Below are 57,671 nucleotides of genomic sequence, written 5' to 3'. Positions count from 1 at the left end.
ATTTTGGCAAAAGCAGCAACATGTTCTATTACAGCGTTAGCGACTAACTCTGATGACAACATTTTTTGGTATTGATAATAGTTACACCTGCGATCGCACGCTGTCATCGCCATGCTAGATATATCACTTAGTTCGACTTCTTTTGTTTGAACAAATAAAGACGCATCAAATACCCCTTTAGGGATGCCATCGACTTTATAGCTTAATGAAAGTCGACTGTTAGGGATAAAAGTGCCGTTAACATTCAACTCTTGCTTACTTGCACACACAGAAAAAGTTCGGGTTGTGATAGGAAATTGGTGTTCATAGGAGGCTGACACAAATAAATTATCTAATGGTATCCCTTCTGGCACCGTTCCAGTAATTCTGACGTGACAACTCTCAGTGTTTGCAATAACTGAAGTACTGCTCAAAAGTGCTAGTAAAGTTATTGCAAGCGTAGTGCGTGATTGTTTAAGTCCTTTCAACATTTATCTTCCTTGATATGTATAACTATCTATATTTTATGGATTTATAATGTATACCAATTATTTTGAAATGTAAAAAGTAAATTAATTTACACATTTAATCTATATAAATCACTGCATATAGTCAGATAACAGATAACAGATAACAGATAACTGTAGTGGCTAACTCAAATTGACCACTCACTTAGATCTTATCTAGCTCACTTTGGGGCAATAGCTTTTTAGCTGAACGAACAGCGATAGGGTTAGTAAGGATTGGCATTGTTGCAACAGTGACCGTTGGCTGCATGGATGCCGTCGTCGAGCTTATAGGAATATATTTACGGCGAGTCACTGGGGAAACAATGACAATTCATGCTGCATAACTGACGATAAAGTTATCTTGCTTTGGGGTAATAGCTTTTTAGCTGAACGAACAGCTAGAGGGTTGGGGAGGATTGGCATTGTTGCACCTGTGACCTTAAAACAGGATGTTTTAGTTGAGCCCTCAGGGACGCTTTTTGTTAAACAAAGAGGTGGTGAGTCACAGGGAAAACAATGACAATGAATGCTGCACAACTGGCGATACAATTATCTTGCTTTGGGGAATCCAAATTGCAGGCATAAAAAAACCGCTGGGTAGCGGTTTTTATATTTTGTAATCATAACGGGTTTTAATCGAAACCGATTATAGACCCGCGTCAGCGCGCAGTGCTTCAGCTTTGTCTGTTGCTTCCCAAGGGAATTCGTTACGACCAAAGTGACCATAAGCGGCAGTCGCTTGATAAATCGGACGTGCTAAATCTAGCATGGCCGTTAAACCGTATGGACGCAGTTCGAAGTGTTGACGTACTAACTTGATCAGCAAATCTTCAGACACTTTACCCGTACCGAAGGTTTCGATGCTAATAGAAGTCGGTTCTGCTACACCAATAGCGTAAGACACTTGGATTTCACAGCGATCAGCAAGACCTGCTGCAACGATGTTTTTTGCCACATAACGGGCAGCGTATGCCGCGCTACGGTCAACTTTTGATGGGTCTTTACCAGAGAATGCGCCACCACCATGACGGGCCATGCCGCCGTAGGTATCAACGATGATCTTACGACCGGTTAAGCCGCAATCGCCTACTGGGCCACCGATAACAAAACGGCCTGTTGGGTTGATAAAGAACTTAGTGTCTTTGTTTAGCCATTGAGCCGGTAATACTGGCTTGATGATGGTTTCCATCACGCCTTCAATTAAGTCGGCTTGTGATACGTCATCTCTGTGCTGAGTTGACAATACGACGGCATCAATACCAACAATTTTGCCATCATCATAGGCAAACGTGACTTGGCTTTTCGCATCTGGGCGCAGCCATGGCAGGGTGCCGTTTTTACGCACTTCAGACTGACGCTTCACTAATGCGTGGGCATAAGTGATAGGCGCTGGCATGAGGACGTCGGTTTCGTTGTTGGCATAGCCAAACATTAATCCTTGGTCGCCTGCACCTTGTTCTGCAGGGTCGGCACGGTCTACACCTTGATTGATATCAGGTGATTGCTTACCAATGGCGTTTAATACCGCGCACGAGTCTGCATCAAAACCCATATCTGAGTGGGTATAACCAATTTCACGCACGGTTTTACGGGTGATTTCTTCGATATCAACCCAAGCAGAAGTCGTGACTTCGCCACCGACTAATACCATGCCAGTTTTGACATAAGTTTCACACGCCACGCGTGCTTTTGGATCTTGAGCCAGAATTGCATCTAGCACAGCATCAGAAATCTGATCTGCAATCTTATCGGGATGACCTTCTGAGACCGACTCAGAAGTAAACAAGTGCTTTGCCATAGTAGGAAAATCTCGTCGTTAGCATTCAAACGTGTAGAAGCATCTACATCTAGACGGCTATTTTAGTTTAAATCCGATTGCCGATCACCCCCAGTGAGAAAAAATCCTCTCAGATTGTGACCTGAAAACGACTATGTTCAGTCTTAAAGAAGTTATTTTTATTATATTTCATGGCATTAGGAATAATCGATTTTTAATAAATTTATTTCTCCATTACAAGTGATCCTTGCGATGCCCACTCAAGTAAACGCCAGTAAAGTGACTAGCTTGTTTCTGCAGCTTATATATCTAGCTACCTAAATCCTGCATCTTCAGGTTGTTTGGGAATATATTCGGCCATCTTTTGCTGAGTGAATGATAATTTTAGTTTGCGTCACACTGGCATGTAGGGGAAAATATCCATCCAAATTGCCCGCTAGACCCCACAAACAAGCAGGAGAGAGCATGTCTTCCCGTAAAGTACTCGCAAACGCAATCCGTGCGTTAAGTATGGATGCAGTTCAAAAAGCAAATTCAGGCCATCCCGGCGCCCCAATGGGTATGGCAGATATTGCTGAAGTGCTGTGGAATGATTTCCTTAAGCACAACCCGACCAATCCTAAATGGGTAGATAGAGACCGTTTCGTCCTTTCTAATGGTCACGGTTCAATGCTGATCTACTCTTTACTTCACCTGACAGGTTATGAATTACCAATCGAAGAGCTGAAACAGTTCCGTCAATTGCATTCAAAAACCCCGGGTCACCCAGAATACGGTTACACCCCAGGTGTTGAAACCACAACGGGTCCACTCGGCGCGGGCATCAGCAACGCTGTTGGTATGGCGATAGCTGAAAAAACCTTAGCGGCACAGTTTAACCGTGACGGTCACGATATCGTTGATCACTACACTTACTGTTTCCTCGGTGACGGCTGTTTGATGGAAGGTATTTCCCACGAAGCCTGTTCATTAGCCGGTACTTTAGGTCTAGGCAAACTCGTTGCATTTTGGGATGACAACGGTATTTCTATCGATGGCCATGTTGAAGGCTGGTTCACCGATGATACGCCAAAGCGTTTTGAAGCTTACGGCTGGCATGTGATTGCCGGTGTTGACGGTCACGATAGCGCGGCAATCCGTGCTGCTATCGAAGCGGCGAAAGCGGTTACCGATAAACCAACCATGATTTGCTGCAAAACCATTATCGGTTTTGGTTCACCCAACAAATCTGGCAGCCACGATTGCCACGGCGCGCCATTAGGCGATGCGGAAATCGCCGCAGCCCGTGAATTCCTTGGCTGGCCATATGCACCATTTGAAATCCCTGCTGACGTTTATGCGGGTTGGGATGCCAAAGAAGCTGGTGCTGCCCGTGAAGCGGCATGGAACGAGAAGTTTGCGGCTTATAGCGCAGCTCACCCAGAACTGGCTGCTGAATACGAGCGCCGTGTACTGAAAGGTGAATTACCTGCTGATTTCGAAGAAAAAGCGCAGGCATTCGTGCAAGCATCACAGGACAAAGCCGAAGGTATTGCGAGCCGTAAAGCCTCACAAAATGCCATCGGTGCTTTTGGTGCTATGTTACCTGAACTGTTAGGCGGCTCTGCTGACTTAGCGGGTTCTAACTTGACACTGTGGTCAGGTTCTAAAGGCATTCAAGACGATCCTGCCGGTAACTACATTTACTACGGTGTGCGTGAATTCGGCATGAGCGGCATTATGAACGGTGCTTCGCTGCATGGTGGTTTCATCAACTACGGCGCAACTTTCATGATGTTCATGGAATACGCACGTAACGCAGTCCGTATGTCGGCGCTGATGGGCATTCAAAACATCTTCGTTTATACCCATGACTCTATCGGTCAAGGTGAAGATGGTCCAACGCATCAGCCGGTTGAGCAACTAGCTAACCTGCGTATGACGCCAAATATGGCCGTATGGCGCCCATGTGATGCGGCAGAAACAGCGGTTTCTTGGAAAGCTGCGATTCAACGTCGCAATGCGCCAACGTCACTGATTTTCAGCCGTCAAAATCTCAAAGCCCAAGCGCGTACCGCTGAGCAATTAGCCAACGTGGCTAAAGGTGCTTATGTACTGCAAGACTGTACGGGTACACCAGAACTGATCCTGATCGCAACCGGTAGCGAAGTACAATTGGCGATGGATTCTGCGGCTGCATTAACTGAGCAAGGTAAACAAGTTCGCGTAGTCTCTATGCCATCGACAACTGAGTTCGATAAGCAAGATGCAGCGTATAAAGAATCGGTATTACCACGTGCTGTGACTAAACGTGTGGCTATCGAAGCGGCGCATACCGATTTCTGGTACAAGTACGTCGGTTTTGAAGGCACTGTTGTTGGCATGACCACTTTTGGTGAGTCAGCGCCGGGTAACGTGCTATTGAATCACTTCGGTTTCACCGTTGAAAATGTGCTGAATGCTGCAAAATCATTGGGCTAATCGCTCAAGGGATTAGATTCAATACAAAAGGTTAAACTTTTTAAGTGTTAATCTGTATAATGCGGCCTGCAATCTTTTGCAGGCCGTTTTTGTATTTAGAGGAAATTGAGACCTCAATGATCCGAGTCGCTATCAATGGTTATGGCCGTATCGGCCGCTCTATTCTTCGTGCTTTGTACGAGTCTGGAAAACGGCAGCAAATGCAGATTGTCGCGATTAATGAATTAGCTAAACCTGAAGCCATTATTCATCTGACCCAGTACGACACCACCCACGGTCGGTTTGCGCACAAAGTGAAACTCGTCGATGATCACATGCTGATTGGCGACGATGCGATAAAAATCCTCCACGAGCCCGATCCCACAAAACTCCCTTGGCATGAAATGGACATAGACATTGTCTATGAGGCCACTGGTGTATTACTCGATCGTCAAAGCTGCGAAGCCCATATTCATGCTGGCGCTAAGCAAGTGCTGATAAGCCATCCATCCTCAGCCGATGTCGATGGCACTATTGTCTATGGTGTGAATCACGATTTACTCCGCGCCGAACACACAGTCGTTTCCAACGCATCTTGTACGACTAACTGTATCGTACCTGTGATCGACGTGCTTGATCGCCACTTCGGCGTTAAAAGCGGTGCCATTACCACTATCCATTCGGCGATGAACGATCAGCAAGTGATTGATGCTTATCATGATGATTTGCGCCGTACCCGCGCCGCCGGCCAATCGATTATCCCTGTAGACACTAAGCTTGCCCGCGGTATTGAGCGGATTTTGCCGCACATGAAAGATAAGTTTGAAGCGATTTCGGTGCGCGTGCCCACAATCAACGTGACGGCGATCGATTTGTCTGTGACGCTTGAGAAAACCGTCGATATTGCCACTGTAAACCAGGTGCTGGAATCGGCCGCCAATGGGCGATTTAACGGCATTTTGGGTTATACTGATGAGCCCTTGGTTTCATGTGATTTCAACCATGATCCGCGCTCCAGTATTGTTGACGGTACCCAGACCCGTGTCAGCGCCGGTCAGCTGGTGAAGCTGTTGTTGTGGTGCGATAACGAGTGGGGTTTTGCCAACCGTATGTTAGATACAAGTTTGGCGATGATCGCAGCCAAGCGAGGCTGATAAAAAGTAGATTATTCACCGGTGGGTCACTCAGTTATATGCCAATTCGACGGGATGTCGAGCGCCTAGCGGCAGTAAACTGATACCGGCCATGTGTGAAACCAGTTTGTTTTTTGATTATAAAAGGAAGCGTTACTATGGCAATTATCAATATGTCAGATTTGGATCTACAAGGTAAGCGCGTGCTTATTCGTGAAGATCTCAATGTGCCTGTTAGCAACGGCGTCGTCACCAGTGATGCACGTCTGCGCGCCTCTCTCCCAACTATCGAGTTGGCCCTTGCTAAAGGCGCCGCTGTGATGGTGATGTCGCACTTAGGTCGTCCGACCGAAGGTGAATACAATCCCGAATATTCTATGCAACCTGTGGTCGACTACTTGGCTAAAGCCTTGTCGTGTCCCGTGCGTTTAGCGACGGATTATTTAGACGGCGTCGACGTAGCCGTCGGTGAAGTGGTTGTGTTCGAAAACGTGCGTTTCAACGTGGGCGAAGGCAAGAACAACGAAGCGCTGTCGCAAAAAATGGCGGCATTGTGTGATGTCTATGTTATGGACGCCTTTGGTACTGCACATCGCGCCCAAGCATCGACCCACGGCGTTGGCATGTTTGCCCCCATCGCCTGTGCCGGTCCATTACTGGCGCAAGAATTAGATGCCTTAGGCAAAGCGTTAGATAACCCTGCGCGTCCTATGGTGGCGATTGTCGGTGGCTCTAAAGTATCAACTAAGCTGACTGTGCTAGAAAGCCTTTCTGGTATCGTTGATCAGCTAGTGGTTGGCGGCGGTATTGCCAATACTTTCATCGCGGCGGCGGGTTACAATGTCGGTAAATCACTGTATGAAGCGGATTTGATCGACGAAGCTAAACGTTTAGTGGCCAATGCTAAGAGCCGTGGCGCCGATATTCCTGTGCCGACAGACGTAGTCGTGGCAGGCGAGTTTAGCCCAACAGCTGCGGCAACCTTAAAATCGGTTAGCGAAGTCGCTGATGGCGAAATGATTTTTGATATTGGTCCAGATAGCGCTGAAGCACTGGCCAAAATCATCGAATCTGCTGGCACTATCGTGTGGAACGGCCCTGTGGGCGTGTTCGAATTCGACCAATTTGGTGAAGGTACTAAACGTATCGCCCAAGCGATTGCCGATTCAAAAGCCTTCTCTATCGCAGGCGGTGGTGACACTTTGGCTGCGGTTGATAAGTACGGTATTGCCGATAAAGTGTCTTACATTTCGACTGGCGGCGGCGCTTTCCTCGAGTTCCTCGAAGGTAAAGAATTACCGGCTGTGGCTATGTTAGAAAAGCGCGGCGCTTAATCATTAAGTTTTAAAATACGCGGCGCATAAGACGCCGCGAAAGCGCTGATAAGATCAACGTTTTGATAATAAAGAATTATAAAAAAACCGCCCGTGTTTATCTTAGATATTGATTAAATATATCGAGTTAAATACGGGTATAAAAATCCATCCAAACGATAGTGACCTCGGTGACCAAGCGTTGCAGAATGTGACAGTCACCCTATTATTGGAGTTAAAAAATGGCGTTAATTTCCCTACGACAACTACTCGACCACGCGGCAGAACATGGATACGGTGTGCCTGCGTTCAACGTTAACAACTTAGAGCAGATGCGTGCCATCATGCAGGCCGCTGAAGCAACAGACAGCCCTGTTATTGTGCAAGCTTCTGCTGGCGCGCGTAAATATGCTCGCCCACAGTTCTTAAAATATTTGATGGCAGCGGCTCTTGAGCAGTACCCAGATATTCCTGTGTGTATTCACCAAGACCACGGTACCGATCCTGATATTTGTCAGCGTTCTATCCAATTAGGCATGTCATCAGTGATGATGGACGGCTCTTTGATGGCTGACGGTAAAACCCCTGCATCTTATGACTACAACGTCGATGTCACTCGTCGCACAGTGGCATTTGCCCATGCGTGTGGTGTGTCAGTTGAAGGCGAAATCGGCTGTTTAGGCAGTTTAGAAACTGGCCAAGCAGGCGAAGAAGACGGTGTTGGCGCGGCAGGTATTTTAAGCCACGATCAAATGCTGACTACTCCTGATGAAGCGGCGCGTTTCGTTGCCGATACTCATGTTGATGCATTAGCCATCGCTATTGGTACTAGCCACGGTGCTTACAAGTTCAGCCGTAAACCTACGGGCGATGTACTGCGTATCGACCGCATCAAAGAAATCCATGCGCGTATTCCTAATACTCACTTAGTGATGCACGGTTCATCTTCAGTGCCACAAGAATGGTTACAGATCATCAACCAATACGGTGGTCAGATCCCAGAAACCTACGGCGTGCCATTAGAAGAAATCGTTGAAGGTATCAAGCACGGTGTGCGTAAGGTGAATATCGATACTGACTTACGTTTAGCATCAACAGGTGCGGTACGTAAGTTCTTAGCGGAACACCCAAGTGAATTTGACCCACGTAAATTCTTGAAAGCGTCAATGGAAGCCATGGCAGACATCTGTACTGTTCGCTACGAAGCCTTCGGTTGTGCGGGCCAAGCCTCTAAGATTAAGCCTTTGTCTTTACAAGCAATGTACAAAGCGTACCAGTCTGGTGCCTTAGATCCTAAGATCAACATGTAAGCGTTATCGCTAAGACAAAAACCCGCTAATGCGGGTTTTTTTATGCTTAAAATAGATGCAATTTTCATTTTTTAATCGTCAATGCTAATATTGCGCAGATTTTCAGGGGAAAAAACTAACCCATATTAATATGTGCTTATTCAGTTTCGCTGGAAGAACAGATATTTATAGGGATTGGATTTAACGGAACAGGAACGGATAAACATGAAAAAAGTACTGACCGCAGCGATATTAATGACTGCACCTTTTATGGCAACTGCTGGAGCCGATTTTGTAAAAGGCGACAAGACATTCGCTGGTGAAGCTGAGTTAGGTGCCACCTTAACCACAGGTAACACTGAAACCTCATCATTTAAGGGACGTTTAAATCTTAAGCATGAGCTTGGCGATTGGGAAAATCAGTACTTACTAGAAGGTTTATACAAAGAAGATACCGGTTCTGTCACCGCGAAACGTTATTTAGCAGGCGCACAGGGTAACTACAAGATGACAGACCGTAGCTACCTATTTGCGAATGCCAGTTATGAAGTCGACCCGTTTACCGGTTATGACTACACCCTATCTGGCGCAGCGGGTTATGGTCATAGACTGTATGACACCAGCAAGACCTTTTTAGATGTTGAAGTGGGTCCCGGTTATATCTATCAACGTCTCGATACTGAGCAAGCGCTTATCGAAGGTTATGACACCAACGACAGCGTTGTTGCCCACGGCGTGATCAACTTCGAAACTGAAATCACTGAGACCTCTAAATTCCAACAGCGTTTCGTTGCCGATTACGGTGACAAGTTAGATGCCCGTTCTGAAACCTCATTAACGGCAAATATTATCGGCGCATTGGCGATGAAGTTTGCCATTATTGTGCGTTACAACAGCGAGCCGCTGGATGATAAGAAAAGCACAGATACCGAAACCAATATGACCTTGTTATATGCTTTCTAATGCTGTGACACTGATTTAAAACAAAAAAGCACCTTCGAGGTGCTTTTTTATTGGCTGTTTTTGGACTAAGTTGAATATACGTTAAGCTTTTCTTTATTAGTAACATCTGTAGTTATACAAAAATTAATCTTTTAAATGCCTTTGGTTATAGGGTAATGCATAGAAAGTTGCGTTTTATCAACATTTGCTATGCCGAAGCTATGGTAATTTTCGACTAATTTCCTACGTAGAGATGAACTTTAATGAAATTACAGCGGTTGTTTAAAGGCAGTGGAATGGCGTTGTGGAGTCTATTCTGCGTTGCAATATTGAGCGGATTCTCACCTGCAGCATGGGCTATGACAGAAGGGGCAGAACGGCTTAATTTAACCGCCGCGAGCGTGGGTTATGTCGCCGTCTGTGTGTTTGTGCTGGCTTATATACTGGTGATGGCCGAGGAGACATTACATTTACGCAAGTCGAAACCTGTGCTCGTTGCGGCAGGGATCATTTGGGGCATGATAGGTTTTGTCTATATGCAAAACGGCATGTCCGAAGTGTCGGAAGCCGCATTCAAGCAAAACTTGCTCGAATACGCCGAGCTATTGCTCTTCTTGCTGGTGGCGATGACGTATATCAATGCCATGGAAGAACGTAATCTGTTCGATGCGATCCGCGGCTGGCTCGTAGGTCGTGGTTTTAGCCTGCGAACTGTGTTTTGGTTAACGGGCTTTATGGCGTTTTTCATCTCGCCCGTGGCCGATAACTTAACCACAGCTTTACTGATGTGCGCCGTGGTGATGAAGGTTGGGGCTGGGCAACGCAAGTTTATTACCCTTGCTTGTATCAACATTGTCGTTGCCGCCAACGCGGGTGGCGCGTTCAGCCCCTTTGGTGACATCACGACCTTAATGGTATGGCAAAAGGGCCTAGTGCACTTTGGCGATTTCTTTAATCTGTTCATTCCCGCCCTCGTTAACTTTGCCTTACCCGCCGCCATTATGAGTGTGTTCATCCCGCATTTTGTGCCTGAGCCTGAAAAAGAGCATGTGTACACTAAGCCCGGTGCTAAGCGTATTGTAGGGCTGTTTTTACTTACCATTGCTACGGCAGTGTGTGCCCATTCCTTCTTAGGTATGCCGCCTGTATTGGGCATGATGACGGGATTAGGCTTCCTGCAATTCTTTGGTTTTTACCTGCGTAAAACCTTCAATCGTTCTGTTGCCCGCGAACGTGAAAAGGCGGAATTAAGACAAGACAAATTACGCCTGCAGCAACTTGGCAGTGTGGTGCCATTTGATGTGTTCAGCCGCATTTCCCGCGCTGAGTGGGATACTTTGCTGTTCTTTTATGGCGTAGTGTTATGCGTCGGCGGCCTAGGTTTTATGGGATATTTGAGCTTAGTGTCTGAGGCCATGTACTCACATTGGGATGTCACCTATGCGAACGTTGCCGTGGGTTTACTTTCGTCTGTGATTGATAATATTCCTGTGATGTTTGCGGTATTGACCATGAATCCCGATATGGCTTTGGGACAGTGGTTATTGGTTACCCTGACTGCGGGTGTGGGCGGCAGTTTGCTCTCGATTGGGAGTGCTGCAGGGGTTGCCTTGATGGGACAGGCTCGTGGCATTTATACCTTTGGGGCGCATCTACGGTGGACGCCTGTGATAGCTTTAGGTTATGTGGCGAGTATTTTAGTGCACATGTGGTTAAACGCCGCGATGTTTTAACACTGCATTAGCTTGATTGTCGTTTATCGAGACATGCCGTTTATCGAGACAGGCTTGCGGCTTGTCTCACGAAAATTAACTATTTGCTGGCTTGGGTTAGCAAGATCACATTAATCATTTGTGGTCTTGCATAGACTTAACTCTGTGTTTTTATGGAGTTGAGTTAATGTGTATGCAATTGGGAGACTGCAGCTTTGATCGAGAACGAGGCATGCTGATTGAGTTGTCTCGCGATGAATCTTGGCATCTTTCTCGGGCCGAGTTACAAGTGCTCACGTTATTGCTTGAACACCAAGGTCAGTTAGTTTCAAAGTACATGCTAAAAACGGGGGATGGACAAGGTCCGCCATTAACCGATGCCTCTGTGTCCCGCGCCATTTCCACGCTCCGCTCCTTTCTAGGCCCTCAGCACGAGGGCTTGATCGAAACCGTTAAAGGCCAAGGTTATTTGTTGCGGGCATCAAACGGCAGTGAATATCGAGGCGTCAATTACCTCAGACTACACACTGTGCCTTTGTGGAGTGCCTTAGTATTATTCGGGGTGATGTTGGCGTTTTCGGTGTTTTATCTGAAACACACAGATCACAGCAAGCCTACTCAAGCTTTGATGACGTCGATACTGTCGTTAGCCTCGGGTCAACAAGTGCGCTTGAACTTATATGCCGACTCCAGTGCGAGTAACACCTTACTGTTCGAAATGGGTGAGCGCTTAAGCTCGGGCCTCATTGCCTGTGGCAAGAGCGATTGGGCGGATGTTTATGCATCTTTATCCCATGATAAACAGGTGCTTAATATGACATTTCGCGGTGAAAAACTCGACCAGTCAGTGCTCCGCAATATTAGCATCAGCGATTTTTCTCGCCCCAAAGCATTCATTGACTCTGCCTGGCTGCGCGAGGTGGATATCTGTGGCTAAATGGCTCAAGTGGACCATCAATATTGTTATTTTGTCGGCCTTGATTGCGGCTTGCGGGGTGATTTATAAACAGTCGGCAACGAGCCGGACCATGATGTTGAGTTGCAGTTCAGAACTGTTTGATCGCCATTCGAGTGCGAATCCCAGTATCAGCGCCAGCAGTGACAATAAATTTTACCTGCTTGTGGACGTATTGATTGCCGCCGATAAAGCGCAAATCAACTACCGTTACTTTAATTTTGATGGCACCAGTGCGGGCCATATTTCGATGCGTGGCAAGGTCGACAGCATTGAGGCCAATAGCATGACCTATAGGGTTGCAGTGGAGACGAAAACTGAATCGGAAATGGAAAAGCAAAAAAATTGGCCAGAACACATGAAATATCTATCTAACATCAGCAGTTTACCGTTTCGCGATTCTGGGGTGAATAATTTCAGTATTGAAGTGTTAGATATGGATGACACTAAGGATTATGCCGTAGTGTTATTCCAACCCAGCAATACGATTTGTGGATGCCGAATCGTAAATAGTCGAATTTAATCAGTGAATTTGAGTTTATTTCAGTTAAGATTAGTGCTCATTGATTTATGTCTACTGCGATGAGTCTCTGTGAGGGCTCATGAAAAGGGTGTTGTGTCTAAGATACGTGTAAAGCAAGAAGAATCCCTGTCGATTAAGTTCAGCCACCAGATGGAAAAGGGCGATAATCGTCAGCTCGATCTCTATTTCTTTTTACCAAAGGAAATGGGCATAGGCTCGCACACGCTCAATGAAGAAGAGTACTACTACAGCGCGATTGTCGGCCGTCGTTCTTACTATTCAGAAGGCTTGCACTTACCTTTGGTACAGGGCCGCTTTGCTAGTTTAAATCGCCGCACCGTTGAAGAATTCAGATTGTACTTGAATCTGTTCGCCTATCAGTTTGCCGTTGCAGTCGAAAACGACGTTAAAGAACTCAATCAAATCACCGATGTAACCCATTTTTATTTTGCCCTCGACGAATTACGCGAACAAGTTGGCCAACTGCTGAAAAAGTTTCGCCGTAACGAACCGGGCGATCCTAAATGGAAATCCTACTTCGAAAATGCCGACAACTACCTGTCTTGGTTCTGCGAGCAGCAGTTACTAAAAGTGCTCGCCCATGCTACACGTACCAGTGATTTCAACGATATCCAAGAACGGGTGCTAACACTGTGTCGCAATGAGTGCGCCTATCGGGATGAGCATAACTACAACTCGGCGCAAACTAAGCAAGATCCTAACCGTATCTCAAACAAGATGTTGTTGTTACGACGTTTAATCCAACAAGGTGTGGTACTCAAAGAAGAGTTAAAGCCCTTAGGAATTGGCCTTAAAAAGTTCACGACGGGACTGGCGACGGCGTTAGTGATGTTGGTGGTGTCGGCGTTGATTATTCAAGCGCAGGGCGCCTTCAGCGGCTTTACCATTGCCTTAGTGCTGACCTTGGCGGTGATTTACGGCTTCAGGGAAATCTTTAAGGATGACGTGCGTAATGCCATGTGGCGTTTTATTCAGCGGGGCAGGCCACGCTGGAGCCGGATTTTGCGTGATACCACTAGTCAGGCGGTGATTGCTAAGCAGTTAGTATGGCTTGAGTTTATGCGCCAGCAAGATCTGCCCGATAAAGTCAGCGAAATTCTAAAGCACAGGCATAGCCAAAATAAGGTCGATGCGGAAATCCTGCACTATAAAATTGCCACTAAGGTGAATCAGAGTGAGTTCCAAGCGGGATACTCCACCATTCAAGAGCAAGTGAACTTTAGTTTAGTGCCCTTTGCCCGCTACTTAGAGCGGGGTAAGGCGAAGATTTATAAGGAAGTTGAAGGTAAAATCAGCCATGAATCGGTTGAGCGGCGTTATCAAGTTAACTTGATTTTAGTGCTACGCGATGGCCGCGAAGCCCCGCAGTATATTCGCTACAAAATCACCATGAACCGCTCGACGATTATTGAGATTACCCAGAGCCAATTGCCCGATTCGGTCAACATGCCCGAATCTACGATTGATGACGAGTAAAGGCCTGACCGATATTTTGATCGTTATTCTGTTTCGCCCGTTTTAGGGCGACTTCGGCATTATTCAGATACTGCTCAAGTGTCTGGCCTTCTTGATAACCCGCAATACCGATACTGATCCCTTCACCTAAGCCATTGCTGTTGAGCTTTTCCATCATATTGAGAGCAAAGTTATGCGCTTGGGTGGCATCTGTATCGGGTAGCATCACCAGTAGTTTGCCTAATTGCCAATGCAAAATCTGATAATTAGCTGGGATTTCAAGCAGTAATTGAACCTCAACTTCTTGCTGACGGTTCGCCAGTTGGTCTATGTCACTCATGTGGCTCAGCATACCTTCGGGATTGATATCCATTAGCAGTAAGCTTGAACTCAGGCGGCTTGGCGGCGGCAGCGAGTTAAAATAACGTTCTAAATCAACTAAGCTCAGCAGAATCGTACTGCGATGGGGCACAAGGCTGCGCTTCTCTGTGCCTCGGCCACGTTCGGCAGCTTGCTCTAAGGTACAGACGATATAATCAATCTCACCATCGGCGGCCACATGGCCCTTCAAGGTCGCCTGCAAACAATTGGAGTGCGCCTGTTTAGGTGAGCATAGAATTTGCCCCTGCCACTGACCTTGCATGGCGATTTGAGCGCTAATTCTTTGCCATTGATTACCTAAATCGTTGGCGAGCAGCGAGGCTAAATCTTGATTTAAATCGCCATTGAGTTGCATTAGTGCATCGAATACTGGGTTGATTTTAATCAGTTTACCATTGGCATCTGTTAGCGCTGTTGCGACTGTGCTATCGCATAAAAGCTCACTGAGAAATGCTTGTTCTTTACTACTGACTAATTCACTGATGTCTTCAAGGGTGATCAATAGATGTGGTGAACCTCGGCTCGCCCTTGGCGCTTGGCGGATATGCACCCGCAGCGTTGGGCCATTGATACTTTCTAGGCTGATTTCACCAGACCATTGACCCGTTTTATGCACTTGCTCCATCAGCTCGGCATAGGTTTTATCATCGAGGCACAAGGTACGTTGTAGATTACGGTCTGTGAGTTCATCGAGTGGCACTAAGGTCGCTTCTGCCGCCTTAGTGTTGGCGCTGATCACCCTGGCGTTTTCGTTGACCATCATAAAGCCAATGTCACTGTTAAATAAGCCATTGGCGACATCGATACTGTATTGGCGTGAACGCTGTTGTAAGCGATACATGTGGCTGAGCAGCACAACCCAAGCGGCGAGTACGGTTAAGATTAGCGATGCCACTATGACAATGTTTTGCCACTGGGAAAAACGTGCGGCTATGTCGGCGTTACGCACATAGGAGAGTAAAAAGTATTCTCTGCGGGTTTCTGGCTGGGCAGTCAGTTCGACCTTAAGGTAAACAAAGGTGGCTTCTTCACCGTGGAACTGGCCAAAATTACTCATGGACATATCACGCCACAGGGCGGGATAAGTTTGTCTTAAACTTGCCCCTAAGGTTTCAGGCATATTACTTAACGGGGCGAGAGCGCTCGCGCCAGCATAGAGTAATCCCTGGGTGTCGAGCACTAACATAGGCGACTTATTACTCGAAAAAGCCGGCTTTATGGCTTCGAGCATTTGCACCATAGAGTTGTATGTCACCAGATAACCCATAGAGCTTTGATCGGGCTTTTCGAGCCAAGCCATTTGATACATATAGGGTTCTAGCATGCCTTCAATCGGAACAAACTCCAGTGGCGAAGTGTAAACCTCCTTGCCACCCATGTTACGACTCGCGCCAAGCAAGGTTGGCGGTAAGGCATCTTTACTGAAATTGGAAGGAGTAGAGAACATATAATTGCCTTGGGGATCGTACAGCGCAATACCGAGCAGTTCAGGAATATGCTTCACTAGATCTAGCCAGGCTTCCTGTAATTTGAGTTGTTGCTTGGCGGTAGGATTGCTTAAGTACTGCTTTAGCAGCTCACCATTGGCAAAAATTTGGGTGCGAAATTGCTGAAAAGACACTTTATCAGTGATCAGTGTGCCTATGGTTTGCAGTTCACTGTATCTCTGTGTCGCCCATTCTTCCTGTAGGCGGCGTTCACCTAAGGTAATGATTAAGTTAGTTAAAATGATCATGCCAATTACCAGCATAGAGAGCTGGCTTGCAACGGCTAATAAGCGTTGATGCGACCAATGGATCCCTTGAGTCAAAGAGAGCAGTGGCGCTAGGGGATACGTGCTTGGGTTATTCTTCAGCATGAACCGATAATGAGTGGGTGATCTGTTAATTTCGCTATGTTAACACGAAAGAATTGTTACGACAGTGCCAAGTTACTCAGCAAGATTTCTTGAGTAAAAGTTAAGACGATCACACATGTACCACTCACGTCATCGACAGTGTTATTTGCTTGGGTATTTCAGTCGATTATGGCTTTTTAGAATGCCGTTTAGCCTAAAGCGCCAAGCACCCTATGTTTAAATTCACAGCCGTAGGACTCCACTTGTTCACGGCAGATATCGATATCGACGCCCGCTAATCCTTCGATGGCAGAGACTTGTACTGTTTCAATATAGTGTGGTGCCAAGGCGATAAAGGCATGCACGGCGGCGTAGGAACCCGCGAGTTTTGGGCGGCAATGTTTGATATAGGCGGCTTCATTATCCGCATTGAGTGAAATCGATAAGCTATCAACGCAATCGGCAAGTTCCGGCAGAATATTGCGTCTATGGACCAGATTGCCTAAACCATCGGTATTAATCCGTACTCGTCCGCCCCTGCGTTTGATCTCTTTTGCCACCGTCAGCAGGGTTGGAAGATTTAAGGTTGGCTCGCCATAACCGCAAAACACGTATTCTTCGAAGTCTTTAACATCGCCAAGCAGAGGGATAATTTCCTCTGGCTTAGGTTGATGGCACAGGGCAAGTTGGTATTCGTGGATTTGTTTACTTCCATTATGTTTTGGGCAGAAAGCGCAGCGCAGGGTGCAGCGACCAGTGATATTGAGGTAACGACTGCGGCGAATGTCATAGACTAGCGTTTCGGTCGCACAGGTTTCATTTGTGCAAACTTCATCTGTAATGTGACCGTTCGCTAGGGTTTCAGTAGTGACAACGTGCGGGTTATCAAGGTGTTGCTTATGCAGATGCTCAGACATAATGATAGGTTCATTCTAACGATAACTGACGACTTGAGCACAGTGTAGCGAAAGCCCGATGGTATAACTGTCAGCTAGATCGCAACTTGAAAGCTCAAACCCACTCACGGCATAGTGACTTTGATGCTGATGTGGAATTGAGTGAGCACTGGCAATAAAAAAGAGAGCCTAAGCTCTCTTTTTAAGGTCCAAGACATTGATTAACTGTCTATCGCTAACTGCCTATCGCTAACTGTCTGTCGTTAACAGCCTATAAATAGTCTTTCTTATAGTCAGTCGTGACAGCTTGCTCAAAATCCGGATGCTTAACGTCCTCATCATTGGTTTTTTTAGGCTGCCACCACCAGTTGAAGAAGCGGCTGCTAGAGCGGCTAACATCGTCGAGTATGATGTACAACAGCGGCACTAAGATCAGCGTCACTACAGTCGAGAACAGGATACCGAAGGCGAGGGACGTCGCCATAGGGATCACAATTTGCGCCTGCAAACTGCGCTCGAGAATAATAGGCACTAAGCCGACAAAGGTAGTGAGTGACGTTAAGATGATCGCCCTAAAGCGATAACAGCCCGAATCCACTGCCGCCTGTCTAACCGATTGACCTTGCTCCCGCGCACGGTTAACAAAGTCGACCAAAATCAAAGAGTCGTTCACCACCACACCCGCGAGTGCCACTATGCCGCAGAGACTTAATACGCTCATCGCGAGTCCCTGAATCAAGTGACCGAACAGGGCGCCGATAATCCCGAAGGGGATCACCGACATGATGATCAACGGCTGGCTGTAGGATTTTAGCGGGATTGCCATCAGTGCATAAATGGTAAACAGCGCAAAGAAGAAACCTTGCATCAAACCGATCATAGCATTCTGTTCATCTAAACTGCCGCCATCTAACGCGGTTTGGATTTTAGGATACTTGGACTGTAATTGTGGCAGGTAATCTTTTTGGATTTCCTGTACCACTTTTGAAGGTTCGACTATGTTTTTGTTGGCATTTGCCGTGATGGTGATCGCCCGCTTACCGTCAACACGGGTAATTGAGGCGTAGGATTCGCCTTTCTCAATTTGTGCCACAGTCGAGAAGGGAACCGAGGTGCCCGTTGGCGTGCGGATCAGCATGTTTTCCAGGTAACCCACAGTGCGGCGCTGCTCTAATGGGTAGCGCACCATCACCTTGATTTCTTCTTTATTACGCAAAATACGTTGGGCTTCATAACCATAGAAACCGTAACGCACTTGGCGAGCTAAATCGGAAAGGGTCAGGCCAAGGGCTTCAGCCTCTGGACGTATCTTCAGGCGAATTTCATGGCTACCCGAGGAAAAGTTGTCGGCAATATCATATACGCCTTCATAGCTGGCGAGTTTTTGCTTCAACTCTTTAGAGGCTGCGGATAGTTCATCGAGATCGCTTGAGGTCAACCTGAAGGAAATATCGCCACCGGCATCGTTAGTGCTCGCGTTAAAGCTGAGTTTTTTGACCGATAGAAGCTCGGGCAATTGTTCACGCCATGCGGCAGCAATCGTCACACCATCGACTTCGCGGTCTTCGCCTTTCGTCAGTTCGGCAAAAATAAAGGCAGAGGTGCGGGAGCTCATATTGATAAAGCTGTGTTTCACCACTTGATAGCCGTTATCTTGCTCCATTTTGTCGTTCATCTTGTACAGGGCTTCTTCTATGCTCTGCACCACTTTCAAAGTGTTCTCTTCCGAGCTACCTTCGTCCATCTCAAGCTGAACTTGAATAAAGTCTGAGGGAATATCAGGGAAGAATACCCAACGCACTTTGCCACTGGCGACTAAGGCAATGGAGAGGATCAACACACCGATAAAGGCCGCGACCACGTTGTATCTTTGCTTGATACAGCGCTCGAGGAAGTTGCGATAACTGTGGTGAATAAAGTGCTGCACTCTGTCGTTAAAGTTGGCTTTGAGGCGACCAAAGAATCCCCTTGGCGCACCGGGCTTTTTAAACTTCATGTGCGCTAAATGCGCTGGCAGGATGAACTTAGATTCGACCAAGGAAAAGGCCAAACAGAGGATGACCACCATGCCGATGGATTTCCAGATAATCCCCATAGGGCCAGAAACCATTAACATGGGAATAAAGGCCGCAATCGTGGTTAATACCCCGAAGGTCGCGGGCATCGCCACCTTTTGCGCGCCGCGGATCACATTGTCAACCGAGTGACCGTGGCGTTCGACCTCTGTGTAGGCGCTCTCGCCGATGACAATCGCATCGTCCACCACTATCCCGAGCACTAAGATAAAGGCGAACAGGGTCAACATGTTGATCGTCATCGAGAAAGGTTCGAGCGGCATGATCAGCATAGTGCCGAGGAAGCACACCGGCAGACCCATCATGACCCAAAACGCCAACTTAAGATCGAGGAACATAGCTAGGATGATAAACACCAACAAGGCACCGTAAAACATGTTCGACATCATCATGTTTAAGCGGCCCTTGAGGTAGTGAGTCATATCACCCCAAGTATCGAGTTGCGCGTTGGCAGGAAGTGTCGCGCGGCGATCCTCGACGTATTGTTTTACTTGAGCGGCAATGTCTAAGGCATTTTGATCATCAACACTGGTGACTTCGATAATCGCGGCCGGTTTACCGTTAAAGCGGGTGTATTCTAACCGTTCTTCAAAATCATCTTTGATAGTCGCCACTTGCGGCAACATCACCCGGCTACCGTCGGGGCGAGTGGTGACGACGATATTGGCAAAGTCATCACCCGTGTAGGCTTGGCCTTTGGTGCGCAGCAGGATGTCGCCATCTTGGGCGCGAATCGAACCGCCGGGTAAGTCAAAGGAAGAGTTTTGCACTGCTAATGCAACCTGCGAGAAAGTCAGGCCGTATTCACGTAATTTATTCTCAGAGACTTCGATGGCGATTTCATAATCGCGCACACCGGTGACTTTGGCACGGGTCACGGCTGGCAGTTGGGTTAAATCGTCACGCACCGACTTAGCCAACTCCTTCATATCGTGCAGTGTCATATCACCATAGACGGACACCCAAATGACGTTATTTTCAGGTTTAATCTGATAGATATTGGGTTTTTCGATGTTCACTGGGAAGGTCGAAATCGCATCTAATCTCAGTTTGGCTTCATCGAGCACGGTTTGCACTTCGTAACCGTCTTCAACTTCAACCGTAATCGAGCCTACCCCTTCGCTAGCCACTGACGTGACCTTCTTGATACCGTTGATATCTTGGATGGCTTCTTCAATCTTGATGTTGATGCCTTCTTCGATTTCCTGTGGCGCCGCGCCCGGATAGGCGACGGAAATATTCAGCAAATTGAGTTCGAAAGAAGGAAACACTTCTTTATTGATCAAGACAGTGCTGAACAAACCGCCGACCAGCAATGCCCACATTAACAGGTTCGCGGCCACACTGTTGCGGGCGAACCAGGCTAAGATCCCTTTTTGAGTGTCCATTATTTCACTCCAGTGGCCGCAAGACTCGACTCAGGCGTGTCTTCTTTTGGCGTCTCAGTCGGCAATGCCGCTTCACCTAAGACCTTGACCAGTTGACCGTTTGCCATGCTGTTGAAGTGAGTGGTGGCGACGCGCTCGCCCGTTTTTAGACTGTCCTTGATATACACATTGTCGAGATCGCTACGAACGATATTTACATGGCGCATTTCAACAATATTTTTGTCATTCACTAAGGCGACGTGATCGTTACGAACTACATGGCGGGGTAGTTTAACTATGCCATCGACGGTGCGCCCTTTAATGACTGCATTGACGAAGCTGCCATATTTAAGCGGTAAGCTGCCAGCAACTTTATTGGCGCGCAGGTACGGGTCTTTGATTTCAGCGACTAAATACACCATGCGATTTTCAGCATCGATCACGCCTTCGCTGCGGATAATATTGCCAACCCAAGTATTTTCTTTACCCGCCAAAGAAGCGCTCAGCGTCACTTGAGTATCGGGATTATCCACCGATTCTAGGTAGGCTAAATCGTCATTGGAAATGGGTAAGCGGATCTCAGCCACGCTAGTGTCATAAAGCTCACCTAAGTTTGTACCTAAGCTAACATACTGACCTAAATCGACATTACGCGCTTTAATTATGCCATCGAACGGCGCGCGGATAACTGTGCGCTCAAGGTTACGTTGGGCACGCGCCAGTGCGGCCTGCGCATATTTAACGTTGGCTTGCTCTTTTTTAAGCTGTGGAATACGCAGACCTAACTCTGGGGGTAAACCTTTGTCGTAGCCTTTGAATTCGATTTTAGCAACTTCACCGCGGGCAATTTCTTCGTTCAGCGCGGCGGTAGCTTGGGCCAGTGTTGCTTCGGCTTGCATTAAATCAGCCTCGTAATCTGAGGGCTCGATTTGTGCGAGTTGGTCGCCTTTTTTGACTATGCCACCCGCCACAAAATCAGCGGAAATACTCAGCATTCTGCCTTGAACTTCAGTCACAAGCTGGGTTTTATATTTTGGCGTAACCACACCGTAGGACGGTAAGTTTAGCGATACCGTTTGCTGAGTCACTTGCGTGACGTCAACGATAGGAATGGGCATCTCTTCCGGTTTTTGTTCTGGCGCCTCCTTAGTTTTCATTAATAAGGCTGCGCCAAAGACAAACAGCAGCAGAATAAGAAAAGGAGAAAGTCTCCTCAGTAGGGTCTTCATCATATTATTGTTACATCCATGCTAATCGCGTAATGGGGTTAAAGTAGCAGAGTCGGCTGCGCCAATAAATTTATTTTTGTAAATTAAATGTGTCTAAAAGTGATGGTTTGACACAACTGCTCACTAGGAACCGATATTTTGGCGGAATTTAGAACAGATAAAGGGTGAAAGGTTCACTTAGGTAATTGGAATATATTGAAATAAGGAACAATTAGCTTGCGGATTGGCAGAGATAAGTAGGCCGTATTTCATGCTCTATATATTATGACTAGCTTTTACTCGCCAGTTGATTTATTGCATTGAGTTAAATTTAGGTAATAAAAAAGCCGCATATAGCGGCTTTAGTTGGATTATTTCAAGCTGAGGTTACTTCTTCTTGCGGGCGATTTTACTCGCTTTCTTTGCCGCTTCTTTCTTGCTGGTTTTCTTCGCTGCTTCTTTGGCTTTCACTTTGGCTTTTTTCTTACCCGGTGTCCGCGCTTCTTTGTTCTTTGGACGCAGCTCTTCGATCACGCGACGTTTCAACGGTTGCTCGATATAACGCTCGATTTTACCGACGATACGCATATCGTGTGCTTCGGCCAACGAAATCGCAGTACCTTTGGCGCCAGCGCGGCCAGTACGACCGATACGGTGAATATAGGTATCGGCAGATCGTGGCATGTCGAAGTTGATCACATGGGTGATATCGTCGATATCGATACCGCGTGCAGCCACATCGGTTGCCAGCAAGACGTTAACTTCACCTTTAGTAAAACGACTTAAGGCTTGGAAACGTTTTTTCTGTTCCATATCGCCACGCATGAATGCGCAGGGAATGCCAACTTTCAGTAACTGGCCTTCTAAGCTAGAAACTATGTCGCGGGTTTTCACGAACACGATAGTCCGTTTAACATCTTCTTGGCGCAGCAGATGACATAGCAGGGCAAATTTATGCTCTTTATCATCGGCTAAGTGGATCCATTGGTGGATCTTGGCTTTTTCACTGCGAGGGGCTTCAACATCGATTTCAATCGGGTCGTTTAACACTTCGCGGGCAAAACGTTGCACGCCGCCGCCTTCTAAGGTGGCAGAGAACAGCATGTTCTGTTTGCGGCCTTGGGCTTCGATAGCAATCGCTTGCACTACAGAAGAGAAGCCCATGTCTAGCATGCGGTCGGCTTCGTCGATAATTAAGATATCGACTTCTTGGGCGTTGAAATTGCCTTTGTCTAAATATTCCATCAGGCGGCCAGGGGTCGCGACCAGAATATCGACGTTGCCCGCTAAGGCTTCTTCTTGTGGTCCGTAAGGCACACCACCAGTCACAATCGCTATGTCCAAACCTTGGCCTGTGGCTAAGTGACACGCATAACGGTGGATTTGGCTGGCTAACTCACGGGTTGGCGTGAGGATCAGAATACGTGCTTGCCCAGCGAAACGACGGGGGAAGTCGATTAAATGTTGCAACGATGGCAGTAAAAAACTCGCTGTTTTACCTGTTCCTGTCGGGGCGCGCGCGAGAATATCTCTTTGCTCTAGGGCATAAGGGATAGTTTCTTGCTGAATAGTGGTGGGTGAATGATGCCCCATGGCATTAAGCGACTCTAATAAGCTAGGGTCAAGCTGGAAATCTTCAAATTGCATGCGCAGCGTCTCGACGGATAATAGCGAAGCATTATAAAGGTTATAGCGGTTAACTTAAATAACTTATCTAGATCTCCGGTGTTTATCTTCTCAGCCGGTAAAGTTTTATGGTAATAGGCATAAGTTAATTACTTTAAGCTCAATGTATTAGCATCTAATTTTGGGGGAATTGGCCCCTTCGTTACCTTTGCCAAACTTAGCGGCCTTTACTTTACGTGTCAGGGCTGGGCTCGATATCAGTATTTAAGGTAAAAATCTCGGATCAATTGCACCATGGTTTGGGTGTATTGGCCTGAAAGTTCTCGAATAGTGATATCACTGATCTTCGTGGCAATTTGAGGGTGAGTCTTGTGCGCGAGTACGCAGAGTGCTCGATTGGCGCTTTTTCCTACAATACTGATAAGGTTAGTCATTTCAATAAGACTGAGCGGTGAGTGCGTTAAAATCTCATTGAAACGCGCCATGCTCTGCATTGGTAATATGAGGCTTGCGTTTCCTTGCGGTGCTAGGCACACATGAATGGCATCGAGTAGCGCGGTAAAACTTAAGCTATCTGTGTGACGGGCCATAGCGCGCTGGGATTGTATCGCCTGTGTGCCTTGCTCAAAATAGGGCGGATTACAAATGATGTGATCAAAATACTCTTGATACTCAATCTGTTGGCAAAAGTCTTGGATGCTGCTGTTGACTAAGGTGAGTCGATTCGCCCACGGACTATTGTGGAAGTTATGCTGGCAAGCCTCGGCTGCACTTGTGTCTAACTCGACACTGGTAATGTGTGCTTGGCTGCGCTGCGCTGCCATTAAACTGAGTAAGCCGCTGCCAGCACCAATATCTAACACTGTTTTTGCTGCGGTCAGTTGAGCCCACGCGCCTAGGACGACACTGTCTGTGCCTACGGCCATGCCGCAATTCATATCATCGATATGAAATTGTTTAAAAGTGAATGCCATGGAGAGTTAATTTTTGCCGTTCTAAGGTGGTTAGGCCCAATATTGGGCGGGCAGTATTCTAATTCTAGCCCTCGTTTTTAGCCAATGCTTTTAAACAGAAGGTGTAACCCTAGATGTATGAATTTGTGTCGGCATAAGATTTTATTTTTACGGCGCAATACAGATTTTACTTAATTAACGCTTTATTTTATTGCCTTGGAAACCTTTTGTTAGCAGGTAATTAGCATTATTTCGCTTTTTTTATCCTAATGGTCTTGTTGTCTTGTATTAGCACTTTAAGTCTGGTATTAGTTTCGCCCCCATTTTTAATCACTTTGTATGATTAACGGATAGGTAAACGAGTTTGGTGGTGAATTAGTAGTCAGTACGGCTGCACAAAAGTTTGTCATAGATTATAAACTCGACAGATATCGAACATATTTACCACGGAATTGTGTAAACAAAGATTTGCACTCCGGATGGGCTTTGTTTTAGCTATGGCTAATCGACACATAATCACTTAAGTTTGTAAAAAAACAATAAGACAAGATGGGGCTTCCAGTGCAAGACAATCAGATGAGTATCGCAGATACATTGGGCTTAGGTTTTATGACCTTCGCATTCTTTTTAGGGGCAGGTAACCTAATTTTTCCACCGTTCGCGGGAATGTTAGCGGGCGGTAATATGCCCCTCGCCATGTTGGGTTTTTTGATTACCGCCGTAGGTTTACCTTTAGTTGGACTGATTGCTGTCGCTAAGGCTCAAGGTAAGGTTATGGCTATGCTGCCAGTATTTGCAGCAACGACATTGGCTATCGCGATTTATATCATTATCGGCCCTGCGTTTGCTGCGCCGCGTACCGGTTTAGTGGCTTACGAGATTGGCGCTAAGCCCTTTATCGATGACACCACGGCCACATTTTTACTGGGCAGTTTAGAACTGAATCTGTCACAACTGCTATACACCATGTGTTTCTTTACCGTCACTATGTTATTGGCGCTTTTCCCTGGCAAGCTGCTCGATAGCGTAGGTAAAGTATTAACGCCTATTTTATTGATCTTGTTAGTTGGATTGGCTGCATCTGTGATGTTTTTACCCGCATCCGAAGTGGGCCAAGCCGTAGGCGATTATCAAAACCATCCGCTGACCAAAGGTATTTTGGAAGGCTACAACACTATGGATACGTTAGCGTCCTTAATGTTTGGTATGCTGATTATCGATATCCTGCGCAAAAAGGGGATTGATCAACCGAGTGCTCAAACTAAATATCTGATCCGCGCCGCCTTTATTGCTGCCGCTGGTTTAGCCTTTGTGTATGTGTCGCTGTTCTTTTTAGGTGCGACCGCAGGCGATATCGCCATCGGTGCTAAAAATGGCGGCGAGATCTTAACAAACTATGTGACCCGTGAATTTGGTGATTTAGGCTCAGTCTTACTGTCATCGGTCGTGACCTTAGCTTGTTTAACCACAGCGGTCGGTCTTGTAAGTGCATGTTCAGAGTTCTTCAATGAGCTGATGCCTAAACTGTCTTACCGTTTCCTAGTGATCTTCTTAAGCGTGATTTGTGCTGTGATTGCTAACGTGGGTCTTACGCAGCTTATCGCCATCAGTATTCCTGTGTTAATGACGATTTATCCTGTGGCAATCGCCTTAGTGGTCATCACTTTCTTGACCGCTTACTTTGCGAATCCGCAGTTTGCACACCGTGCAGTACTGAGCGTGGCACTGTTTTTCGGCATCTTCGATGGCCTTAAAGTGGCGGCAAGCAGCCTGACTGGCGCTGATGGTCAAGCGGTGAATGGCTTAGCACAGGGCTTTATCCATGTCGTGGATGTGATGTCTCCCGTGTTATCTAAGCTGCCACTCTATGAAGAAGGCATGGCTTGGTTACTGCCAACGATTGCAACCATAGTACTGTGTTTAGTTTTTGGTCGTGGTCGTGATCAAACGGCTGCTGCTTAAGCCTTGTACTCGCGTTTTTACGCGGGACTCAGTTAAGCTGATGTAGGCTTAAATGTAGTTAAGTTAATATCAACGGCGTATCATTTGATGACGCCGTTTTTTTATGGAGTTTTTGTGCCTAAGACATATCAGCCCGATCCGCTCATTGATGTTTTTCTTGATGATCTCTGGTCGAGCAAGGGACTGAGTGACAACACCTTATCGGCCTATCGCACCGATTTGCGCCATTTTGATCGTTATCAAGCTCAGCAAGGGGTAACGCTGCTTGCGGTTTCTCAGGCCGATGTCAGGGCGTATTTAGCCTTTAGAGTTGAGCAGGATTTTGCGCGCACCAGTAGCGCTCGGCTGCTCAGCAGTTTACGGCGTTTCTATACCTATTTAGTGCAGACCAAGCAGATTTCAGCCGATCCTATGGCCCTAGTTGAGTCGCCTAAATTAACCCGCCATTTACCCGATTCATTGAGTGAATCACAGGTCGATCGCTTGTTGTCTGAGCCCAATGTGGAAGATGCCGTCGAATGTCGCGACAAAGCCATGCTAGAGCTGTTGTATGCGACAGGCTTGAGGGTGAGCGAGCTCGTTGGCTTGACGATGGAGCAGATGAGTCTGCGCCAAGGCTTAGTGCGCATTGTGGGTAAGGGCGGCAAAGAGCGTCTTGTGCCGCTGGGTGAATTAGCGATTACCGAAGTCGAGAGCTACATGAAGTTTGCGCGCCAAGAGTTGCTCGGCAATAAACAGTCCGATGTGGTGTTTCCGTCAAAACGCGGGCAGATGATGACGCGGCAAACCTTTTGGCATCGAATTAAGTTGTATGCCCTTCGTGCTGGGATTGAAACCGCATTATCACCGCACACATTACGCCATGCTTTTGCTACCCATTTGCTCAATCACGGTGCTGATCTGCGGGTGGTGCAATTGCTGTTAGGCCATAGCGACCTGTCGACCACGCAGATTTATACCCATGTGGCGCGGGCAAGGTTGCAGGAATTGCATCAACAGCATCATCCAAGAGGCTGAAAAAGGATTTAGTTACAGCATAAATTTGCTTTCCGCGCGGCTTGTCTGTAACTTTTTGCCCCCATACGGGGTCTATTAAGTATATCGCGTTTGAACGACCCCAAAATCTCCTCGTCGAGACCCAATTTATAGGATGTCCCATGAAGTTAACCCGAGCATTATCTTTAATTTTTGCCCTTGTTGTAGCTCCTCTTGCTCACGCCGCAACAGCGACCTCGCCAGATACCGCTGCTATTAAGCAAAAACTGACTGAGATGTTGGATGTTGAAGTCATTTCTATGCAGGATTCGCCGATTGAGGGTTTGTATCAAGCCATGACCAACCGCGGCGTGCTCTATATTAGTCGTGATGGTTCAAAACTGTTCCACGGCAGTTTGTATGACCTAGATAAAGGCATGAAAAACTTAACGGAAGCGGCATTAGCTGGCCCACGTTTAGAAATGATGAAGCCGCTTGAAGACCATATGTTGGTTTACAAAGCCAAAAATGAAAAACACGTGGTCACTGTATTTACCGACGTCAGCTGTGGTTATTGCCGTAAATTGCACAGCCAAATGGCCGATTACAACAAGCTTGGCATTACCGTGCGTTACTTAGCCTTCCCACGTGCGGGCGTGCCGTCAGCCAATGCCGACGAAATGCAAGCCATCTGGTGTGCTAAAGATCCATTAAAAGCTATGACAGACGCTAAAGCGGGCAGCAAAGTTGCCGCAGCAACATGCGATGCTAAAATTGCCGAGCAATATGCTTTAGGCACCACCTTTGGTGTGAATGGTACGCCTGCAATCGTGTTAGAAGATGGCAATATGATCCCAGGTTATCAACCCCCTGCGGACTTATTACGCACCTTAGAAGCGCGTCAGTAACAGTCAAAATAGTGAAATTTATCCCACTAAAGGTGAGCTTAAGGCTCACCTTTTTGTTATCTTATCGCCACGATTTCATGAGAGTTTGAGTCCCTTGATCCATAAGATAGTCCGTCGCCCAACCGTTGATGATAGCCATTTACCTGCTTATCTTTCGCCGCTATTGAAGCAGCTTTACGCTCGCCGCGGTGCGCTCAGCCACGAATGCGAACTTGTCCTTAAGGGTCTATTAAGACCTGAAACCATGAAAGGCTTACCCGAAGCTGCGGCGCTTATTGCCGATGCCATGCAGGCGAATAAGTCGATTTTGATCGTCGGTGATTTTGATGCCGATGGCGCGACCTCAACCAGCGTATGCATGCTGGCGCTACGGATGATGGGCGCAGTTAAAGTGGATTATTTGATCCCCAATCGCTTCGATTACGGCTACGGCTTAAGCCCTGAAATTGTTGCGGTTGCGGCCTCTAAACAGGCTGAAATGCTGATCACTGTCGATAATGGTATTTCATCGATTGATGGCGTTGCTGCGGCCAAAGCCTTTGGTATGCAAGTGGTGATTACCGACCATCATTTACCCGGCCATGAGTTACCTGCTGCCGATGCGATAGTGAATCCGAATCAACCCGATTGCCCCTTTGCGAGTAAATCGATTGCCGGTGTCGGTGTCGCCTTTTATTTGATGACAGCATTAAGGGCTGAACTGCGAACGCGAAACTGGTATCAAACGCGCGGTATTGCTGAGCCCAATTTAGGGACGCTGCTCGATATCGTTGCCCTCGGCACAGTCGCCGATGTGGTATCGCTAGATGCCAATAATCGCATTTTAGTCGAAGCGGGTTTGCAGCGCGTGCGAGCGGGCCGCTGCCGTGTGGGCATTACTGCGCTGCTTGAAGTGGCGAAGCGAAATCCGGCGCGTATTGTTGCATCTGATTTTGGTTTTGCCGTGGGCCCAAGGCTTAATGCCGCAGGCCGGCTGGATGAAATGGCGCTCGGCGTCGAAACCTTACTCTGTGAAGACATGATGTACGCGCGGCGTATGGCGGCCGAGCTCGATGGGTTAAACCAAGAGCGCCGTGAGCTTGAAGTCGGCATGCAGCAGGAAGCCTTAAAAAGCCTTGAGCACTTAAAGCTCAACGAAGACGAGTTACCTTGGGGTATCGCGCTATTTCAAGAAGATTGGCACCAAGGCGTTATCGGGATTTTGGCCTCGCGCATTAAAGACAAATACCACAGACCCGTGATCGCCTTTGCCGACGCGGGTAATAACGAAATCAAAGGCTCGGCGCGTTCGATCAAAGGCTTACATATGCGCGACCTACTCGAGCTAGTCAACACGCGCCATCCGGGACTGATTATCAAATTTGGCGGCCATGCGATGGCGGCGGGCTTGTCACTCAAAGCGGGCAGTTTTGCGACCTTTGCTAAAGCCTACGATGACGGCGTGCGTGAACTACTCAAACCTGAACTGCTAACCGGCGAGCTGTGGTCCGATGGTGAACTCACTCCCACAGAACTGAATCTTGAGATGGCCCAGTTACTGCGTAATGCCGGGCCTTGGGGGCAAGCCTTCGAGGAGCCGTTGTTCGATGGCTATTTTAAGGTTATCCAGCAGCGGATAGTCGGTGAGCGCCACCTTAAACTCGTGCTTGAAACCCAGTGCGGCACTGTGATGCTCGATGCCATCGCCTTTAATGTGGATTTACACACTTGGCCCGATGCAACGATTAACCATGCCCGTATCGTCTATAAGCTCGATGTGAATGAGTATCGCGGTAATTTCTCGCTGCAACTCATGGTCGAGCAGATTGAAGCTATGTAGTTGCTGTAATGAATAACGTGGTTATAGCCTAGATATTGAATGCCAAATGCTGCACTTAATTGGTGATAAAAGGGAGTTGAGTCATGCCGACATATAGTGTGAGTTGTGATCAAGCAGAAATGGATTTTGAGGTTATTCATGGTTTTATCAGTAACAGTTATTGGGCGCAGGGCATGCCAAAGGCATTGCTGCGTAAAGCGTTAGCCAATAGCCTCTGTTTTGCTGTGCTTGATAGTGAAGCTAAACAAGTAGCCTTTGGCCGCTTAATCACAGATAAAGCCACCTTTGCCTACCTTGCCGATGTGTTTGTACTTGAGTCGCACCGTGGTTTAGGCTTAAGTAAGTTGATGATGGCAGCAATTATGGAACATCCCGAACTGCAAGGATTAAGACGAATAATGCTCGCCACCCGCGATGCCCATGGACTCTACACCCAGTTTGGTTTTAACGCTGTCGATACGCCTGAAACCTTAATGCAAATTCGGTTAGAGAATCCCTACCTTTAGGCTAGATTTTATTGACGTAAATTCTATAAATATCAAGATAAGGACATCTGTTATGACAGGAAAAACTCACCCAACGACAGTAGCCGATAGCATAAAAGTGAAAGGCCCCGCATCTTATTTCCCTTCTATCGAGAAAACCTATGGTCAGCCGATCGCCCACTGGCTAACGCTTTTGCAAGGTCTTGAAGGTAAAAAACATATGGAAATGGTGGCTTGGCTTAAGGGTGAGCATCAATTCGGTCATGGGCATGCCAATGCGCTGGTGGCATATTTTATTAACGAAAAAAGTCGATAGCGGTACTTAGCTTGACACAATTACAATATGCCTATCTTGCCAGTTTTTCTGTTTCCTCCGCTTTTTTGAATGGGTTACTTGAGGGGCAAGTGCCTTGGGTACGGCTACTTTGCTTAATCTTGTTGCTTTCAACCATGGGATTTGCCTGTTTGTACCATAGTTTAAAGCGTTCGATAAACTCACAAGACTCGAAACAAATTCTCTTAAAAACAAGAAGCCAGCTTGCGCTGGCTTCTTAGTTTATGCGGTTAATGTTGCACTATTATGCTGCTTTGGTATCGCTAATTTCTTCATCGCTGTGACGAATGAGGTAATCAAATGCACCCAGTGAGGCATTTGCACCGCTGCCCATGGCAATGATAATTTGCTTGAACGGTGAGTTAGTGACATCACCTGCGGCAAAAATACCTGGGACTGAGGTTTGGCCGCGCTCATCGACTACGATCTCGCCCCTTGGGGTTAAATCGATAGTGCCCTTCAACCATTCCGCATTCGGTACTAGCCCAATTTGCACAAAGATACCTGCCAGTGCGACATGGTGACTCTCGCCAGTGGCTCTGTCTGTGTAGTTCAGGCCATTAACCCGAGTACCATCGCCAGTCACTTCAGTGGTCATGGCCTGGGTAATGATTTTAATGTTACCCATAGACGCCGCTTTACGTTGCAATACATCGTCGGCGCGCAGGGTTTTATCAAATTCCAGCACAGTGACATGTTCTACTATGTTGGCAAGATCGATAGCCGCTTCGATACCTGAATTACCGCCGCCGATCACTGCAACACGTTTGCCCTTAAATAACGGACCATCGCAATGTGGGCAGTAAGCAACACCTTTGCCGCGGTATTCTTTCTCGCCGGGGACGTTCATTTCACGCCAGCGGGCACCTGTGGCTAACAATACGGTACGGCTTCGTAATTTAGCGCCGCTTGCCAGTTCAAGCTCGAACAAGCCATCTGTTGATAACGACACTGCCTTTTGGTTGTCCATGATGTCGACTTCGTAGTCTCGTACATGGGCTTCAAGGTTTGCCACTAGCTTTGGACCTTCGGTCGCTTTGACCGAAATAAAGTTCTCGATACCAACGGTTTCAGCGACTTGTCCGCCAAACTTGTCGGCAACAATACCAGTGCGAAGGCCTTTACGTGCCGCATAAATAGCGGCCGCTGCGCCGGCTGGGCCGCCACCCACTACTAAAACTTCGAATGGGGCTTTTTCATTAATTTCATCGGCCTTGCGGCTTGCGGCATTGGTATCCAACTTATTTAAAATCTCGCCAATGCTGATACGGCCAGCAGCAAACACTTCGCCATTTAAGTAAACAGAAGGCACGGCCATAATGTTACGGCTCGCCACTTCGTCTTGGAACAGGGCGCCGTCGATCATCACGTTGGTAATATTCGGGTTAATCGCCGCCATCATGTTCAGTGCCTGTACTACGTCTGGGCAGTTTTGGCAGGTCAGTGAGACATAGGTTTCAAAGGCATATTTGCCCGGCAGATTGCGGATCTGCTCGATAATGTCATCGCTGAGTTTGATTGGGTGTCCACCCGTGTGCAGTAAAGCCAACACAAGTGAGGTAAATTCGTGACCCATAGGCAGGCCCGCAAAGCTGATTTGCGTATTAAGCTCTGGGTTAATCACTGTCATCGCCGGGGTGCGTTCGCCCTGAGTTTCTTTCAGGCTCACTAGAGAAGATAGGCTGACAATGTCTTGCGCTAAGCTTTTTAATTCTTGAGACTTTTTGCTCTCATCTGCAGACACGACAAGTTCAACTGGTCTCTTGAGGTTTTGCAGATAGGTTTGCAGTTGATTTTTTAAATTCGCATCTAACATGTGATGACTCCAAAATCGCGTAAAAGGGAGAGGTAAGGGGGCCAGTCTAGGCCCTTGCAGGGGCTGGCTTAATCCTTTGCTGCGTGGCGCTACAACTGTGTTGGTTGTAACGCCAATCAGCTTGGGACGCTAGACTGGCGGGGTTGACGCTTTGCAGGCTAAATTAGATTTTGCCAACTAGGTCTAAAGACGGTGCTAATGTGTCGTCACCTGGTTGCCATTTAGCTGGGCAAACTTCACCATCGTGAGTCGCAACATATTGAGCTGCTTGAATTTTACGAACTAGCTCTTGAGCGCTACGGCCGATGCCTAAATCGTGAACTTCGCTGACCTTGATTTGGCCTTCTGGGTTAATCACGAAAGTACCACGCAGTGCTAAACCGTCTTCTTCAATCATCACGCCAAAGTTACGGCTGATAGTACCTGTTGGGTCAGCCAGCATTGGGAAGTTGATCTTCTTGATGGTGTCTGACGTGTCATGCCACGCTTTGTGAGTGAAGTGAGTGTCAGTTGATACTGAGTAAACTTCAACACCCATGCCTTGCAGTTTTTCATAATGATCAGCCATGTCGCCTAATTCAGTTGGGCAAACAAAGGTAAAATCTGCTGGGTAGAAGAATACAACTGACCATTTACCTAACAGGTCTTGTTCCGTTACAGGAACGAACTCACCATTGTGATAGGCAGTGGCTTTGAATGGTTTGATTGTGCTGTTGATAATTGATTGAGTCATTTTATGCTTCCATTTAGTTGATGATTGCTTAAGTTCATAACGAGGACATTTGCTTGCGTCCTGTCGATGTGAAGCATATTACCGACTCGCATAAAATTAAGATAACGGATAAAAACTATTATCCTAATCGGTTTAATCGAATGCTGGTGCAATTAGGTCGGACTCAATCGGTTTTTCCACAGCAGCTGCGGGCTTGGTGTGATTGGGGTTGGATCTGGATTGTATTCGATGACTTTTCAGTGAATGGATTGAGCTAAATTTCGGGCATAAAAAAGGGATATCAGTGATATCCCTTAAATATAAATTCAATTAAAACAAGGCCGCGTTGCGAATGCCAAGGTGTTCGGCAAGTGAGCTGTGATTACTTAACCTGAACTCGGGATAACGAGTGTCGAAAAATCTAAATTTAACAAAACTAAATCAATGCTATAAATGATTAGTTTGAAACGAAAAATCTATTTCTTGACTGAATGCGCAGATTTTTGCGCATATCAAGGCGCTCTGTCGTACGCCATAGCGAGCTATGGTTAGACAGAGCAACGCAGAGAGGCCCGAAAAGATGCCTATTCAGCGGCTCTGCTTATCCCGAGCTCAGGTTACTTAGCTTTAGGTTGAGTTAACCAAGTGCTGAGCAAGCGCACGCCGTAACCTGTGGCGCCCGCAGGCACAACGGCGGTATCGGTGGCGGTTAAGGCATTACCCGCGATATCGAGATGCGCCCAAGGCTGTTCGCCTGCAAAGCGTTTTAGGAACATGGCCGCAGAGGAAGCGCCTGCGCTGCCTTCTTTACCGGTGTTTTTCAGATCCGCGATCGTAGACTTAAGCTCATCATCGTAGGCTTGATCTAAGGGTAGACGCCACACTTTCTCGCCAACCTGTTGTCCCGCATAGGTTAACTGCTGAACCAAGGTCTCAGAGTCGGTAAACAATCCCGCATATACGCTGCCGAGTGCGCCAACTTTAGAACCCGTTAAGGTCGCGACATCGACAATAATAGAAGGCTTATAGTTTTCTCTGGCGTACCAGAGGCCATCGGCCAGCACTAAGCGACCTTCGGCATCTGTATTAAGCACTTCAACGGTGAGCCCTTGGGCTGTTTTAATCACGTCCCCAGGGATCATCGCGTGGCCAGAGACCATGTTCTCCGCCATCGGCATAATCGCCACTAGGTTGATTGGCGCCTTTTGCAGTGCCATGGCTTTAACTGTGCCAAGCACAGTGGCTGCGCCCGCCATATCTGACTTCATTCGCGCGATTGAAGTACCCGTCGCCTTAATGTTGTAACCGCCTGAGTCGAAGGTGATACCTTTACCGACCAGTGCGATTGGCGCGTCTTTGCTGCCCGGCCAATGGGCCACCACTAATTTAGGTGGGCGTTCGCTGCCTTTACCGACTGCTGCTAAGGCGCCCAGTTGTAGGCGTTCAATATCTTTGGCTTCTAATACTGTGACTTTAACGCCGAGGGATTTGAGTTTTCTCGCCTCATTGGCAAAGCTGTCGGGATACATAATGCCCGCGGGCGCGTTGGTGAGATCGCGTGCTAAAAACACACCTGCTTCAACCGCTTGCAGATTTTTATGATGTTTCTGGTTGCCACTTAAATCATCAACGGCGATTTGGTAGTTCTTCTCGGTGCGGGTATTCGCCTTGAACTGAGTGTAACGATAGCTGCGCAGTTCAATACCGTGGGCCAGCTCTGAGGCAAATAACGGCGCGGTAGTTAAACCTTGGGTAAGCACACGCACTGTGGCTTGGGGAACCGTATCGAGTTTGGCTGCAACATTACCGCCGATTGTATTAATGTCGCCGGGTGTTAAAGTTTTAGCATCGCCAATACCGACCAATAAAACTCGCTTAGCATCGATTTCGCTCGGTACTAAAATCTCAAGGATTTCACCTTGCTTACCAGAAAAGCTGTTATCTGCCGTCGCTAGGTTTAATTGGTCTTGGGTCGACTGAGGTAAATAGTCGATCCCATAGGTAGTAGCATCAGCGCTTTGGAATAGCATTAATGTATCTGAATTCAGTGAGCTACGAGTGTCAAAACTAAAAATCTCGGCGTTAGCATTGAGAGAGTTAAGGCACGCCAGAGCCATAACGCTTAACATAAATTTGTGCTTATTTTTCATGGTGACAGCTCATATCATGGGAGTGTGAGAAGAATATCAAAGCTCAGCCTTAGGGTTAACTAATTTAAGCTATTTTGCTGATATTAATATTAAATCCAAGGCCCAAAGCGTGTCAGTGATCGCTCAAGGGCAAAATCCAATTGTTGCGACAAAGTTTGAGCCTGACTTTTCAGGGCTGAGGTGCCTAAAAGTTGTGGCGATTGGCTGGCAAATATCACCCAATTACCGCCACCAGTGAGGCAAGCATTCACATGGGCAAAGTGCTGTTGTAAGTCAGCCAACAACTCGCGATTTTGGCTATGTTCTTTCCAGCAGTTCAGCACTAAATACCCATTGGGTTTGATAAGGTTAGTGCATTGCTCAAGGAATACTGGTGAAAGCTGCCCGGTTTCAACACCTTTGGCTGTGTAGATATCGGCAAAAATTACATCGACTTTTTTATGATCGCCTGCGGCCAAAAAGGCGATGGCATCATCATTGATAAGATTGAGCTTTTTACCTATCGGCAGCTGAAAATAGCGCTTAGCTAACTCAATCACCGCGGGGCGTAATTCCACTGCCGTTAACTTTATTGCCGCGTCGAAATTACGTAGAGAGTGAATAATCGAGCCGCCACCTAAGCCTAAGACTATGGCGCTCTTTGGCTTACAAAACAGTAAAACCAACAACATGGCTTGCACATAAGTGTGCTGGGGAATATGGGGTGCCGCCTTGAGGATTTTACTCTGCTCGTCGTTGTCCCCAAAGGACAGGATCCGTGAGTCGTCGTAATCGATTACGCGGATTGGGCCTAGTGCGTCTTGGGTTTCATGTAAGAGGGTAGAATCGGCCATATTGGGTTTATTACTCGGTTTCGCTGCTTGGCTCGCTTGCACAGGCTATAACTGCTCGCGCAAAAAAGTTAGAATTCAGACAGTTTTAGTTAATTGGGCCGCTATTATGACAAATCAAATCCTGCTTGCCTGTATTTATCTTGCAGTGTTTATCTTTTTACAGCGCGCCTTAACCCATTGGGTGAGAAAACTGGCGCAAATGAAGCAAGTGAGTGTGGCGCGGACCAGTTTAGTCACTCGTTTTATCTCTTATGTGATGTTTTTTATTACTCTGTCATTGATGGCGGTCTCGCTCGGGCTGGGCTATCAGGATGTGTCGCTATTTGTGTCATCCGCCTTCGCTGTGATGGGCGTAGCATTAGTGGCTCAGTGGTCGATATTGAGTAACTTAACTGCAGGCGTGCTGATCTTTTTCGTGTTTCCTTACCGTATCGGCGAGCGCATTCGAGTCGTGGATAAGGATGAAGATATTAGCGGCGTGATTATTGAAATCGCGTTATTCCATGTGCTAATCCACCGTGATAACGGCGATACCATTACTTATCCCAATAACTTAATGCTGCAAAAGGCAGTGTTAAAGCTGGCCGATCAAACGCCCTTAGCCGAACGTCAGGCGTTACTCGAAGGCAAGAAGAAGTTTGATCCTGAGTAGTTTGGCTAGCTGCGCAGTGCTACATTGATTATCAAACTGTTGTGAGTGATTGCCGGGGCTCTTAATCCTATTATCTTCTCATTATGTTTGCTTGCTTACTGAGTGTTTACTAACAAATACAGGGGGGGGTTATTACATGCCACGCTGTTTTTTTACCTCATACTGTGCTTGAACGCACGGTTTAGTTATTCACTCTGCTTAGACTTCGCCCTTTTGTTTTTAAGGGAGAATTCAATGAAATCTAAACTTCTAGCTGTGACTATCGCGGCGGTGTTAACGACTCAATTAACGGCCTGTATGGGGCAAATGGGTTTAAGCCAAATGGTGACTAAGGGAAATTTAAGTGCAGTGGATAACCGTTATGGTCGTGCTGGGCTGTTTATTCTATTGAGCCCGATTTATGGCATTGCGGCTACAGGCGATTTGTTTATCGTGAATACTATCGAGTTTTGGACGGGTAAAAATCCCATTACCGATAAATCTCCTGCTGTGGTAGATATGCCCGTCGATGCTATTTTCAAGCTTAACCCCCATGTAAGTGATGAGCTAAAGTCAGCCCCTGTAAAACTCACACAGGCACAAATTACCTATCCTGATGAACAAACCGTCGCTATGACCTTAGCCTATGAAGACGGCAGCACTCAGTTATTAGCGGGCCGTAAATCCGGTGATGATGTAGATTTTTTTCTTGATAATATTTTTATTACCCGTGTTAGCAATCAAGAATTAGTTGCCTATAGCGAAAGTCGCTTGCTGGATGCTGAGGTAAACCCTGCAGCATAAGGCGATTAGCTGAAGCCCAATTTGTTATTGGGTATCAAAATTAGCGAATTTATTCCAGCCCCTCAATAGGGGCTTTATTCTCCATAGGCCGATGTAAGACCGTATTTAGCCATTTAACCAATACTAATTCGATAGCGCTTGAGTGCAAGATTCTCAACAATCCAATACAGGCCCGATAGGGATAGCAACAAGGTCAGTATGCCAAACAGCCAGCTAAAGGGGTTGTTGAAGCTGCCTTGATTGAGGTAATCCATAAAGTGCAATTTAAACATCAAGTCGGCGATATCTGTGTGGTCATTTTTATGGCCAACTAATTCACCGTTAACCGCATTGATGTAAATCCGCGTCGACAGCTCATCATCCATAGCTATTTGCCACAGTGAATTGCACTGGGTTGGCCATTCGCTAATGGGGGCTGAGATTTGCTTAACTTGGGTAATCTTGCCTGGGCCGGTGTAACTTTCAAGCGCTAGTTTTTGCGCGCTTTGTTTATCAATAAGTAAGGCATTGCCTGTATAAGCATCAATCAAGGTTTGCTGTTGGCACTGGTGTGCATAGCGCTGCACCTTTGCATCGAGTACATAAACGGGCTTACCCGCAAGCGCCACTAATGACAGGCTTTCTACTTGAGTGTGCTTCGCCAGTAAGGGGGCGATATCCACAAGCTTTTGAGGATCAAACGCTTGCCTTTGCGGCTCAGGATGATGACTCTGTTGGTACTCCATTCCTTTGAGTTCATAATGGGGCGTCAAATTGAAATAGACCCCAGTAACCAGCCAAAGTAGCAGTTGAATGCTAACTATGGCACCGAGCCAATAGTGAGCGATTTTGACCCAGCGTTTGAAGCGTTTACTTTGAGGCTTAGGCTTAAGTTTAAGATTCGGCATCATCTCAGATACCTCCTTCTGCGCTGCCAAAATAAAATGAAGCCAGCTAACACAGCCACAATAGAGACTAGAGCCGTACTCAGCAGCAGAAGATTGTCGATGGCTTCACCTTCGTCGTAATCCATAATGTGCCATTTCCAAAAGAGATCGAACAAACGCCAATAGTCATGTCTACGCGTGACTAACTCTCCCGTTGTCGCTGATAGGTAAAGGCTTGTAGCAGCGCTATCGTTAAAATCCATTCTCCAAACTGGCAAGTATCGCGGCGCTAATTCTGCAGGGGCGATATCGGTGAGCAGGGTTGCACTAACAAGCTTAGCCTCGATGGGTAAAGAGTCATGATGCTGATAGTTTGAAGCGATTATTCGGGCTTGTTTCTCCGTTATTGAAGGCAATAACTCACCCGAATCTGCGTTCACGAGAATGGACTTATCGTTCAGTTTAATCCGGTAATAGAGGGTATCAGTGACTGAGGTTAACGTGATTGCTTGAGCCTTGGGGAAACGTTTATAAACCGCTGCCATTGGGTAATGGATCTGGCTGGGATCGATATGCCGTGAGTCTTGCATTTTAATATGATTTCCACGGATAAACCCAAGATCCATTAAGACGAAATAGCTGCCGGTGACTGACCAGATCCCAATCGGCAGTACCAGTAATAGCATCAACCATCTGTGCAGAAAGTGCGCCGATGAGACTCGTTTAAGTGTGTGAACCCGCTTCAAGTTGATGACTCACCTTTTATTTTGTGAACTAATTTAGCCAGCTTGCTTAAGGGGGGGCTTGCCCCCTTAAGACCAAAGCACTACAGAGCCCATTTCATCCCGACATAGTAACGACGTCCCATTAGGTCGTACGTCATAGTGTTGGTATTACCGTCGGTATAGCTTTGATGATATGGCGCTTGCTTGTCGAACAGATTATCGATACCTGCTGTGAACGCAATATTGTTGTCCATTTGATAATGAACCTGTGCGTTATGGTAAGTGATCGCATCAACTGAGTCCCCTATCTCTCCGGCATTGGCATATTGATCATCTGCCGCGCCAATATACTGAATGTTGTAGCTAAAGCGCCAATTGTCATTAGTGACATCAAAATAGAGGTTTGAGCGCCATTTGGTATAGCTACCATCATAACCAATGGTGCCAGCTCGAGATTCAACGGGGGCGCCGGCATAGGTTTGCAGATCGTATTGATCTAAATAGCTCAGCTCCCAAGTCGTATTAGTCACAACGCTGCCCATTTCTTTCTGGTAAAACATCGCCATATCAACACCCGAAACCACTTCGTTAGCGGCGTTGCCCAGTTGTGTTTGTAAATAGGTGATGTTGCCTGTCATCGCGTCTCGCACAAAGTGCTCGTCGCTACAGAAAGGATGTGTCATCCCTTTACTGTCGTAACAGGCGGCTAATTTGCTCGAACCATTGACTGAGTTAATGGCGTTATTAATCTCTATCTTGTAGTAATCGAGCGTGATATTGAGCCCTTCAATAAATTCCAGATCCCAAACAATACCGGCTGTAAAGGTATTGGCTTCTTCTGGTTCAAGTTTAGCATTGCCACCACGGTCGGTTAATGTTGTGCCTTCTTGCTTATAATTCGTTGGCACGTTTGATGCCATACAATTAGCGTATCGATTCGAGCTAGGGTCGAGCTTAACCCACTCGCTACAAGGATCTGTGGTATTCATGGAGCCTTGATCTATGCCGCCAAACAACTCAGGAATATTCGGTACTCTGAATGCCGTAGATCGCGTGGCCCGCAGAGTCACTGCGTCATTGACGACCCACAGCAGTCCCATTTTATAATTGGTATCGCCACCGAAGGTATCAAAATAGGAATATCGCAACGCCGCTGTTAATTCGACCGACTTAGCAAATGGCTGGTCGCTTAAAATAGGTAACAAGGCTTCAAGATAGATTTCGTCGGCAGTGTAACGACCATCAATCGGATCTTGCTGGGCTGTGTTTGCTTCACCACTGATTTTAAGTGGGTCGGGATCATTCCATCCTTTCTCGTTTCTGTGCTCTAGTCCTGCAGCAAAACTCATCATGCCCGCGGGTAACTGCCATAGAGCGCCTGTGATATTTGTCGTGAGACTAAACTGCTCATTACCGCCGCTATCACGCATGTTAAACAGGAAATAGTCCAGCATTTCAGGTGTGAGTGAGCCAGCTCCCCAAAAGTCTGCGCAAGGGACATTGGGATCAAAATGACAACTGCTATAGTCAGTCGCCTCGGCAAGACGAGCCTTATTAATGACATTGGTCACTTCATAGGAACCACGGTTACTGCCGAAGTTAACTGCGGCATCCCATTGCCAACCGTTATCTAAATCCCCTCTAAAACCTGTCACTAAGCGCCAAGTATCCGCTTGAATATTAAATTGTCGGGGCGCTTCTGCCAGTCTACGACTCTGGAGTAGAAAGTCTGCATCGGTCGGGTTTGACTCATGCCAAGCAGGAATGACTATTCCAGACACCGATTGCGGGGTAGCGGGTAATTGTGAGCTACGGTGAGTGTACATAGCTTCAGCAAACACTTGGCTGCTTGCCGTTAAGTCATATTCGCCGTAGGCAAAAAGATTGACTCGCTCGTTAGGTTGAACCGCATTAAAATACTGATAAGTATTGTCTTTATGGCTGCTTGTGTAAGGGGTGCTTCCTGTTGGTAATAGCATTATCGGATCGCCGATTGGATTACCATTGGTATCAATGAAATGGCCTCTGCCTCCCGGCAGCGCCGAGCTACCGCCACACACTAGCTCACCATTCACTTCCTCAAGCGGACAAGGTGCGCGACTCAGCATATCGACGGCTTGGGTTTTATCGTAACTCATCGCCATATATCCACTGCCACGCTCACCGATATGACCGAGGGCAAGGTCGAGCTTGTACTGTTCACCATCGTTTTGCTCGGTTATGCCCGTTCGCGCTTGAAACTCAACTCCATCGATTTGTTGCCGAGTGATAATATTGACCACGCCTGCAACCGCGTCGGCACCATAAATGGCGGATGCACCATCTTTTAATACCTCGATTCGTTCAACCACGCTAATGGGAATAGTATTAAGATCAACTGAGGAGTTTGCCCCAGTGCCACTGTTCAGCATACGTCGACCATTGAGCAGTACGAGTGTGCGATTCACCCCTAATCCGCGCAGGTTAACTTGGGTTGAACCATAGCCACCTTCAGTCCAATAGGCATTCGTTTGATTACCCGCAAACCCCGCAGAGGCTGTCATTCTTTGCAGTAATATCTCAACTGAGGTGGCACCGGTTTTCTCGATATCTTGCGCGGTAAAAACGGTCATAGGCGCGGTGGAGGCCATCTCTTCCCTTTGAATTCGACTCCCTGTAATGGCAATTCTTTCGATGGTAGTGGGAGTCGATACTTGAGGTTTAATTGCAGATGCTGGAAACATTGCTTCAGTTTCGGCTTCGGCTGCTATCCCTGAAAACGTGGCCATGCTGGCTAGGGATATCGCCATTGAAGTCATTACTGCTGAGCGGGTCATAATAAGCCTATGAAAGGTCTGTTTAAATAATGGTATGTTTTATAAAGGATTAAGCGGGTATCTCAATAAAAACTCAACGACCTGCGACACTGTGTCACACCCCTAATGCGCGGTTTATAATAAAGTGCTGATATAATCGCCACCCACTAAGAGTTTGTCATTCACCCATGTGGGCCCGCAGCGTGTTTTTTTGTTTTACAGATATGATGATTCGGCATGGTGTAAATGGGAGGATAAGAGCATGCAAGCGCAAGTGCAGAACAAGTTTGAACGCTATCCTGAGCATATAACACCCTTGCTATTACGGATCCGAACCTTGATTTTTACAATTGCCGCAGCGCAGGATTTAGGCGCGGTGGAAGAGAGTTTAAAATGGGGCGAGCCGAGTTATTCAGTTAAAAATGGCAGTACAGTAAGATTTGACTGGAAGCCAAAATATCCCGAACAATACTACCTATTCTTTAATTGTAAAACCAAGCTGGTTGATACATTTCGAGAGCTACATTCCCATGCGCTGCAGTTTGAAGGGAATCGAGCCATAGTGTTAAGTATCCATGATCCCTTGCCAGAATCCGCGATTTCCCAATGTATTGAATTATCGTTGAAATACAAAAGTATCAAACATCTACCTTTACTAGGTGCTTAGTTTCATTAAATAAAAAGATGATGAATCACTAAAGCCATAATGTTTGTTAAGGTTATAGCTTGTTTCAGTGAGCGTGTTTTAGTGGTTTATTAAACGTAAATAGTGCGGCGAGTTAAGTCTTTTTGGACAACCCGCCACACTATTTGAGCGATACAATAAAGGTTTAACGATGTAATTAAAGATTGCTGACTTTTTGTGGTAAGCCGTTTCAAAGCTAATTATCGCAGCACCCTGTGAAAAAACGCTACCGCTTGCAGGTACATTTGCAGTGCGAGTGCGGGATCGTAGCGTTCGCCTTCATCACGCATAAAGGCGTGTTGGGCGTTAACTTCAAGCCAAGTGAAATTACGGTTCAGCGCCATTAATTGCTGGTGGATTAACACTCGACCTTCAGCTGATACATGGGGATCTTGCTTGCCGAACACTAACACTAATTCCCCTTGAATATCACCGCTGCGGCTCAGAGAGTCATTGCCGTAGGCGCAGGGCAGGGTGTTGGAGTGAATGTCGGTTGGATAGAGGCAAAATGCACCTAAAATAGCGGGGTTGAGTGCGGCGCGGTAGGCCAAGTGGCCGCCGATACACACGCCCATACTGCCCACTTTGCCATTGCAGTAAGCTTGTTGATGGGCAAAGTCGACTAATGCTTGGGTGTCGCTGTCGTGGTGTTCTAAAGGTTTAGCAAACTTATCGGCGTTGCCTTTGTCTTTACCCGGTTCATCGTAGGCGAGCACTGTGCCTAAAGGATTGAGTTCATGGAATACTTCCGGCACAAATACCACAAAACCGTGGCCAGCAAGAATTGTTGCAGCGCGTGCAATAGGTGCCGTTTGCTGAAAAATTTCGGAATAAAAGATGATGCTTGGGAATTGCCCCTGTGCTTCTGGGCGGTAGATATAAGTGCGCATTAGCCCTGAAGGCGTGTAGATATCCTGAGTTTCCTGAGTGACTAGCATATTGAGGTTCTCTCTGTGAGGCTTCAAACGTTGAAGCCTCACTGTAGCAGTCAGGATTTTATCTGTCAGTTAAAACAATTCGTTACCTGAGAGTTCCCCTGCACATAACGCTTTTACGTTGTTCAAGGTTGTTTGGGCGATGGCGCCTAAGGCTTCTTCAGTGAGGAAGGCTTGGTGGCCAGTAAAGATCACGTTATGGCAGGCAGATAATCGACGGAATACATCGTCTTGAATGATCTCATTCGATTTATCTTCAAAGAATAAGCCCTTCTCGTTTTCATACACATCGAGACCGAGTGAACCGATTTGGCCGAGTTTTAAGGCTTCCATCGCATCGAAGGCATTGAGTAAGCCACCGCGACTGGTGTTGATCACCATGACGCCGGGTTTCATCTTGGCGAAGCTGGCTTGGTTGAGCAAATGGCGGTTATCGGCCGTGAGCGGGCAATGCAAACTGATGATATCGCTGTTGGCATAAATCGCATCGAGATCTTGATATTCAACATCTAGCGCAACAACCGCTGGATTGATAAAGGGATCGTAGGCGATGACTTTACAGCCAAAACCGAGCAAGACTTTAATGGTGGCTACGCCGATTTTACCTGTACCAATCACGCCGACGGTTTTGCCGAACATGTTAAAACCGACTAAACCTTCGAGGGAGAAATTGGCATCGCGGGTGCGTTGGTAAGCTTTGTGGATTTTTCGATTCAGTGTCAACATCAGTGCGACTGTATGTTCGGCCACGGATTCAGGAGAATAAGCTGGTACGTTAACGACTTGCATGCCTAAGCGTTTAGCGGCGACTAAGTCGACATTGTTAAAACCTGCGCAGCGCATGGCGATGATTTTCGTACCGCCATTGGCGAGTTCAACGAGGACTTCTTCGCAGAGTGAATCGTTAACGAAGGCGCAGACGATTTCAAACCCTTCAGCAAGTTTCACCGTTTGCATGCAGAGGCGATAATCGAAATACTCAATTTGTGCACCAAACGCGGCATTTGTGCGGTTAAAATGCTGCATGTCGTAATGTTTTGCGCTAAAGAATCCAATTCTCATTTCAGTCACCTAACGGATTGTGATGTAGTTATCAGCCAAAGAGTGTAAGTGAGTTAGGGCTTTTTGTCCTTAGCCTTAGAAAATTGACTATTAAAAGAGTGAGCTTTGTCATCAATTAGCTAAAACGCTTGATAAAAAAAGCGAGCCCTGATGGCTCGCTTATGGATTGACTAGCAGTGCTTGAGTTATTCAAGCTAGGGCTCTCATATTTAAAACCGTGCTTTGAGAGCCAAGGGTTAGTCCGTTAACCCTTATACGGTTTGTGACTAGTGATCTTTAGCGAATTTAGCCGCTTCAGCACCGGCGATACGGCCGTAGGTCACAATGTCAGATACTGCGTTACCGCCAAGGCGGTTAGCACCGTGAACCCCGCCAGTCACTTCACCGGCAGCATATAAGCCTTGGATTGGTTTACCGGTTTTTTCGCTCTTCACTTCGGCTTTAGTATCAATCACAACACCACCCATAGTGTGGTGAACAGCAGGTGCGATTTCTAATGCGTAGAAAGGCGCTACTGCTAATTCGCGTGGTAGGTTTGGACGTTCAAATTGCGCATCTTTACCTGATTTCACGAAGCCGTTGTATGCCGTGATGGTTTTCGCCAGTTCAGCGGCAGGCACATCGATTTGTTTTGCTAACTCTTCGACGGTTTTGCCTTCTTTAACAATGTTCAGATGCACATATCCTTCAATCGCTTTTAAGCTCTTACGGATTGAGTCATCGAATACCAAATAAGCGCTTTCGCCTTTTTGTTGCAGAATCGCGGCAGACGCTTTATCACGGGTAGTGATTTCGTTCATAAAGCGGTTACCTTCACGGTTAACCACGATAGCACCGTTGCCACGTACCGCTTCGGTGATCATTACACCACCCGCTGGTGAGTATGTTGGGTGAGCTTGAATGAACTCTAAATCGCGAGTAGCTGCGCCTGCTTGCAGTGCCACGTCTAAGCCGTCACCGGTTGCACCTGGGTGGTTAGTAGCTTTAAAGCCTTTTAACTTAGGATCGTACTTAGCTACGCGGTCGTTGTTTTTCGCAAAACCACCGGCAGCAATAACCACAGCATCGGCTTTAATAATGTAATAACCAGTGTATTCGCCTTTAACGAGTACGCCAGTCACATTGCCTTTCGTATCTTCAAGAATACGGACAACACGGCTGTTTAAGCGGATGTCAGTACCACGTTTTACTGCGTTGTCCCATAGTACTTGCGCTACGTGTGCACCTACGCCAGCACCACCGGTTGGGCGGTGACTACGGTTAACACTTGCGCCACCCATACGGCCCACGTCAGTCATGTCGGCACCCATAGAGGTTAACCAATCGATAGAGTCAGATGAGTTATTTGCAAGCACTTTCACTAATTCAGGATCGTTAATGTTACGGCCACCTTTCATGGTGTCGTCGATCATGATTTGTTTCTTATCTTCAATACCTAACTTAGTTTGCGCCTTCGTTTCGGCAGCGTTCATACCGCCAGCGGCCAACTTAGTGTTACCACCTGGGACAGGTTCTTTTTCGAGCAGAATCACTTTCGCGCCAGCATCACGGGCAGAGACGGCAGCAGCAAGGCCTGCACCACCTGAACCGATAACAACCACATCAGTGGTTTCTTTTACGCCAGCAGCAATGGCTTTATCCTGTGCCGCTTTGTCTGCATCAACAGGAACAAACTTACGTTCCCATTTACCGCCGTAAGGCATATCGAAGCCGAAGCTGTGGCAAGCATCGCAATAAGTGACTGATTTCTCATGGCCTTTATGGCAGCTTGTACAAGCAATTTCGCCAATCAAGTGAGATTTATGGGGTGAGACTTTGTCTTTAGGTGCGGCGGCGGCCAGTTCTTTTAAATCGCCGTGGCAGCTAACGCATTGGGCATTTTCATGGCTAAGGTTGTCATCGCTGACGCCACCTTTGTCTGAGACGTGGCAGCTGTCGCAACTGCCCATTTCACCGTGAAAATCGGCTAGCACTTCTGGTGCAGCATAGGCAGTTCCTGCCATTGCGCCAGAGATCAGCATGGCTAGTGCTGTTTTTTGAATCTTTCTTGTGAACATGGTAGTTCCTCCGCCGTACATTCATCTACTTAATAAGGGTTATTCATCGTGGCGTGATATTTATTTTTTACGCAGCTCACGCACTGTTAGAGCATTCTCCATTTGCAAATTTAGCACTATCTAAAGAGGTATATGTGTGCCCAAGTCACATAACCTTTGTTACAGCGTAAATAACATATTTAAAATGTGCAATAGAGCGGGAAATATTAATGAAGGTGAGGCTAATCACCGATCGAATACGGTATAACTTGCGCGGGTTAACATGTTGAATGGATTGGTTTTAACTTTGTAAAATAAAAAAGCATGAATTATGGTTTTGATGGTATGATTTATCTATTTGTATTTTATAGAGATTATAATTTAATCTGTATATTGAGGAGATGGCTTATTTATTTTTATATATTCTATAAATAATGTTATTTATCCAGCCTTTATTGTATAGAATTGCATTATTAGTTTAACCAGATGTTACGCAGTTGATTATTAAGGGGATGTAATGCGCAAACAAGGCATATCAGAAAAACGTTTTTGGGTTCAACGTTTGAGTAAAACCAGTTTAAGGGCATTGCATATTTTAGGGATCGTCGGTGTCGGTGGTGGCATTTTATTAAGCGTAGATAAAACGCAATGGCTGAATTATTGGTATCTCGCTATGACGACGGGCTGCATATTAATGTTGTGGGAAATTGTGCGTGATTGGCGTTGGTTAATTCAGCTTAAGGGTGTGTTAACCTTAGTAAAAGTAGGCTTACTTGGTTTGTTTGTCCCTTTGGCTAATTTCAAGCCTGAGCTGTTAATCGCGATCCTCTTTTTGTCCGTGATTGTGTCCCATGGTCCAGCAGGGCTCAGGCATTATTCTATTGTGCATCGTCGGCAAATCGACTCGAAAAAAGAAATTAAGGGCTAATTCCAATGTCTGTAATCCATGCGCCAATCGTGACTCCCGCAGCCTTAATCACTGAGTTTACTTGGCCTGTTTCTCGCTTTGATGGACTTAAAGTACTCGATCTTGCCTGCGGCTCTGGACGTAATGGTTTGTGGTTTCTAGCGCAAGGTGCAGAAGTGACGTTTATCGACAGGGATTTGTCTGCCATGTCGCACATTGAGCATGTGAACGCCCGCAAATATCAATGGGATTTAGAAGCCGAGGCTGCGCCATCGCTACCGATTGAAGAGTACGACATTGTTTTAGTATTCAATTATCTGCATCGGCCATTATTGCCGCAAATTGCCAAGGCGATTAAGGCTACAGGCCTTATCGTCTATGAAACCTTTACCACACAGCAGGCTGAGAGTGGGCGGCCGCGTAACCCCAATTTCTTGCTGACTGAAAATGAACTCAAATCAGCATTTGCTAACTGGCAACCTTTACATTACTTTGAAGGTCGATTAAGTGATCCGCAGTCCACTCAAAGCAGTTATAAAGCACAGTTGATTGCACGAAAACCTAAAACGTAAGTTTATCGATTGAGACTCAAGAGGTTGTAGGATGTTTCCCTATCCAGAGCAATATCGCATTGCAACACCGCCGCTTACGACCGCAGTCATGGTGGCTTGGGCTTTATTCAGTCATAGCCTGTTTTCCGATGCCAGCCCTGTCGCTCTGTATCCGCTATTAGCCCTGTTCCCTTTGGTGATTGGATTGCACTTGTATTTGATTTGGTTAGCAAAAGGAATGGGGCGACTCGATCAGTTTTTCTATGCCTTAGTGCATATCCCGCTAGCGTTCGTGGTGTGGACATTTACGATTATGCATGTGAATGGCAACGCTTTTTCTTAAATTCGCCTGACGTTTCCGTTACAGAAAATAAAAAGCGCCCTGATAATCAGAGGCGCTTTTTTAAATGCTGTATTGCTAACAATTAGGCCGTAGTGTTGATGTTGTGGCCTGCATTACCTACTGGTTTTGGCGCCGCAGCTGCAATTAAATCTACCGCGATTTGACCTTCGGCTTTTTGCTGCTCTTTGGCTAATTGAGCAACCTTAACGCCAACTGCACCATTTTCTAGATTAGGTGCGATAGCTTGGGTGTTCAGTGAAATAGACATAACTAACCTCGATTGTAAGCTGGATCCCTTTATCGGCAAACCCAAGGTTAACTTTAGCCGTTAGCCATGAATTTGCCAATCATCCATTATTTTGTTAATTATTTAGTCGATTGTTTCGTCAATTACTTGGCCTTAGCCGAAAACAGTTTGCGGCCGATAATAATAATGGCTGTGATCCCTAGTGAGCCTAAGATCAGCCCCAGTGCCAGCGCTACATTTTGCAGGGCAGTAGGGTCGATAACCAGCGCGATACCCATACCCAACATCATCACCCCTGACATGAGTTTTAGGGCTTGGCCTTCTTTTTCAGTCAGTTTACGTTTACCTAAGGTCGCGCTGAAGACGATAACGATAATCGCCAGCGGGATCACATACACAATGTTATATAAAACCAGATACATATAGCGTTCAATATCTGGCAGATTGTGCATAGAGAGCACGCTGGTGTAGATCATAGGGAAGCCCGCGGTGCAGAGCAGTTCATAGGCGTTGGCGAGGATAGCTAATACAGTAGAACCTATGAGTAACGCGCCTAAGTTACTGGAATTGGATAGTTTTCCCATGCGCTTTATCAAACTCGTCCGGTTTTCTGCCGACATCGACAGCGTCACTTCCCCCTTAGTAAAGAAGTAATCTTTGATGTTGATGACACCAGCGATTAAGGCCAAACAACCCGCCGCTAAGATGATCATGCCGCCATCACTGCCAGCGCCCAACAGCTGGAAGATGTTCAGCCATGCGGTCATAAACAAGAAATAGATAAAGCCTGAGAAGAACACGAAAATCCCGCCGACGAGTAACATGCGGCTGCGACTCTTAGCATTAACCATGATCGACAATAAAAACAGTAAAACGAAGAAAGCGCAGGGGTTAAAGGCATCCACGCCTGCGAGCACTAAGGTGAGCAGCGGCAAAGACATAGTCTCAGGAGTCACTACGCCCACTAAGGGCAATTCTACAGGCTGCACTTCAGATTGCGCTGGTGATGCTTTTGTAGCGTCACCTAAGCTGGTGGCATCGCAGGTGCCTTCGCCAGTATCTGTGCCGCAGGTGCCAAATAGCGGCGCATCGGTTTCTGTACTCGCGCTCGTACTGACAACGCCTTTGGTGGGCAAATCTGCTTCGCTGAGTTTACCGCCAAGGGATAAATAGCAATTCTTCAGTCGATTGACGAGAAACTCGCCCGTGACTGCTTCGCTCGAATAGCCCACCACGGCTTTTTCGCAGCTGGCCATATAGGGTACAGAACGTGCTTCTGTATTAGTTTTTGCGGCGATATTTTGCCAAATATCTTGCACACCTGGTGCGGACACCATATGAGATTCGAGTTCTATCCAAGGGTATTTTTGCGGCAATGAATCGATGAAAGGATGGGCCTCTGCACAGTGTGGGCAAGTTTTAGACCAGAAGAAATACAGCTTAATTTTGAGCTCACCCTGACCATTTATATAATGCCACGTTCGATCCGCTGAGCTTGCTGGTGTTGTCTCGGCCCAGCTAGGGATTGAAAAGGCAAAGAGGAATAATAGCGAGCAAAACAGAGATAATTTCGATAGATATTTTGTCATAGCGCCTCCCACTGAGAGTGGGTTTAAGTATCGTCAAACGGTTCGATTAGCTCTTACTCTACTTAAATCAATCATTTTGATTAAATTAGATATTAAGAAGTGTTAGTTAACTCGCGAATAACCATTTTTTGGGAACTGAAACCAGTTTATCTCCCTGTTAAATGGTGTGATGCACACCACTCTCAGCTTGAGTCGTTAATGGCTAATAAGAATAGAGCACCCGAGGGTGCTCTATTTCTGACGTTATCAACAAGTGTCTATGATGGATTATGGTTAACCTAACGCTACGCCATTTACGCTCAGTTTCACGTCGATATTATTACGTGTAGCGTTCGAGTATGGACAAACTTGATGCGCGTGACGCACTAGCGCTTCTGCGGCTTCTTGCGGTAAATCTAAGCTGACTTCTAAGGCAACCGCTAATGCAAAACCGCCAGTATCATTGGCACCTATGCCAACAACCGCACTGACTGGCGCTTGTGTAATATCCACTTTACCGATTTTAGCAACGTGCAGAACGGCGTTTGAGAAACAAGCTGCATAACCTGCGGCAAACAGTTGTTCTGGGTTAGTGGCAAGTCCGCTACCGCCCATGGCTTTTGGATAGGCTAACGCCACATCCAGTAAACCATCATCAGTGCTAACTTGACCCTGACGACCCGCTTTTGCTGTGGCACGTGTTTCATAAAGTGTTTTCATAATATTGACCTTCTTAGATTAAGGATTAAGTAAATTGATTTGAATTGCGTGCAATTTAATTGTGATAAACTATAATTCGATCTTTGGTGTGAATGCAAGTATATTGTGCGCAATATATTTAATTTGTCGGATCTTCCTATGGCAACAACTCAACCCAACACCCGTGTTAATCCTGTCGATATGGCCGAAAATACCAGCGTAGATAATGCTTTATGCCTTGAAAACCAAGTGTGCTTCTCACTTTATAGCGCCGCGAATGCTATGGTGCGAGCCTATCGCCCTTTGTTAGATAAATTGGATCTCACCTATCCGCAATACTTGGTCATGCTAGTGTTATGGGAAGAGCAGGGCATTAGTGTCAAAACCTTAGGGGATAAACTCTTCCTTGATTCAGGCACGTTAACGCCATTGCTAAAGCGGTTAGAATCTAAGGGATTAGTGACTCGCGGTCGCAGCGAACAGGATGAGCGCGTGAGAGTGCTCGCCTTAACGGCCGCAGGAATTGCCCTCAAAACGCAGGCAAGTGAAATCCCCCATTTAATGCGTTGCAAAGTCGGCGGCGAGGCGAGCGAGTTAAAAGCCTTAAAGGCCATGTGCGATCAAGCACTTAAACAATTACATGCCAGTATTGATTAAACTCTTATCGTCGAGATTTGATCTAAGACTAACTTATTGACATATTAACGCTTATTAGCTGTTCGACTGAGCTTGATTGAATGCATGAGGCTCAGTAGGTCGGTCGTCTATGGAACGTTAGCGAGAGTGAGCTATGGCCAGTTTCGATATAGCCATTATTGGCGGTGGGATCAGCGGTGTCGGCATTGCCCAATATGCGGCAGCGGCGGGCTATTCCACCTTGCTGATTGAAAAGGGCGAAATTGGCGGCCAAACCTCGGCTAATTCCAGCAAGCTTATCCACGGCGGCTTACGCTATTTAGAAACGGGGCAAATCAATTTAGTCCGTAAGTCCTTGCTTGAACGGCGCCATTTACTCAATCTTGCGCCCACTCTGGTTAAAGCTGTGCCTTTTTATATTCCAGTGTATGACAACAGTCAGCGCAGTCCCTGGACTATTCGCGCGGGCTTAAGCATGTATGCGCTGCTGAGTGAGTTTGATCCCTTGGGCCAATTTGTGTCTGTGCCTGCCGTGCATTGGCATCGTTTTAAAGGATTGAAACTCAAAGGATTAAAGGCGGTGTTTCAGTATTGGGATGCGCAGACCGACGATAAGTTGTTAACTCAAGCGGTGGCGCGCAGCGCGCAGGCACTGGGCGCCGAAGTCTATGCCGAGGCTGAATTTCTTGAGCTGGAACATAGGCGCGAAACTTGTGAGCTGAGTTTTAGCCACGGGGGCGAAATCCATAAAGCCGAAGCGAGTCTAGTGATCAATGCTGCAGGCCCTTGGGTGAATGCGGTTTTAAGCAAAGTCTTGCCCCCACTTGCGGGTGTTGAACTCGATTGGGTGCAAGGCGCCCATGTGCTACTGAATATTCCTGCGCCCGATGGCATCTTGTATTTAGAGTCTTGCTTCGATAAACGGGTCATATTTGTGATGCCTTGGTATGGACAAACCTTGGTTGGCACCACAGAAACTGAACTGGCTTCTTTGGATAAACCACCCCAAGCGACCGAGTCTGAAATTAATTATCTGCTTGGTATTTATAAGCATTACTTCCCGCTAGCGCCGGAGATTGATGAGCTTAAGACGAAGATAACCCAAACCTTCTGCGGCATTCGGGTTTTACCTAAGCAAAATAGCCAAGCCTTTGAGCGGCCGCGGGATACCTTGATGAAAACATCAATTTCCCATCCGCGCATCCTCAGTTTATACGGCGGTAAGTTAACGACGTTTCGCAGTACCTCGGCAGAAGTACTTGAATGGATTGAAAAGACCCTAGGTAAGCGCGAGGCGATTGCCGATGTTGATAAACTCAGCTTGTCTTGAATACATCTAAAATTGCGCCCTTGATACTGGTTTGAGCGTGTTTCGAGATGATTTTTACCCGTAAAACCGCTACAGTGTGGCGCTTTTTTACTGAATCTAGGATTTGTCGTGAGTGCTGCTATTGTGAATGCCGTCAAGCAATGTGGTTATTTTAATCAAGGTCAGTGCCTTTCTTGCCGGCATATTCAGCAGCCTCTAGCGCAGCAAGTGGCGGTTAAAAGCCAAACGTTACAGCAATTACTCGCGCCTTTTATTCCCGCAAATTCGACAGAACTTTTTCTGCCACCTATTACTGGCGACGACAGCGGCTTTCGTAATAAAGCCAAAATGGTAGTGCTTGGTGCCGCCCATGAACCCGTATTGGGGATTATTAGCCCAAGTGGCGAGGCGGTGGATCTTTGCGATTGCTTGTTATATCCATCTGATATGCAAGATTTATTACACCGTTTAACCCGCTTTGTGCAGCAGGCGGGGCTTCCTCCCTATCGGGTTGATAAAGCCAAGGGTGAGCTTAAGTTTATTCTGCTGACCCGCAGCCAAGTACGCGGCGAATATCTGCTGCGTTTTGTGCTGCGATCCCACAATGGCATTGAACGCATCGAACGCGAATTACCTGCATTATTGGCGGAATATCCGCAAATAAAAGTCGTGTCAGTCAATATTCAACCGATTCATATGGCAATCCTTGAGGGCGATGAAGAGATTTTCTTAACAGAAAATACCCGTCTTGAAGAGCGTTTTAATCATGTGCCTTTGTTCATTCGGCCCAAGAGCTTTTTCCAGACCAATCCGCAGGTTGCGGCTCAGTTATATCAAACCGCCCGTGAGTGGGTTGCCGAGTTTTCTCCTCGCTCGTTATGGGATCTGTTTTGTGGCGTCGGTGGTTTCGGACTGCACTGCGCATCCAAAGACATTACACTTACAGGGATTGAAATTGAAGCCGAGGCGATTGCCTGCGCGCAAATGTCAGCGCAAATGATGGGGCTCGAAAACGTGCAATTTATGGCGCTCGATTCCACCGACTTTGCCAAGGGCAAAAGCGCTGCCGATAAGCCGGATTTGATCATTGTTAATCCACCAAGGCGTGGTATTGGCGAGGCTTTATGCCAGTCATTAAGCGAGTTTGCACCTAAGGCGATTCTCTATTCCAGCTGTAATCCCAAAACCTTAGCGAAAGATCTTGAGCATATTCAAGGTTATCACTTAACCAAAGTGCAGCTATTTGATTTGTTTCCCCATACGGATCATTTTGAAGTCTTAGCTATGTTGGTGAAGGATTAATCTTTTAGCTCATCAATTTATCACTAAGCATCTGTACTCACTCGCTTTATGATTCTTGCAAATCCGCTCAAACAATCTTAAGGGCTCTGCTGTGTGGAGCCCTTGTTATGCTTTTATTATCTGCGTTGCACGCGTGAAACTTCATCATAATGTCTTTTTAGTGGCATAATCTTCAGCACTTTATGCATTGATGGGCGGCGATTTATGCTACAGATTTTCCTACGCTTTTTTACCTTAGGCTTGATGAGTTTTGGCGGACCTGCGGCGCACATTGGTTATTTTCGCCAGACCTTTGTTAATGAACTCGGTTGGCTCGATGATAAGCGTTACGCCAGTCTCGTCGCCTTAAGCCAATTTATGCCGGGGCCAGGGTCGAGCCAAGTGGGCTTTGCCATTGGTTATCAAAGAGGTGGGCTTGTTGGCGCGCTTGCAGCTTTTGCCGGTTTTACACTACCTTCCTTTATTTTGATGTACTTACTGGCGGTAACAACGTCGGCATGGCTCGCGAATCATTATGTTCAAGGGATGATTTATGGGCTTAAATTAATGGCCGTCGTTGTGGTTGCCGATGCCGTTCTTGCTATGTTTAAACAATTCTGCCAACGCAAATCCGCCCGTTTGCTGATGCTAGTCAGTGCTGCGGCGATTTTGATTGCGCCATTTATGTGGACGCAAATCCTGCTGTTACTCGGCGCTGCGACTATCGGCATCTATAAATTGAGTACGACGCAAGATGACACTGAGCCGCTTGCACCGATTCGCTTGAATTATCTCTATTTACTGCTCTTTTTTGTGTTACTCATCGGCAGTTTTTTTATGGTGAATTTCGGACCAGAGGCTTGGATCTTCAGCGAGTTTTACCGCGTAGGGAGTTTAGTGTTCGGTGGCGGTCATGTTGTGCTACCTCTGCTAGAAACAGCAGTGGGCGATACCATAGGCGGCGATCGTTTTCTGACGGGTTATGCCTTTGCCCAAGCTGTGCCTGGGCCTATGTTCACATTCGCGACCTTTTTAGGCGCCGAAGTTATGCTAGATAAACCTTTCATGGGGGCTTGCATCGCGACAGCGGCCATTTTTTTGCCCGGATTTCTCCTTATGCTGGTGGGGTTGAAGAGTTGGCATGCGATTGCGGCAAGACCGAAAATTGCTGGCGCGATAGCGGGCGTCAATGCCTGCGTTGTTGGCTTACTTGCCGCTGCACTTTACCAACCGGTGTTTTCTCAGGCGGTATTCTCGGGCAAAGATATGGCCTTGGTATTGCTCGGTTTTGGTGCATTGAAGTTATTTAAACCACCTATGCTGGTGCTAGTTTTAGGCTTTAGCTTGTGTGGGATCTTGCTAAATATATCTTGAACTGAGGGCGATTAATTGCAGGTTTCTTGAGCAAGATTAAGATTTTGTTACTTTAAGCCCATAGAAAAATAACAATGTTAGCTATACTCCAAAGATACAAGTTGTATTCCTCTGGAGCATTCAAGCATGTCTAAGTTGAGTTTACGCAATAAATTGCTATTGCTATCGCTGTTCCCTTTGATCCTCGCATTGTTGGTGTTGATGTCGGTTTCTTATTATGTTGAGCAAGATGCGCTTGCTCATGAGGTGGCTACCTTTAGATCTAAGCTCGTCGGTGAACGTAAACAACAAATCAAAGAGGCTACCGAAATTGCCGCTGGTATAGTGAATTACCAATTATCGTTAAAAGAACAAGGGAATGTGAATCAAGCGCTAAGAGACATACGTTTTGGCAGTGCGGGTTACTTCTTCATGTATGACTCTCAAGGGAAAAATATTTTTCATGCCCTACTTCCTAGCTTAGAAGGGCAAAATAAAATAGATATGACAGATCCCCGAGGCACTAAAATTATTGTCGGTCTGCTCGATGCAGCTAAACGTGGTGATGGTAGTTTTTCCTACTACTATCAAAAACCTAATACTAATGAGCAGATTGAAAAAATCAGTTACGTCATGATGATCCCTGGTACTGACTGGATGTTAGGTACTGGGGCATATATCGATGATATTGAAGCTGTTGTTGAAGATTATCGCGAGACAGTGACTGAGCAAATGGCAGAAAAATCCTTCGCGATTTTGCTGATAGCGCTTTTCCTTACGGGTATTACTGGCTTTATCATTATGATTGCCGCCCACCGTATGGTCGTGCCAATCAAGAATATGGCCGATAACTTAAATGATATTGCTAAGGGCGAAGGGGACTTAACCAAGCGACTTACCGTAAAAGGTGAAGACGAAATTGCTCAACTTGGGCGCTCCTTTAACCTCTTTGTCGATAAACTTCAGCATATTATCGGCGATGTTGCGACAGCGACGGCAAAAGTAAAAACGGCAGCCAATGCGATTCATGATCAAACTAAAGTCATGTCGAGCCAGTTGGTGAGTCATAACAATGAAACCGATCAGGTGGTGACTGCAATCACTGAGATGTCCTCCACTGCGAACGAAGTGGCTAAGAATACCACTCAAGTAGCCGAAGCGACTCACGCTGCTACTGGTGATGTGGCGAATGCACAGCGCTGTGTTGATGCTTCGCTTGAGGAGATTGCGTCTTTAATGTCGCAAATCAATAATGCGGCGGGCAGTATAAAGTCACTCAGCGAGCAATCGCAGAAGATCAACAGCGTGCTTTCTGTCATTGGTGGTATTGCCGAGCAAACTAACCTATTGGCATTGAACGCCGCCATCGAAGCGGCCCGTGCTGGTGAACAGGGCCGTGGATTTGCTGTGGTCGCCGACGAGGTGCGTAATTTAGCCAGTCGAACTCAAGCCAGCACGTTAGAAATCAACGAGATGTTATCGGCACTGCATAAGCTAGTGACCCAAGCCGTGAAAGCCATGGAAGAGAGTCAACAGAGCTGCGTGCGTTCAGTGGATTCTTCTCGCACGATTTCAGACAGTCTGGGGTCAGTGACTTCGGCTGTGACTGCGATTAATGATATGAGTACCCAAATTGCGGCAGCGGCGACAGAGCAAAGCTCAGTAACCGAAGAAATTAACCGCAACGTGTATGCCATCCAAGAGATTGTGAACGAGCTGCTTCATTCCAGCGAAGATGCCGCTAGGATCAGTATGACAGTCTCAGAAGAAGGTATTAACTTGGGCAAGTTAGTAGGCCAGTTTAAGATTTAATTGCAGCAATCTTGATTAAAAACGGGAGACTTAAGGTCTCCC

At 46.8% G+C, this 57,671-nt stretch carries 47 protein-coding genes (1 of these 47 running past the window's edge); 26 read left to right on the top strand and 21 right to left on the bottom strand.

All coding sequences use genetic code 11. The annotated features are described in order from the left end of the window. Both NE536_RS06825 and metK read right to left on the bottom strand, forming a co-directional pair. Positions 1–470 carry the 5' portion of a hypothetical protein gene (locus tag NE536_RS06825; protein WP_261272224.1) on the bottom strand. It extends 847 nt beyond the left edge of the window, so only the first 470 of its 1,317 coding nucleotides appear in the window; it begins with the start codon at positions 468–470; the stop codon falls past the left edge of the window. A 664-nt stretch (positions 471–1,134) separates the two neighbouring features. Beyond that, positions 1,135–2,286 (bottom strand): methionine adenosyltransferase, encoded by a 1,152-nt coding sequence (gene metK, locus NE536_RS06820; RefSeq protein WP_006080333.1) that lies wholly within the window; start codon positions 2,284–2,286, stop codon positions 1,135–1,137. Positions 2,287–2,730: 444 nt separating this feature from the next. Between metK and tkt the strand changes: the two genes are divergently transcribed. The 9 genes from tkt (at position 2,731) to NE536_RS06775 (ending at position 14,068) form a co-directional block, all read left to right on the top strand. Then, the gene (tkt, locus tag NE536_RS06815) at positions 2,731–4,725 is read left to right on the top strand and encodes a transketolase (RefSeq protein ID WP_261272223.1); all 1,995 of its coding nucleotides are present in this window, start codon (positions 2,731–2,733) and stop codon (positions 4,723–4,725) included. A gap of 116 nt (positions 4,726–4,841) precedes the next feature. Continuing rightward, entirely contained in the window at positions 4,842–5,858 is a 1,017-nt protein-coding gene (gene epd, locus NE536_RS06810) for an erythrose-4-phosphate dehydrogenase (protein WP_006084022.1), read from the top strand. A gap of 137 nt (positions 5,859–5,995) precedes the next feature. Continuing rightward, positions 5,996–7,171, top strand: coding sequence for a phosphoglycerate kinase (locus NE536_RS06805; RefSeq protein WP_006080336.1), 1,176 nt, complete (start codon positions 5,996–5,998; stop codon positions 7,169–7,171). A gap of 221 nt (positions 7,172–7,392) precedes the next feature. Continuing rightward, entirely contained in the window at positions 7,393–8,460 is a 1,068-nt protein-coding gene (fba, locus tag NE536_RS06800; protein WP_106651515.1) for a class II fructose-bisphosphate aldolase, read from the top strand. Between the two features lie 204 nt (positions 8,461–8,664). After that, positions 8,665–9,402, top strand: a complete 738-nt coding sequence (locus NE536_RS06795) for a DUF481 domain-containing protein (RefSeq protein ID WP_259589568.1) — start codon at positions 8,665–8,667, stop codon at positions 9,400–9,402. 242 nt (positions 9,403–9,644) lie between these two features. Continuing rightward, positions 9,645–11,114: a sodium:proton antiporter NhaD gene (gene nhaD / locus NE536_RS06790; protein WP_261272222.1), complete on the top strand. Its 1,470-nt coding sequence runs from the start codon at positions 9,645–9,647 to the stop codon at positions 11,112–11,114. Positions 11,115–11,280: 166 nt separating this feature from the next. Continuing rightward, positions 11,281–12,030, top strand: a complete 750-nt coding sequence (locus NE536_RS06785; protein ID WP_342455073.1) for a winged helix-turn-helix domain-containing protein — start codon at positions 11,281–11,283, stop codon at positions 12,028–12,030. After that, on the top strand, positions 12,023–12,571 hold the full coding sequence (locus tag NE536_RS06780; RefSeq protein WP_011845924.1) for a hypothetical protein: 549 nt from the start codon (positions 12,023–12,025) through the stop codon (positions 12,569–12,571). Before NE536_RS06785 ends, NE536_RS06780 begins: the two co-directional genes overlap by 8 nt. Before the next feature lie 93 nt (positions 12,572–12,664). Beyond that, positions 12,665–14,068 carry a hypothetical protein gene (locus NE536_RS06775; protein ID WP_012090100.1) on the top strand — a complete coding sequence of 468 codons (1,404 nt, stop codon included), beginning with the start codon at positions 12,665–12,667 and terminating at the stop codon, positions 14,066–14,068. Here NE536_RS06775 and NE536_RS06770 read toward each other — a convergent pair. From NE536_RS06770 to NE536_RS06745, 6 genes are all read right to left on the bottom strand, one after another. Next, positions 14,049–16,286: a PAS domain-containing protein gene (locus tag NE536_RS06770; protein ID WP_261272220.1), complete on the bottom strand. Its 2,238-nt coding sequence runs from the start codon at positions 16,284–16,286 to the stop codon at positions 14,049–14,051. The genes NE536_RS06775 and NE536_RS06770 overlap by 20 nt on opposite strands. 188 nt (positions 16,287–16,474) lie before the next feature. Beyond that, positions 16,475–17,182 carry a TatD family nuclease-associated radical SAM protein gene (locus NE536_RS06765; RefSeq protein WP_261272219.1) on the bottom strand — a complete coding sequence of 236 codons (708 nt, stop codon included), beginning with the start codon at positions 17,180–17,182 and terminating at the stop codon, positions 16,475–16,477. A gap of 250 nt (positions 17,183–17,432) precedes the next feature. Continuing rightward, a complete protein-coding gene (locus NE536_RS06760) occupies positions 17,433–20,624 on the bottom strand; it encodes an efflux RND transporter permease subunit (RefSeq protein ID WP_261272218.1) in 3,192 nt (1,063 codons plus the stop codon). Then, positions 20,624–21,835 (bottom strand): efflux RND transporter periplasmic adaptor subunit, encoded by a 1,212-nt coding sequence (locus NE536_RS06755; RefSeq protein WP_261272217.1) that lies wholly within the window; start codon positions 21,833–21,835, stop codon positions 20,624–20,626. Before NE536_RS06755 ends, NE536_RS06760 begins: the two co-directional genes overlap by 1 nt. Positions 21,836–22,198: 363 nt before the next feature. Beyond that, on the bottom strand, positions 22,199–23,458 hold the full coding sequence (gene srmB, locus NE536_RS06750) for an ATP-dependent RNA helicase SrmB (RefSeq protein WP_106651506.1): 1,260 nt from the start codon (positions 23,456–23,458) through the stop codon (positions 22,199–22,201). Positions 23,459–23,694: 236 nt separating this feature from the next. Next, a complete protein-coding gene (locus NE536_RS06745) occupies positions 23,695–24,411 on the bottom strand; it encodes a tRNA1(Val) (adenine(37)-N6)-methyltransferase (protein ID WP_261272216.1) in 717 nt (238 codons plus the stop codon). A 528-nt stretch (positions 24,412–24,939) separates the two neighbouring features. On the opposite strand from NE536_RS06745, the gene brnQ reads away from it, so the two are divergent. The 6 genes from brnQ to NE536_RS06715 all read left to right on the top strand — a co-directional run bounded on the left by brnQ (position 24,940) and on the right by NE536_RS06715 (position 30,855). After that, positions 24,940–26,352: a branched-chain amino acid transport system II carrier protein gene (gene brnQ / locus NE536_RS06740; RefSeq protein ID WP_006084009.1), complete on the top strand. Its 1,413-nt coding sequence runs from the start codon at positions 24,940–24,942 to the stop codon at positions 26,350–26,352. Positions 26,353–26,466: 114 nt separating this feature from the next. Next, on the top strand, positions 26,467–27,369 hold the full coding sequence (gene xerD, locus NE536_RS06735; RefSeq protein ID WP_006080351.1) for a site-specific tyrosine recombinase XerD: 903 nt from the start codon (positions 26,467–26,469) through the stop codon (positions 27,367–27,369). A 140-nt stretch (positions 27,370–27,509) separates the two neighbouring features. Then, positions 27,510–28,235: a bifunctional protein-disulfide isomerase/oxidoreductase DsbC gene (dsbC, locus tag NE536_RS06730; protein ID WP_006080352.1), complete on the top strand. Its 726-nt coding sequence runs from the start codon at positions 27,510–27,512 to the stop codon at positions 28,233–28,235. 94 nt (positions 28,236–28,329) lie between these two features. Further along, entirely contained in the window at positions 28,330–30,054 is a 1,725-nt protein-coding gene (gene recJ / locus NE536_RS06725; protein ID WP_261272215.1) for a single-stranded-DNA-specific exonuclease RecJ, read from the top strand. Positions 30,055–30,137: 83 nt separating this feature from the next. Then, positions 30,138–30,560: a GNAT family N-acetyltransferase gene (locus NE536_RS06720; protein WP_261272214.1), complete on the top strand. Its 423-nt coding sequence runs from the start codon at positions 30,138–30,140 to the stop codon at positions 30,558–30,560. A 52-nt stretch (positions 30,561–30,612) separates the two neighbouring features. Continuing rightward, positions 30,613–30,855, top strand: coding sequence for a DUF4287 domain-containing protein (locus NE536_RS06715; protein WP_261272213.1), 243 nt, complete (start codon positions 30,613–30,615; stop codon positions 30,853–30,855). A gap of 262 nt (positions 30,856–31,117) precedes the next feature. Here the strand turns inward: NE536_RS06715 and ahpF are convergent, their stop codons facing one another. The 4 genes from ahpF to NE536_RS06695 all read right to left on the bottom strand — a co-directional run bounded on the left by ahpF (position 31,118) and on the right by NE536_RS06695 (position 36,384). Further along, positions 31,118–32,689, bottom strand: a complete 1,572-nt coding sequence (ahpF, locus tag NE536_RS06710) for an alkyl hydroperoxide reductase subunit F (protein WP_261272212.1) — start codon at positions 32,687–32,689, stop codon at positions 31,118–31,120. A 163-nt stretch (positions 32,690–32,852) separates the two neighbouring features. Further along, positions 32,853–33,422: an alkyl hydroperoxide reductase subunit C gene (ahpC, locus tag NE536_RS06705; protein WP_063884140.1), complete on the bottom strand. Its 570-nt coding sequence runs from the start codon at positions 33,420–33,422 to the stop codon at positions 32,853–32,855. Between the two features lie 596 nt (positions 33,423–34,018). After that, entirely contained in the window at positions 34,019–35,551 is a 1,533-nt protein-coding gene (locus NE536_RS06700; RefSeq protein ID WP_261272211.1) for a leucyl aminopeptidase, read from the bottom strand. A gap of 89 nt (positions 35,552–35,640) precedes the next feature. Next, positions 35,641–36,384, bottom strand: a complete 744-nt coding sequence (locus NE536_RS06695) for a spermidine synthase (RefSeq protein ID WP_107950309.1) — start codon at positions 36,382–36,384, stop codon at positions 35,641–35,643. Between the two features lie 106 nt (positions 36,385–36,490). On the opposite strand from NE536_RS06695, the gene NE536_RS06690 reads away from it, so the two are divergent. Beyond that, entirely contained in the window at positions 36,491–37,036 is a 546-nt protein-coding gene (locus NE536_RS06690; protein ID WP_106651494.1) for a mechanosensitive ion channel family protein, read from the top strand. A gap of 234 nt (positions 37,037–37,270) precedes the next feature. Beyond that, the gene (locus tag NE536_RS06685) at positions 37,271–37,819 is read left to right on the top strand and encodes a DUF3332 domain-containing protein (protein ID WP_261272210.1); all 549 of its coding nucleotides are present in this window, start codon (positions 37,271–37,273) and stop codon (positions 37,817–37,819) included. Between the two features lie 113 nt (positions 37,820–37,932). On the opposite strand, the gene NE536_RS06680 is transcribed toward NE536_RS06685, so the two are convergent. The 3 genes from NE536_RS06680 to NE536_RS06670 all read right to left on the bottom strand — a co-directional run bounded on the left by NE536_RS06680 (position 37,933) and on the right by NE536_RS06670 (position 42,226). Beyond that, positions 37,933–38,709, bottom strand: a complete 777-nt coding sequence (locus NE536_RS06680; protein WP_261272209.1) for a PepSY domain-containing protein — start codon at positions 38,707–38,709, stop codon at positions 37,933–37,935. Further along, positions 38,706–39,371 carry a peptidase gene (locus NE536_RS06675; protein ID WP_342455074.1) on the bottom strand — a complete coding sequence of 222 codons (666 nt, stop codon included), beginning with the start codon at positions 39,369–39,371 and terminating at the stop codon, positions 38,706–38,708. Before NE536_RS06675 ends, NE536_RS06680 begins: the two co-directional genes overlap by 4 nt. 140 nt (positions 39,372–39,511) lie before the next feature. Then, the gene (locus tag NE536_RS06670; protein WP_261272207.1) at positions 39,512–42,226 is read right to left on the bottom strand and encodes a TonB-dependent receptor; all 2,715 of its coding nucleotides are present in this window, start codon (positions 42,224–42,226) and stop codon (positions 39,512–39,514) included. Positions 42,227–42,467: 241 nt separating this feature from the next. On the opposite strand from NE536_RS06670, the gene NE536_RS06665 reads away from it, so the two are divergent. Continuing rightward, positions 42,468–42,872: a DUF1801 domain-containing protein gene (locus tag NE536_RS06665; RefSeq protein WP_261272206.1), complete on the top strand. Its 405-nt coding sequence runs from the start codon at positions 42,468–42,470 to the stop codon at positions 42,870–42,872. Between the two features lie 218 nt (positions 42,873–43,090). Here the strand turns inward: NE536_RS06665 and NE536_RS06660 are convergent, their stop codons facing one another. The 3 genes from NE536_RS06660 to fccA form a co-directional block, all read right to left on the bottom strand. Further along, on the bottom strand, positions 43,091–43,828 hold the full coding sequence (locus tag NE536_RS06660) for a dienelactone hydrolase family protein (protein WP_261272205.1): 738 nt from the start codon (positions 43,826–43,828) through the stop codon (positions 43,091–43,093). Positions 43,829–43,897: 69 nt separating this feature from the next. Beyond that, positions 43,898–44,887 carry a 2-hydroxyacid dehydrogenase gene (locus NE536_RS06655; RefSeq protein WP_259483104.1) on the bottom strand — a complete coding sequence of 330 codons (990 nt, stop codon included), beginning with the start codon at positions 44,885–44,887 and terminating at the stop codon, positions 43,898–43,900. 266 nt (positions 44,888–45,153) lie between these two features. Further along, positions 45,154–46,944, bottom strand: a complete 1,791-nt coding sequence (gene fccA / locus NE536_RS06650; RefSeq protein ID WP_261272204.1) for a fumarate reductase flavoprotein subunit FccA — start codon at positions 46,942–46,944, stop codon at positions 45,154–45,156. Positions 46,945–47,440: 496 nt separating this feature from the next. On the opposite strand from fccA, the gene NE536_RS06645 reads away from it, so the two are divergent. From NE536_RS06645 to NE536_RS06635, 3 genes are read left to right on the top strand one after another with little or no spacing between them, the layout of a single operon-like run. Then, a complete protein-coding gene (locus NE536_RS06645; RefSeq protein WP_106651484.1) occupies positions 47,441–47,851 on the top strand; it encodes a hypothetical protein in 411 nt (136 codons plus the stop codon). A 5-nt stretch (positions 47,852–47,856) separates the two neighbouring features. Continuing rightward, a complete protein-coding gene (locus NE536_RS06640) occupies positions 47,857–48,402 on the top strand; it encodes a class I SAM-dependent methyltransferase (RefSeq protein WP_261272203.1) in 546 nt (181 codons plus the stop codon). Between the two features lie 31 nt (positions 48,403–48,433). Continuing rightward, positions 48,434–48,724 (top strand): hypothetical protein, encoded by a 291-nt coding sequence (locus NE536_RS06635; protein ID WP_006083993.1) that lies wholly within the window; start codon positions 48,434–48,436, stop codon positions 48,722–48,724. Positions 48,725–48,806: 82 nt separating this feature from the next. Here NE536_RS06635 and NE536_RS06630 read toward each other — a convergent pair whose 3' ends face one another. The 3 genes from NE536_RS06630 to ohr form a co-directional block, all read right to left on the bottom strand. Beyond that, positions 48,807–48,992, bottom strand: a complete 186-nt coding sequence (locus NE536_RS06630) for a cytoplasmic protein (protein ID WP_261272202.1) — start codon at positions 48,990–48,992, stop codon at positions 48,807–48,809. Positions 48,993–49,114: 122 nt separating this feature from the next. Continuing rightward, on the bottom strand, positions 49,115–50,560 hold the full coding sequence (locus tag NE536_RS06625; RefSeq protein ID WP_261272201.1) for a cytochrome C biosynthesis protein: 1,446 nt from the start codon (positions 50,558–50,560) through the stop codon (positions 49,115–49,117). A gap of 273 nt (positions 50,561–50,833) precedes the next feature. Beyond that, a complete protein-coding gene (gene ohr / locus NE536_RS06620; RefSeq protein ID WP_220591015.1) occupies positions 50,834–51,259 on the bottom strand; it encodes an organic hydroperoxide reductase Ohr in 426 nt (141 codons plus the stop codon). A gap of 138 nt (positions 51,260–51,397) precedes the next feature. Between ohr and ohrR the strand changes: the two genes are divergently transcribed. The 5 genes from ohrR to NE536_RS06595 all read left to right on the top strand — a co-directional run bounded on the left by ohrR (position 51,398) and on the right by NE536_RS06595 (position 57,629). Further along, positions 51,398–51,895 carry a transcriptional regulator OhrR gene (gene ohrR, locus NE536_RS06615; protein ID WP_261272200.1) on the top strand — a complete coding sequence of 166 codons (498 nt, stop codon included), beginning with the start codon at positions 51,398–51,400 and terminating at the stop codon, positions 51,893–51,895. Positions 51,896–52,028: 133 nt separating this feature from the next. After that, positions 52,029–53,204 carry a glycerol-3-phosphate dehydrogenase/oxidase gene (locus tag NE536_RS06610; RefSeq protein WP_261272199.1) on the top strand — a complete coding sequence of 392 codons (1,176 nt, stop codon included), beginning with the start codon at positions 52,029–52,031 and terminating at the stop codon, positions 53,202–53,204. A 108-nt stretch (positions 53,205–53,312) separates the two neighbouring features. Continuing rightward, on the top strand, positions 53,313–54,485 hold the full coding sequence (gene rlmC, locus NE536_RS06605; protein WP_261272198.1) for a 23S rRNA (uracil(747)-C(5))-methyltransferase RlmC: 1,173 nt from the start codon (positions 53,313–53,315) through the stop codon (positions 54,483–54,485). Between the two features lie 204 nt (positions 54,486–54,689). Further along, complete coding sequence (gene chrA / locus NE536_RS06600) at positions 54,690–55,838, top strand: chromate efflux transporter (protein WP_261272197.1); 1,149 nt, start codon at positions 54,690–54,692, stop codon at positions 55,836–55,838. Between the two features lie 126 nt (positions 55,839–55,964). Further along, entirely contained in the window at positions 55,965–57,629 is a 1,665-nt protein-coding gene (locus tag NE536_RS06595) for a methyl-accepting chemotaxis protein (RefSeq protein ID WP_261272196.1), read from the top strand. Positions 57,630–57,671: the final 42 nt, after the last annotated feature.

The sequence above is a fragment of the Shewanella septentrionalis genome (assembly GCF_025370265.1).
In the GTDB taxonomy this organism is placed as follows: Bacteria; Pseudomonadota; Gammaproteobacteria; order Enterobacterales; family Shewanellaceae; genus Shewanella; species Shewanella hafniensis.
This window is presented reverse-complemented; position numbering and strand designations above follow the sequence as displayed.

Bases quoted from the DNA above. Each gene is read 5' to 3' on its own strand.
- metK (WP_006080333.1), bottom strand. From the start codon at position 2,286: ATGGCAAAGCACTTGTTTACTTCTGAGTCGGTCTCAGAAGGTCATCCC.
- tkt (WP_261272223.1), top strand. From the start codon at position 2,731: ATGTCTTCCCGTAAAGTACTCGCAAACGCAATCCGTGCGTTAAGTATG.
- epd (WP_006084022.1), top strand. From the start codon at position 4,842: ATGATCCGAGTCGCTATCAATGGTTATGGCCGTATCGGCCGCTCTATT.
- NE536_RS06805 (WP_006080336.1), top strand. From the start codon at position 5,996: ATGGCAATTATCAATATGTCAGATTTGGATCTACAAGGTAAGCGCGTG.
- fba (WP_106651515.1), top strand. From the start codon at position 7,393: ATGGCGTTAATTTCCCTACGACAACTACTCGACCACGCGGCAGAACAT.
- NE536_RS06795 (WP_259589568.1), top strand. From the start codon at position 8,665: ATGAAAAAAGTACTGACCGCAGCGATATTAATGACTGCACCTTTTATG.
- nhaD (WP_261272222.1), top strand. From the start codon at position 9,645: ATGAAATTACAGCGGTTGTTTAAAGGCAGTGGAATGGCGTTGTGGAGT.
- NE536_RS06785 (WP_342455073.1), top strand. From the start codon at position 11,281: ATGTGTATGCAATTGGGAGACTGCAGCTTTGATCGAGAACGAGGCATG.
- NE536_RS06770 (WP_261272220.1), bottom strand. From the start codon at position 16,286: ATGCTGAAGAATAACCCAAGCACGTATCCCCTAGCGCCACTGCTCTCT.
- NE536_RS06765 (WP_261272219.1), bottom strand. From the start codon at position 17,182: ATGTCTGAGCATCTGCATAAGCAACACCTTGATAACCCGCACGTTGTC.
- NE536_RS06760 (WP_261272218.1), bottom strand. From the start codon at position 20,624: ATGGACACTCAAAAAGGGATCTTAGCCTGGTTCGCCCGCAACAGTGTG.
- NE536_RS06755 (WP_261272217.1), bottom strand. From the start codon at position 21,835: ATGATGAAGACCCTACTGAGGAGACTTTCTCCTTTTCTTATTCTGCTG.
- srmB (WP_106651506.1), bottom strand. From the start codon at position 23,458: ATGCAATTTGAAGATTTCCAGCTTGACCCTAGCTTATTAGAGTCGCTT.
- NE536_RS06745 (WP_261272216.1), bottom strand. From the start codon at position 24,411: ATGGCATTCACTTTTAAACAATTTCATATCGATGATATGAATTGCGGC.
- brnQ (WP_006084009.1), top strand. From the start codon at position 24,940: ATGGGGCTTCCAGTGCAAGACAATCAGATGAGTATCGCAGATACATTG.
- dsbC (WP_006080352.1), top strand. From the start codon at position 27,510: ATGAAGTTAACCCGAGCATTATCTTTAATTTTTGCCCTTGTTGTAGCT.
- NE536_RS06720 (WP_261272214.1), top strand. From the start codon at position 30,138: ATGCCGACATATAGTGTGAGTTGTGATCAAGCAGAAATGGATTTTGAG.
- NE536_RS06715 (WP_261272213.1), top strand. From the start codon at position 30,613: ATGACAGGAAAAACTCACCCAACGACAGTAGCCGATAGCATAAAAGTG.
- ahpF (WP_261272212.1), bottom strand. From the start codon at position 32,689: ATGTTAGATGCGAATTTAAAAAATCAACTGCAAACCTATCTGCAAAAC.
- ahpC (WP_063884140.1), bottom strand. From the start codon at position 33,422: ATGACTCAATCAATTATCAACAGCACAATCAAACCATTCAAAGCCACT.
- NE536_RS06700 (WP_261272211.1), bottom strand. From the start codon at position 35,551: ATGAAAAATAAGCACAAATTTATGTTAAGCGTTATGGCTCTGGCGTGC.
- NE536_RS06695 (WP_107950309.1), bottom strand. From the start codon at position 36,384: ATGGCCGATTCTACCCTCTTACATGAAACCCAAGACGCACTAGGCCCA.
- NE536_RS06690 (WP_106651494.1), top strand. From the start codon at position 36,491: ATGACAAATCAAATCCTGCTTGCCTGTATTTATCTTGCAGTGTTTATC.
- NE536_RS06685 (WP_261272210.1), top strand. From the start codon at position 37,271: ATGAAATCTAAACTTCTAGCTGTGACTATCGCGGCGGTGTTAACGACT.
- NE536_RS06680 (WP_261272209.1), bottom strand. From the start codon at position 38,709: ATGATGCCGAATCTTAAACTTAAGCCTAAGCCTCAAAGTAAACGCTTC.
- NE536_RS06675 (WP_342455074.1), bottom strand. From the start codon at position 39,371: ATGCTATTACTGGTACTGCCGATTGGGATCTGGTCAGTCACCGGCAGC.
- NE536_RS06670 (WP_261272207.1), bottom strand. From the start codon at position 42,226: ATGACCCGCTCAGCAGTAATGACTTCAATGGCGATATCCCTAGCCAGC.
- NE536_RS06665 (WP_261272206.1), top strand. From the start codon at position 42,468: ATGCAAGCGCAAGTGCAGAACAAGTTTGAACGCTATCCTGAGCATATA.
- NE536_RS06660 (WP_261272205.1), bottom strand. From the start codon at position 43,828: ATGCTAGTCACTCAGGAAACTCAGGATATCTACACGCCTTCAGGGCTA.
- NE536_RS06655 (WP_259483104.1), bottom strand. From the start codon at position 44,887: ATGAGAATTGGATTCTTTAGCGCAAAACATTACGACATGCAGCATTTT.
- fccA (WP_261272204.1), bottom strand. From the start codon at position 46,944: ATGTTCACAAGAAAGATTCAAAAAACAGCACTAGCCATGCTGATCTCT.
- NE536_RS06645 (WP_106651484.1), top strand. From the start codon at position 47,441: ATGCGCAAACAAGGCATATCAGAAAAACGTTTTTGGGTTCAACGTTTG.
- NE536_RS06640 (WP_261272203.1), top strand. From the start codon at position 47,857: ATGTCTGTAATCCATGCGCCAATCGTGACTCCCGCAGCCTTAATCACT.
- NE536_RS06635 (WP_006083993.1), top strand. From the start codon at position 48,434: ATGTTTCCCTATCCAGAGCAATATCGCATTGCAACACCGCCGCTTACG.
- NE536_RS06630 (WP_261272202.1), bottom strand. From the start codon at position 48,992: ATGTCTATTTCACTGAACACCCAAGCTATCGCACCTAATCTAGAAAAT.
- NE536_RS06625 (WP_261272201.1), bottom strand. From the start codon at position 50,560: ATGACAAAATATCTATCGAAATTATCTCTGTTTTGCTCGCTATTATTC.
- ohr (WP_220591015.1), bottom strand. From the start codon at position 51,259: ATGAAAACACTTTATGAAACACGTGCCACAGCAAAAGCGGGTCGTCAG.
- ohrR (WP_261272200.1), top strand. From the start codon at position 51,398: ATGGCAACAACTCAACCCAACACCCGTGTTAATCCTGTCGATATGGCC.
- NE536_RS06610 (WP_261272199.1), top strand. From the start codon at position 52,029: ATGGCCAGTTTCGATATAGCCATTATTGGCGGTGGGATCAGCGGTGTC.
- chrA (WP_261272197.1), top strand. From the start codon at position 54,690: ATGCTACAGATTTTCCTACGCTTTTTTACCTTAGGCTTGATGAGTTTT.
- NE536_RS06595 (WP_261272196.1), top strand. From the start codon at position 55,965: ATGTCTAAGTTGAGTTTACGCAATAAATTGCTATTGCTATCGCTGTTC.